The organism is Cupriavidus sp. L7L (assembly GCF_004353535.1).
Classification (GTDB): domain Bacteria; phylum Pseudomonadota; class Gammaproteobacteria; order Burkholderiales; family Burkholderiaceae; genus Cupriavidus; species Cupriavidus oxalaticus_A.
Genome location: NZ_SMNY01000009.1, coordinates 167,576 through 224,252, shown reverse-complemented (window position 1 = coordinate 224,252; position 56,677 = coordinate 167,576). Strand labels below are relative to the sequence as shown.

Annotated in this window: 50 protein-coding genes and 1 other RNA gene (2 of these 51 cut by a window edge); 12 read left to right on the top strand and 39 right to left on the bottom strand. The window is 66.5% G+C overall.

Going from position 1 to position 56,677, the window contains the following annotated elements:
- Window positions 1–230: the 5' portion of a 50S ribosomal protein L13 gene (gene rplM / locus E1J61_RS08960; protein WP_010813907.1), read on the bottom strand. The gene continues 199 nt to the left of window position 1, outside the view; the window shows 230 of its 429 coding nt (coding positions 1–230); its start codon is at window positions 228–230; its stop codon lies off the left edge, out of view.
- Between the two features lie 733 nt (window positions 231–963).
- Between rplM and E1J61_RS08955 the strand changes: the two genes are divergently transcribed.
- The gene (locus E1J61_RS08955; RefSeq protein ID WP_133093723.1) at window positions 964–1,386 is read left to right on the top strand and encodes an OsmC family protein; all 423 of its coding nucleotides are present in this window, start codon (window positions 964–966) and stop codon (window positions 1,384–1,386) included.
- A 54-nt stretch (window positions 1,387–1,440) separates the two neighbouring features.
- Here E1J61_RS08955 and rnpB read toward each other — a convergent pair.
- The 5 genes from rnpB to E1J61_RS08930 form a co-directional block, all read right to left on the bottom strand.
- Window positions 1,441–1,781, bottom strand: an RNA gene (gene rnpB, locus E1J61_RS08950) — RNase P RNA component class A.
- Between the two features lie 23 nt (window positions 1,782–1,804).
- On the bottom strand, window positions 1,805–2,644 hold the full coding sequence (locus E1J61_RS08945; RefSeq protein WP_133093722.1) for a DUF3025 domain-containing protein: 840 nt from the start codon (window positions 2,642–2,644) through the stop codon (window positions 1,805–1,807).
- Window positions 2,645–2,655: 11 nt separating this feature from the next.
- Complete coding sequence (gene pyrC / locus E1J61_RS08940) at window positions 2,656–3,690, bottom strand: dihydroorotase (protein WP_133093721.1); 1,035 nt, start codon at window positions 3,688–3,690, stop codon at window positions 2,656–2,658.
- 49 nt (window positions 3,691–3,739) lie between these two features.
- Window positions 3,740–5,047, bottom strand: a complete 1,308-nt coding sequence (locus E1J61_RS08935; protein WP_133093720.1) for a glycerate kinase — start codon at window positions 5,045–5,047, stop codon at window positions 3,740–3,742.
- A complete protein-coding gene (locus E1J61_RS08930) occupies window positions 5,044–6,117 on the bottom strand; it encodes a tartrate dehydrogenase (protein WP_133093719.1) in 1,074 nt (357 codons plus the stop codon). Before E1J61_RS08930 ends, E1J61_RS08935 begins: the two co-directional genes overlap by 4 nt.
- Window positions 6,118–6,274: 157 nt before the next feature.
- Here E1J61_RS08930 and E1J61_RS08925 point away from each other — a divergent pair, with 157 nt between their 5' ends.
- Window positions 6,275–7,105, top strand: a complete 831-nt coding sequence (locus E1J61_RS08925) for a class II glutamine amidotransferase (RefSeq protein ID WP_029048545.1) — start codon at window positions 6,275–6,277, stop codon at window positions 7,103–7,105.
- An 81-nt stretch (window positions 7,106–7,186) separates the two neighbouring features.
- On the opposite strand, the gene E1J61_RS08920 is transcribed toward E1J61_RS08925, so the two are convergent.
- The 7 genes from E1J61_RS08920 to E1J61_RS08890 all read right to left on the bottom strand — a co-directional run bounded on the left by E1J61_RS08920 (window position 7,187) and on the right by E1J61_RS08890 (window position 14,951).
- Window positions 7,187–7,921: an amino acid ABC transporter ATP-binding protein gene (locus tag E1J61_RS08920; protein WP_029048544.1), complete on the bottom strand. Its 735-nt coding sequence runs from the start codon at window positions 7,919–7,921 to the stop codon at window positions 7,187–7,189.
- A complete protein-coding gene (gene gltK / locus E1J61_RS08915; RefSeq protein ID WP_133093718.1) occupies window positions 7,918–8,601 on the bottom strand; it encodes a glutamate/aspartate ABC transporter permease GltK in 684 nt (227 codons plus the stop codon). Before gltK ends, E1J61_RS08920 begins: the two co-directional genes overlap by 4 nt.
- 9 nt (window positions 8,602–8,610) lie before the next feature.
- A complete protein-coding gene (locus E1J61_RS08910) occupies window positions 8,611–9,339 on the bottom strand; it encodes an amino acid ABC transporter permease (RefSeq protein WP_133093717.1) in 729 nt (242 codons plus the stop codon).
- Between the two features lie 63 nt (window positions 9,340–9,402).
- Window positions 9,403–10,302, bottom strand: a complete 900-nt coding sequence (locus E1J61_RS08905) for a glutamate/aspartate ABC transporter substrate-binding protein (protein ID WP_133093716.1) — start codon at window positions 10,300–10,302, stop codon at window positions 9,403–9,405.
- A gap of 278 nt (window positions 10,303–10,580) precedes the next feature.
- Window positions 10,581–11,888: a Glu/Leu/Phe/Val dehydrogenase gene (locus tag E1J61_RS08900; protein ID WP_133093715.1), complete on the bottom strand. Its 1,308-nt coding sequence runs from the start codon at window positions 11,886–11,888 to the stop codon at window positions 10,581–10,583.
- Window positions 11,889–12,026: 138 nt separating this feature from the next.
- Window positions 12,027–12,974 carry a LysR substrate-binding domain-containing protein gene (locus E1J61_RS08895; RefSeq protein ID WP_133093714.1) on the bottom strand — a complete coding sequence of 316 codons (948 nt, stop codon included), beginning with the start codon at window positions 12,972–12,974 and terminating at the stop codon, window positions 12,027–12,029.
- A gap of 75 nt (window positions 12,975–13,049) precedes the next feature.
- The gene (locus E1J61_RS08890; protein ID WP_133093713.1) at window positions 13,050–14,951 is read right to left on the bottom strand and encodes an ABC transporter ATP-binding protein/permease; all 1,902 of its coding nucleotides are present in this window, start codon (window positions 14,949–14,951) and stop codon (window positions 13,050–13,052) included.
- Window positions 14,952–15,062: 111 nt separating this feature from the next.
- Here E1J61_RS08890 and E1J61_RS08885 point away from each other — a divergent pair, with 111 nt between their 5' ends.
- A complete protein-coding gene (locus E1J61_RS08885) occupies window positions 15,063–15,467 on the top strand; it encodes an acyl-CoA thioesterase (RefSeq protein WP_133093712.1) in 405 nt (134 codons plus the stop codon).
- A gap of 84 nt (window positions 15,468–15,551) precedes the next feature.
- On the opposite strand, the gene E1J61_RS08880 is transcribed toward E1J61_RS08885, so the two are convergent.
- The 6 genes from E1J61_RS08880 to clsB form a co-directional block, all read right to left on the bottom strand.
- The gene (locus tag E1J61_RS08880) at window positions 15,552–16,328 is read right to left on the bottom strand and encodes an enoyl-CoA hydratase (protein WP_133093711.1); all 777 of its coding nucleotides are present in this window, start codon (window positions 16,326–16,328) and stop codon (window positions 15,552–15,554) included.
- 30 nt (window positions 16,329–16,358) lie between these two features.
- Window positions 16,359–17,558 (bottom strand): acetyl-CoA C-acyltransferase, encoded by a 1,200-nt coding sequence (locus E1J61_RS08875; protein ID WP_133093710.1) that lies wholly within the window; start codon window positions 17,556–17,558, stop codon window positions 16,359–16,361.
- Window positions 17,559–17,579: 21 nt separating this feature from the next.
- A complete protein-coding gene (locus tag E1J61_RS08870) occupies window positions 17,580–20,048 on the bottom strand; it encodes a 3-hydroxyacyl-CoA dehydrogenase/enoyl-CoA hydratase family protein (RefSeq protein WP_133093709.1) in 2,469 nt (822 codons plus the stop codon).
- Between the two features lie 130 nt (window positions 20,049–20,178).
- A complete protein-coding gene (locus E1J61_RS08865) occupies window positions 20,179–21,966 on the bottom strand; it encodes an acyl-CoA dehydrogenase C-terminal domain-containing protein (RefSeq protein ID WP_133093708.1) in 1,788 nt (595 codons plus the stop codon).
- Between the two features lie 76 nt (window positions 21,967–22,042).
- Entirely contained in the window at window positions 22,043–22,633 is a 591-nt protein-coding gene (locus E1J61_RS08860; RefSeq protein ID WP_063236773.1) for a TetR/AcrR family transcriptional regulator, read from the bottom strand.
- A 343-nt stretch (window positions 22,634–22,976) separates the two neighbouring features.
- Window positions 22,977–24,272, bottom strand: a complete 1,296-nt coding sequence (clsB, locus tag E1J61_RS08855) for a cardiolipin synthase ClsB (RefSeq protein ID WP_371703340.1) — start codon at window positions 24,270–24,272, stop codon at window positions 22,977–22,979.
- Window positions 24,273–24,379: 107 nt separating this feature from the next.
- Between clsB and mobB the strand changes: the two genes are divergently transcribed.
- A complete protein-coding gene (gene mobB / locus E1J61_RS08850) occupies window positions 24,380–24,889 on the top strand; it encodes a molybdopterin-guanine dinucleotide biosynthesis protein B (protein WP_133093706.1) in 510 nt (169 codons plus the stop codon).
- 30 nt (window positions 24,890–24,919) lie between these two features.
- Here mobB and E1J61_RS08845 read toward each other — a convergent pair whose 3' ends face one another.
- The 17 genes from E1J61_RS08845 to E1J61_RS08765 form a co-directional block, all read right to left on the bottom strand.
- Window positions 24,920–25,705 carry an endonuclease/exonuclease/phosphatase family protein gene (locus tag E1J61_RS08845; RefSeq protein ID WP_133093705.1) on the bottom strand — a complete coding sequence of 262 codons (786 nt, stop codon included), beginning with the start codon at window positions 25,703–25,705 and terminating at the stop codon, window positions 24,920–24,922.
- Complete coding sequence (gene nudB, locus E1J61_RS08840; RefSeq protein ID WP_133093704.1) at window positions 25,702–26,184, bottom strand: dihydroneopterin triphosphate diphosphatase; 483 nt, start codon at window positions 26,182–26,184, stop codon at window positions 25,702–25,704. The genes E1J61_RS08845 and nudB overlap by 4 nt, the downstream gene beginning before the upstream one ends.
- 89 nt (window positions 26,185–26,273) lie before the next feature.
- Window positions 26,274–27,188, bottom strand: a complete 915-nt coding sequence (locus E1J61_RS08835; RefSeq protein WP_133093703.1) for a hypothetical protein — start codon at window positions 27,186–27,188, stop codon at window positions 26,274–26,276.
- Between the two features lie 218 nt (window positions 27,189–27,406).
- Window positions 27,407–29,215: an aspartate--tRNA ligase gene (aspS, locus tag E1J61_RS08830; protein ID WP_133093702.1), complete on the bottom strand. Its 1,809-nt coding sequence runs from the start codon at window positions 29,213–29,215 to the stop codon at window positions 27,407–27,409.
- Window positions 29,216–29,282: 67 nt separating this feature from the next.
- Entirely contained in the window at window positions 29,283–29,990 is a 708-nt protein-coding gene (locus E1J61_RS08825; RefSeq protein WP_133093701.1) for a DUF502 domain-containing protein, read from the bottom strand.
- A gap of 13 nt (window positions 29,991–30,003) precedes the next feature.
- Window positions 30,004–30,342, bottom strand: a complete 339-nt coding sequence (locus E1J61_RS08820) for an FmdB family zinc ribbon protein (RefSeq protein ID WP_063236766.1) — start codon at window positions 30,340–30,342, stop codon at window positions 30,004–30,006.
- Window positions 30,343–30,538: 196 nt separating this feature from the next.
- Window positions 30,539–31,975 (bottom strand): sodium:solute symporter family protein, encoded by a 1,437-nt coding sequence (locus tag E1J61_RS08815; protein WP_133093700.1) that lies wholly within the window; start codon window positions 31,973–31,975, stop codon window positions 30,539–30,541.
- 287 nt (window positions 31,976–32,262) lie between these two features.
- The gene (locus E1J61_RS08810) at window positions 32,263–32,883 is read right to left on the bottom strand and encodes a methyltransferase domain-containing protein (protein ID WP_133093699.1); all 621 of its coding nucleotides are present in this window, start codon (window positions 32,881–32,883) and stop codon (window positions 32,263–32,265) included.
- Window positions 32,884–32,937: 54 nt separating this feature from the next.
- A complete protein-coding gene (gene ubiB / locus E1J61_RS08805) occupies window positions 32,938–34,512 on the bottom strand; it encodes a ubiquinone biosynthesis regulatory protein kinase UbiB (RefSeq protein ID WP_133093698.1) in 1,575 nt (524 codons plus the stop codon).
- 75 nt (window positions 34,513–34,587) lie between these two features.
- Window positions 34,588–35,262, bottom strand: coding sequence for an SCP2 domain-containing protein (locus E1J61_RS08800; RefSeq protein ID WP_133093697.1), 675 nt, complete (start codon window positions 35,260–35,262; stop codon window positions 34,588–34,590).
- A gap of 148 nt (window positions 35,263–35,410) precedes the next feature.
- A complete protein-coding gene (locus E1J61_RS08795) occupies window positions 35,411–36,382 on the bottom strand; it encodes a Tim44 domain-containing protein (RefSeq protein WP_133093696.1) in 972 nt (323 codons plus the stop codon).
- Between the two features lie 61 nt (window positions 36,383–36,443).
- Window positions 36,444–37,175, bottom strand: coding sequence for a bifunctional demethylmenaquinone methyltransferase/2-methoxy-6-polyprenyl-1,4-benzoquinol methylase UbiE (ubiE, locus tag E1J61_RS08790; RefSeq protein ID WP_133093695.1), 732 nt, complete (start codon window positions 37,173–37,175; stop codon window positions 36,444–36,446).
- Between the two features lie 30 nt (window positions 37,176–37,205).
- Window positions 37,206–37,631: a gamma-butyrobetaine hydroxylase-like domain-containing protein gene (locus E1J61_RS08785; protein ID WP_133094203.1), complete on the bottom strand. Its 426-nt coding sequence runs from the start codon at window positions 37,629–37,631 to the stop codon at window positions 37,206–37,208.
- Window positions 37,632–37,725: 94 nt separating this feature from the next.
- Window positions 37,726–39,591 carry an ABC transporter ATP-binding protein/permease gene (locus tag E1J61_RS08780; RefSeq protein WP_133093694.1) on the bottom strand — a complete coding sequence of 622 codons (1,866 nt, stop codon included), beginning with the start codon at window positions 39,589–39,591 and terminating at the stop codon, window positions 37,726–37,728.
- 132 nt (window positions 39,592–39,723) lie between these two features.
- Window positions 39,724–40,161: an HIT family protein gene (locus E1J61_RS08775; RefSeq protein WP_133093693.1), complete on the bottom strand. Its 438-nt coding sequence runs from the start codon at window positions 40,159–40,161 to the stop codon at window positions 39,724–39,726.
- Window positions 40,162–40,254: 93 nt separating this feature from the next.
- Window positions 40,255–44,229 (bottom strand): FAD/FMN-binding oxidoreductase, encoded by a 3,975-nt coding sequence (locus tag E1J61_RS08770; RefSeq protein ID WP_133093692.1) that lies wholly within the window; start codon window positions 44,227–44,229, stop codon window positions 40,255–40,257.
- A 181-nt stretch (window positions 44,230–44,410) separates the two neighbouring features.
- Window positions 44,411–44,989 carry a YqaA family protein gene (locus E1J61_RS08765; RefSeq protein WP_133093691.1) on the bottom strand — a complete coding sequence of 193 codons (579 nt, stop codon included), beginning with the start codon at window positions 44,987–44,989 and terminating at the stop codon, window positions 44,411–44,413.
- A 333-nt stretch (window positions 44,990–45,322) separates the two neighbouring features.
- On the opposite strand from E1J61_RS08765, the gene E1J61_RS08760 reads away from it, so the two are divergent.
- The 8 genes from E1J61_RS08760 (at window position 45,323) to E1J61_RS08725 (ending at window position 53,606) form a co-directional block, all read left to right on the top strand.
- Window positions 45,323–45,847: a (2Fe-2S)-binding protein gene (locus E1J61_RS08760; protein WP_133093690.1), complete on the top strand. Its 525-nt coding sequence runs from the start codon at window positions 45,323–45,325 to the stop codon at window positions 45,845–45,847.
- A gap of 12 nt (window positions 45,848–45,859) precedes the next feature.
- Window positions 45,860–48,241 carry a xanthine dehydrogenase family protein molybdopterin-binding subunit gene (locus E1J61_RS08755; protein ID WP_133093689.1) on the top strand — a complete coding sequence of 794 codons (2,382 nt, stop codon included), beginning with the start codon at window positions 45,860–45,862 and terminating at the stop codon, window positions 48,239–48,241.
- A 27-nt stretch (window positions 48,242–48,268) separates the two neighbouring features.
- Entirely contained in the window at window positions 48,269–49,069 is an 801-nt protein-coding gene (locus E1J61_RS08750; protein ID WP_133093688.1) for a xanthine dehydrogenase family protein subunit M, read from the top strand.
- 190 nt (window positions 49,070–49,259) lie between these two features.
- Window positions 49,260–50,156: a MoxR family ATPase gene (locus tag E1J61_RS08745; protein ID WP_133093687.1), complete on the top strand. Its 897-nt coding sequence runs from the start codon at window positions 49,260–49,262 to the stop codon at window positions 50,154–50,156.
- Window positions 50,157–50,159: 3 nt separating this feature from the next.
- Window positions 50,160–51,416, top strand: coding sequence for a VWA domain-containing protein (locus E1J61_RS08740; protein ID WP_207951190.1), 1,257 nt, complete (start codon window positions 50,160–50,162; stop codon window positions 51,414–51,416).
- Window positions 51,407–51,964 (top strand): CoxG family protein, encoded by a 558-nt coding sequence (locus E1J61_RS08735; RefSeq protein ID WP_133093686.1) that lies wholly within the window; start codon window positions 51,407–51,409, stop codon window positions 51,962–51,964. Before E1J61_RS08740 ends, E1J61_RS08735 begins: the two co-directional genes overlap by 10 nt.
- Window positions 51,937–52,977 (top strand): XdhC family protein, encoded by a 1,041-nt coding sequence (locus E1J61_RS08730; RefSeq protein WP_133093685.1) that lies wholly within the window; start codon window positions 51,937–51,939, stop codon window positions 52,975–52,977. The genes E1J61_RS08735 and E1J61_RS08730 overlap by 28 nt, the downstream gene beginning before the upstream one ends.
- A gap of 23 nt (window positions 52,978–53,000) precedes the next feature.
- Window positions 53,001–53,606 (top strand): NTP transferase domain-containing protein, encoded by a 606-nt coding sequence (locus E1J61_RS08725; RefSeq protein WP_133093684.1) that lies wholly within the window; start codon window positions 53,001–53,003, stop codon window positions 53,604–53,606.
- A 101-nt stretch (window positions 53,607–53,707) separates the two neighbouring features.
- Here E1J61_RS08725 and E1J61_RS08720 read toward each other — a convergent pair whose 3' ends face one another.
- The 3 genes from E1J61_RS08720 to E1J61_RS08710 form a co-directional block, all read right to left on the bottom strand.
- Window positions 53,708–54,043 carry a 4a-hydroxytetrahydrobiopterin dehydratase gene (locus tag E1J61_RS08720; protein WP_084254411.1) on the bottom strand — a complete coding sequence of 112 codons (336 nt, stop codon included), beginning with the start codon at window positions 54,041–54,043 and terminating at the stop codon, window positions 53,708–53,710.
- A gap of 33 nt (window positions 54,044–54,076) precedes the next feature.
- A complete protein-coding gene (otsA, locus tag E1J61_RS08715; RefSeq protein WP_133093683.1) occupies window positions 54,077–55,468 on the bottom strand; it encodes an alpha,alpha-trehalose-phosphate synthase (UDP-forming) in 1,392 nt (463 codons plus the stop codon).
- A 61-nt stretch (window positions 55,469–55,529) separates the two neighbouring features.
- Window positions 55,530–56,677, bottom strand: the 3' portion of a protein-coding gene (locus E1J61_RS08710) for a glycoside hydrolase family 15 protein (RefSeq protein WP_133093682.1). It continues 718 nt past the right edge of the window; only the last 1,148 of its 1,866 coding nucleotides appear in the window; its start codon lies off the right edge, out of view; the stop codon is at window positions 55,530–55,532.

Below are 56,677 nucleotides of genomic sequence, written 5' to 3'. Positions count from 1 at the left end.
TGGCGATAGTACTTCTTGTCCGTTTCCTTGGTACCCGTGACACGCAGCTTGGCTGCATTGACGATGATGATGTAATCACCCGTGTCGACGTGCGGAGTGAATTCCGGCTTGTGCTTGCCGCGCAGACGGCGTGCCACTTCGCTGGCGACACGGCCGAGGACTTTGTCCGTCGCGTCAATCACGTACCAGTCGCGCTTTACCTCATGAGGCTTGGCGGAAAAGGTCTTCATGATTTTTCCTGACTATTAGTTCGTGCCCGAAATCCGACTCGCGAAGGCTTGTGCTCGCCCCTGCAAGTCTTGTGGCCTGTCCTGGGACTGGCCGGATGCTGCTTCTCTTTCCCGCGGGCATGACGGAAAAGCCCACGATTATAATGGCGGCTCTTGGGCTGGCACAAGCAAAGACTGAGGTTTTCGTCAAGATCGTCGCCACAAATTGCCTGCCTGGGCAGCATGCGCCACTCTGCCAAGCCGGCCGTGGGGACGGCTTCCGTGCAGGGGCGAAAAAAAACCCAAGCTGGTTTAGCTTGGGTTTGAATCCACCAAAGGAGGAGGGTGGAGGAGACACTTGGAGATCGACGGTGGGACCTGCGGGCGGTGCGGAGGGCTTGGCCGGGAGGCTTCGCTTTCGCACTCTGGCGCGCTGTCAGCGCCGTCGTTCAATGATTGAAATTATACATGGGGTTTTCCCGGATGCAAGGGAAATTTGTAGTGCGAAATGCGATTTCGTATTGTGGAAAAAAAGAGCCTCGCCGCACACCCATAAAATCTTCTTAATATTCAAACACTTAAACTAAAAGTGACAGTGTCGCCGAGTTGTCACATTAGAGGAAACCCTCAGATTTCCTAAGGATATCGGCAGCCGGCGGCCGAACTTGACGATGCCATATACTCAGAAATGCAAGATTCGGGGTCACGCGCTTGTGATCGCAATACCACAACAGAAACGACAGGAACGAACAAAATGGAATGCAAAGTAACTTGGATGGGCGTGGACGGCATGAGCTTCGTCGCCCAGACCGGCAGCGGCCATATCGTCGCGATGGACGGCGCTCCCGAGGGCGGTGGCCATAACCTTGCGCCGCGGCCGATGGAAATGGTGCTGGTCGGCACCGGCGGCTGCACGGCCTATGACGTGGTGCTGATCCTCAAGCGCGGCCGCCAGGAGGTAACCGGCTGCAGCGTGCAGCTTCAGGCCGACCGTGCCAGCGAGGACCCCAAGGTCTTCACCCGCATCAACTTCCATTTTGTGGTGACCGGCAAGAATCTCAACCCCGCCACGGTCGAGCGCGCCATCAAGCTGTCGCACGAGAAGTACTGCTCGGCGTCGATCATGCTGGCCAAGACGGCCGAGATCACGCACACGATGGAAATCGTCGAAGGCTGATGGAAGTTGGCCGGCCCGGTGTGCCGCGAAGGCGCCGGGTCATGCCGAAGACTGAAGCAAAGCAGGCCGATAAGCCGGATTCTGTGCGCACCGCCCGCCTTGCGGCCAGCGGCGCGTGACAACCATTCCTCTAGGCCGGCTGTTACCAGCCGGCTCCAGCTCCCTACCCGCAGACTCAGCGGGCCGCTTCATCGCCTGCCTATTTGGGATTGCTCCAGGTGGAGGTTACCGCGTTTCACCCTTGCCGCCGGGCGAACCCGGCGGCAAGACTCGTCTCTGTGGCCCTATTCCGCACGTTGCCGTGGATGGCTGTTAGCCAACACCCTGCCCTGTGGAGTCCGGACTTTCCTCCCCCTGCACCTTGCGGTACAGGCAGCGGTTGCCTAGCCTGCTTTGCGGGCCGCAGTCTAACACCGATTCAATCGGGTTGCCGGCGTAAATCCCGCATGCGCCCGGGCCGGAACACCGTGGTGTCGGCATAGAAATCAGGTGAGGCGTTGTCGTCACACCATCCCGGGATCCCCATGACAGGCAACGGAGCGAAGCAGCGGCCGCCGCGCAGTGTGCCGGCTGCGGCAGCGTCTTGCAGCGACAACGCCACCGCCTTGTCCAGCGCGCCATCCACCACCAGCGGCAGCGTCCAGGCATGCGCGGTCACGGCTTTGTACGGCCGCACCAGCTTTTCCAGCAGTGCATGGCCGAACGGCACGACCCTGCAGGCGGCGGCCCACGCGTGCCGTTGGTCGACAAAGAGCTGCTGCCAGGCAAACCCTCGCAGCGCTTCGGCATGTTCGTCGTCTTCGCTCAGGAACAGCACCGCGTTCTCGTCGAACAGCGTGGCCGCGTCGCGTACGCCGCCGCGCGCGGTTCGTACACCTTCGCGCGCGATCACCGTGGCCTGGATCTGATTGAGCACGCGCTTGGCCCGGGGGAAATACAGCCAGACCAGGGCATTGAAGAAATCGTGGAGATTGTCGCGCGTCGGGACCTCGCCGGTGGCGTCGATATGCGCTTCGTAGGCGCTGCCCTCGGGCAAGGCCAGTTGCGGGACAAAGCGCAGCGGCAGGCCGCGCGCGTTCTGCAGGCCCATTGCGCCAGACTCTGCATCGAGCAGTGCCCGCAGGTCGGCCCCGCCCTGCACTGCCGCGGCCAGCGCCGCGCCGCGCGGGGCAAAGGGTTGGAACCATGGCCGGGACCAGTCGATCCCGGCCAGCGCGGCGGCGAAGGATTCGCCCGCCGCAGTTGCTCCGGCTGGCAATGCCGCAGCGGTCAGCGCGCCTTCCAGCGCAGCGTTTCGCCACCGCGCAGCGGCACCAGCGTGGTGTCGCCGTACGGCAGTTCGGCCGGCAACTGCCAGTCTTCGCGCTCCAGCGTCAGCGTGCCGGTGTTGCGCGGCAGGCCGTAGAAGGCCGGGCCGTTGAAGCTGGCGAAGGCTTCCAGCTTGTCCAGCGCGCCGGCGGCGTCGAAGGCCTCGGCATACAGCTCCATCGCATGCAGCGCGGTGTAGCAGCCGGCGCAGCCGCAGGCGTGCTCCTTCAGGCCGCGCGCGTGCGGCGCGCTGTCGGTGCCGAGGAAGAAGCGCGGGTTGCCGGAGGTGGCGGCCGCGACCAGCGCCTCGCGATGGGTTTCGCGCTTGAGCACCGGCAGGCAGTAATAGTGCGGGCGGATGCCGCCGGTGAAGATCGCGTTGCGGTTGTACAGCAGGTGGTGGGCAGTAATGGTGGCGCCGACCGGGCCGCTGGCTTCCAGCACGTACTGGGCGGCGTCCTTGGTGGTGATGTGCTCGAACACTACTTTCAGTTCGGGCATGTCGCGGCGCAGCGGCGCCATCACCTGGTCGATGAACACGGCCTCGCGGTCGAAGATATCGATGGCCGGGTCGGTGACTTCGCCGTGCACCAGCAGCGGCAGGCCTTCGCGCTGCATCGCTTCCAGCGCGGCGTAGCAGCGGCGGATGTCGGTCACGCCGGCGTCGCTGTTGGTGGTGGCGCCCGCCGGGTACAGCTTGACGCCGTGCACGAAGCCGCTGGCCTTGGCCGCGACGATTTCCTCGGGGCTGGTGTTGTCGGTCAGGTACAGCGTCATCAGCGGCTCGAACTGCATGCCGGCCGGCAGCGCCGCCAGGATGCGGGCGCGGTAGGCCTGCGCCTGTTCCACCGTGGTCACGGGGGGCTTCAGGTTCGGCATGATGATCGCGCGCGCGAACTGGCGGGCGGTGTCGGGCAGTACGGCGGCGAGCGCCGCGCCATCGCGCAGGTGCAGGTGCCAGTCGTCCGGGCGGGTGATGGTGAGCTTCTGGGTCATGGCTTGCGTGGGCTCGCCGCGGGGGACGGCGGCGGGCACTTTTTCAGGATCAGAGAATCAGGATGGCGCGGTAATCGTTCACGTTGGTGCGCGTGGGTCCGGTGACAACCAGGTCGCCGATGGCATCGAACAGGCCCCAGGCGTCGTGCAGGTCGAGCTGGCGCTGGCCCGGCAGGCCGGCGGCTTCGGCACGAGCCAGCGTGGTCGGGTCGGCCAGCGCGCCGGCGTTGTCTTCCGAGCCATCGATGCCGTCGGTGTCGGCCGCGATCGCGTGCACGCCGGGCATGCCTGCCAGTTCGACCGCCAGCGACAGCAGAAACTCCGAGCAGCGCCCGCCGCGCGCCTTGCCCGCGCCGCCGCCGGCCGGCAAAGTGACCGTGCACTCACCTCCGGAAATCAGCGCCACGGGCGTGGCGAACGGCGCATTGTACGCGCGAATCTCGCGCACCAGCGCGGCATAGACCCGCGCCACTTCGCTCGCCTCACCCGTCACCGTGTCGCCCAGTACTACCGGGGTGATGCCCCGTTGGCGGAACAGCGCGGCAGCGGCTTCGAGGCTGCCGTGGGCGGTGGCGATCATGGCGTTGTCGACACGATCGAACAAGGGATCGCCGGGCTTGGGCGTCTCCGGCACCTCGCCCCGCGCGCCCCGTTCCAGGTGCGACTGCACGCTGGCCGGCACCCGCGCGCCGTAGCGGCGCAGGATCTCCAGCGCGTCGTTGAAGGTGCTGGGATCGGCCACGGTCGGGCCCGAGGCGATCGCACTGGGATCGTCGCCCGCCACGTCCGAGACGATCAGCGTGGTCACCGGCGCCTGGCTGGCCTGCGCCAGCCGACCGCCCTGGATGCGCGAGATGTGCTTGCGCACGATGTTCATGTCGGTGATCGGCGCGCCACAGCGCAGCAATTCCCTGGTGGTCGCCTTCAAGTCGGCCATCGGGATACCCTCGGCCGGCAGCGACAGCAGGCTCGAGCCGCCGCCCGAGACCAGCACCAGCAGCCGGTCTTGCGGCGTCAGCGACTGCACCGCGGCCAGGATCTCCGCCGCGGCCTGCTCGCCCGACTCGTCCGGCACCGGGTGGCCGGCCTCGATCACGCGGATATGGCCGGTCGGCATGCCGTGCGCGTAGCGCGTGACCACCAGCCCTTCCAGCGTGGCCTTGCCGGCATAGGCGCGCTCGACCGCCGCGGCCATCGACGCCGCAGCCTTGCCCGCGCCCACCACCAGCGTGCGGCCACCGGCGTGCGGCGGTGGCAGGTGCTGCGCGACGATCTGCAGCGGATCGGCCGCCGCCACGGCGGCGTGGAAGGTCTCGAGCAGCAGTGCGCGGGCGTCCCCCGCGCACGCGGCGCTCACAGCGCCTCCGCGATGGCGCGGCCCAGGTCGGCAGTACCGGCCTTGCCGCCGATATCGCGCGTCAGCGGCGCGTGCTCCGGCCCGGCGGCCAGCACCTTCTCGATCGCGCCCAGCACGGCGGCGCCGGCCTCGTCATGGCCGAGGTGTTCCAGCATCATGGCGCCGCACCAGATCTGGCCGATCGGGTTGGCCACGCCGCGCCCGGCGATGTCCGGGGCCGAGCCGTGCACCGGCTCGAACAGGCTGGGGAAGGTCCGGTCGGGGTTGATATTGCCCGACGGCGCGATGCCGATGGTGCCGGTGCAGGCCGGTCCCAGGTCGGACAGGATGTCGCCGAACAGGTTGCTGGCGACCACCACGTCGAACCAGTCCGGATGCTGGACGAAATGGGCGGTCAGGATGTCGATGTGGTACTTGTCGACCTTCAGGCCGGGGTAGTTCGCAGCCATTGCCTCGACTCGCTCATCCCAGTACGGCATCGTGATTGAGATGCCGTTGGACTTGGTCGCCGATGTCAGGTGCTTTTTAGGCCGCTTCTGGGCCAGCTCGAAGGCAAACTTCAGGATACGGTCGACGCCGGTGCGGCTCATCACCGTTTCCTGCACCACGATCTCGCGCTCGGTGCCGGGGAACATGCGGCCACCGATGCTGGAGTACTCGCCCTCGGTATTCTCGCGCACCACATAGAAATCGATGTCGCCAGGATTGCGGCCCGCCAGCGGGCTCCTGATGCCGGGCATCAGCCGCACCGGGCGCAGGTTGACGTACTGGTCGAAAGAGCGGCGGAACTGCAGCAGCGAACCCCACAGCGAGACGTGGTCGGGCACCGCATCGGGCCAGCCGACCGCGCCGAAATAGATGGCGTCGTACTTGACCAGCGTGTCGAACCAGTCGTCGGGCAGCATCTTGCCGTGGCGGGCGTAGTAGTCGCAGCTGGAAAAGTCAAAGTGATCCCACTGGAAGTCGATGCCGAAGCGGCGCGCCGCGGCGTCCATCACGCGTATGCCCTCGGGCATGACTTCCGTGCCGATTCCGTCTCCGGGAATCACGGCGATCTTGTATTGGCTCATCGTTCTCGGGATTGCTGGCAGGTATGGTGGCGCCATGGCTGGCGTCATTGGCACCGTACTGGAGCGCCCGCGGGTTGCTTGGCAGCGGCCCGGGCGCGCGGGATAATGTCTGCATTCTATTGCAAAGCGGCAGCCCGCTGCCGACCGGTGCCCCGATATGTGCCAGTTGCTAGGCATGAACTGCGCCACGCCGACCGACGTGACGTTCTCCTTCACCGGCTTCGCCGCCCGCGGCGGCGTGACCGACCACCACGCCGACGGCTTCGGTGTTGCCTTCTTTGAAGACAAGGCCTGCCGCCTGTTTATCGACAACCAGTCCGCCGGCACCTCGCCGGTGGCCGACCTGATCAAGCGCTACCCGATCAAGTCCAAGAACGTCATCTCGCATATCCGCAAGGCGACGCAGGGCACGGTGCTGCTGGAGAACTGCCACCCGTTCATGCGCGAGCTATGGGGCCGGCACTGGATCTTTGCCCACAACGGCGACCTGCTGAACTTTTCCCCGTTCCTGTCGGGCGTGTACCAGCCGGTGGGCGATACCGACAGCGAACTGGCCTTCTGCACGCTGATGCAGGGCCTGCGCAAGCGCTTCCCGGGCTCGCAACCGCCGCTGAATGAACTGGGCCATGCGCTGGCCGACATCACACGCGATATCACGCTGCATGGCGTGTTCAATTTCCTGCTGAGCAACGGCCAGGCCCTGTTTGCCCACTGCTCTACCCGCCTGTACTACATTGTGCGGGAGTGGCCGTTCTCGACCGCGCACCTGATCGATGCGGACCTGTCGATCGATTTTGCCCAGGTAACCACGCCGGACGACCGTGTTGCCGTGATCGCCACCGCCCCGCTGACCGACAACGAGACCTGGACCCAGTTCGCCCCGGGCGAGCTGATCATGTTCGAGCACGGGCGTCCGGTGATGACGCTGACCGTGCCGATCCCGCCCGAAGTCCAGGCCAAGAACGCCGCCAATACAGCCTGTACCTGAGCGGCCTGCACCTGAGCCATCCGGCACACAAATGAAAAAGGGACGCCGAGGCGTCCCTTTTTCACATGGCTGGCGGTCCGCTCAATGATGCAGGATCTTCGACAGGAACTGCCGCGCACGCTCCGAACGGGCTTCGATATTGCCGAAGAACTCCTCCTTGTCGGCGTCTTCGACGATCTTGCCCTGGTCCATGAAGATCACGCGGTTGGCCACCTTGCGCGCGAAACCCATTTCGTGGGTCACGCACATCATGGTCATGCCTTCCTGCGCCAGCTGCACCATCACGTCCAGCACTTCGTTGACCATCTCGGGGTCCAGCGCCGAGGTAGGTTCGTCGAACAGCATGCAGATCGGATCCATCGACAGCGCGCGCGCGATCGCCACGCGCTGCTGCTGGCCGCCCGACAGCTGGCCGGGGTACTTCTCAGCCTGGCTCTTCAGGCCCACGCGCTCGAGGTACTTCAGGCCCTTGGCCATCGCCTCGTCCTTCGAACGGCCAAGCACCTTCATCTGCGCGATGGTCAGGTTCTCGGTGATCGACAGGTGCGGAAACAGCTCGAAGTTCTGGAACACCATGCCCACGCGCGAACGCAGCTTGGGCAGGTTGGTCTTGGGATTGCCCACCGAGGTACCGTCGACCAGGATGTCGCCCTTCTGGAATGGCTCCAGCGCGTTGACGGTCTTGATCAGCGTGGACTTGCCCGAGCCCGACGGGCCGCACACCACCACCACTTCACCCTTGGCAACCTTGGTGGTGCAGTCGGTCAGCACCTGGAAGGAGCCGTACCACTTGGAAACATTGTTGATTTCGATCATACAGCCACCTTTTTCTGGTAACGCTTGACCAGCAGCGAAGCGGAGAAACAAATGATGAAGTACACCAGGCCGGCAAACAGCAGCAGCTCGACGATACGCCCGTCGCGCTCGCCGATGCCGTAGGCCTGGCCGAAGAAGTCAGCCAGCGCGCTCACGTACACCAGCGACGTATCCTGGAACAGGATGATGCCCTGGGTCAGCAGCAGCGGCACCATGTTGCGGAACGCCTGCGGCAGGATCACAAGCCGCATCGACTGCCCGTAGGTCATGCCCAGCGCCTGCGCCGCGAACATCTGCCCGCGCGACACGCTCTGGATCCCCGCGCGGATGATCTCTGAGTAGTACGCCGCCTCGAACAGCGCGAACGCCACCAGCGCCGAGGTCATGCGCAGGTCGGTCGCTGGCGACAGGTTGAAGATGCCCTGCAGCACCTGCGGGATGATCAGGAAGAACCACAACAGCACCATCACCAGCGGGATGGAGCGGAAGATGGTCACATACCCCTGTGCGAACCAGTTCAGCAGCCGGAATGACGACAGCCGCATCATCGCCAGGATGGTGCCCCAGATGATGCCCACTACCACCGCGGTGACGGTGATCTTGAGCGAGACCATCATGCCCTCGCCCAGCACGTGCAGCGTGCTCGGGTTGATCGAGGTGAAATCGAAGGAATAAGCCATGGCGCCCCCTTACTTGCCGCCGATGAAGCCGGGCACGCGCGTGCGGGCCTCGACCCAGCGCATCAGCAGCATCACCGTGACGTTGATCAGCGCGTACATCAGCGTGACCGCGATGAACGATTCATATGGGCGCGCGGTGTAGTCCACCAGCTGGCGCCCCTGCGCGGCCAGTTCCAGCAGGCCGATGGTCGATGCCACCGCCGAGTTCTTGAAGATATTCAGGAATTCGGAGGTCAGCGGCGGCACGATCACGCGGAATGCCATCGGCAGCAGCACATGGCGGTACGTCTGCGGCAGCGTGAAGCCCATCGCCAGGCCCGCGTTCTTTTGCCCGCGCGCCAGCGAGTTGATGCCCGAGCGCACCTGTTCGCACACCCGCGCGGCGGTGAAGGTGCCCAGGCACAGCATCGCGGCCAGGAACTGCTGCGCGAAGGGGTTCATCTGCTTGATCGCCTCGCCGCCGGGCAGCAGCTCGGGCATGACGAAATACCAGATGAACAGCTGCACCAGCAGCGGGATGTTGCGGAAGATCTCGACGTAGGTGGCGGCAAAACCCGACAGCCACTTGTTGGGCGCGGTGCGCAGCACGCCAAGCACCGAGCCGATGGCCAGGGCAATGACCCAGGACGAAAGCCCCAGCGCGAGCGTGACCTTGAGACCCGAGATCATCCAGTCCAGGTAGGTCTCGTTCTGGGCGGCCTGTTCGAGGAAAACTCCCCAATGCCAGTTGTAGTTCATGTTGCGTCCTCAAAAAGAAACGGAAGGACATGCCTTCCGTTTCGCACTGCTGTCCCGATCAGATCAGTCCAGCGCCTTGTCGTTCGGCGCCTTGATCAGGGCCTTCATGTCGTCGGACAGCGGGAAGTCCAGGTTCAGGCCCTTGGGCGGAACCGGTTGCATGAACCACTTGGTGTACAGCGTGTTGACCGAACCGTCCTTCATCATGCCGGAGATCACGGTGTCGGACAGCTTCTTGAACTGCGGGTCGTCCTTGCGGATCATGCAGCCATACGACTCGCGCGACTGCGCCTTGCCCACCACGATCCAGTCGGCCGGGTTCTTGGCCTTGGCGCGCTCGCCATACAGCAGCGCGTCGTCCATCATGAATGCCACCGCGCGGCCCGATTCCAGCGTCAGGAACGACTGGCCGTGGTCCTTGGTGCTGATGATGTTCAGGCCCAGCTTCTGGTCGTCGTTCATCTTGCGCAGCAGGCGCTCCGACGTGGTGCCGGCGGTGGTGACGACGTTCTTGCCCTTCAGGTCGGCCCAGTCCTTGATGCCGGCATCCTTCTTCACCATGATGCGCGTGCCGATGATGAAGATGGAGTTGGTGAAGGCGACCTGCTTCTGGCGTTCCAGGTTATTGGTGGTCGAACCGCACTCCATGTCGATGGTGCCGTTCTGCAGCAGCGGGATGCGGTTCTGCGAGGTGATCGGGATTTCCTTGACCTGCAGGTTCGGCAGCTTCAGCTGGTCCTTGATGGCTTCCACGATCTTCATGTTGATATCGTAGGAATAGCCGACCTGGCGCACGCCGCCCAGGTTGTAATTAAACGGAATCGACGACTCGCGCACGCCAAGCGTAATCACGCCGGTATCTTTGATCTTCTTCAGCGTGCCCGTCAGTTGTTCGGCTGCCTGGGCCGTTCCGCACATCACGCCGGCGGCAATCATCAGGGAAGCCAACTTGGCAAAATTCATAACATCTCCTTGACCATAGAAGAGAAAGCGGGATTCTAGAGACAAAACCCCCTCTGGTGAAACAGTATTGCGCAGCATCCGCCGCAATACAACTGGGTTTTCTCCTAGAACCCTTATTCAGGGCAATCGGTGCGCACGTCGTCCGGATACGACAACGCGGTCTCCGGCGCTTGCCGGAGACCGCGTCTGGCGGTCATGAACCTTGGGAACCGGATCGGTTGCTGCATCGCACCATGCCAGTGCCACGCGCCTCGTTCCGGTTCACCGGTGCCCTGCGATCAGGGATACAGGCCGCGCATTTCGCGCGCCTGCAGGATCCGCGAGCAGGCCACGATAAACGCCGCCGTGCGCAACGTTACCTTGTTGTCCTGCGCCACCTGCCAGATTGCGCGGAACGCCTCTTGCATGATTCGTACCAGGCGCTGGTTGATTTCCTCTTCGGTCCAGAAGAACGAGGAGAAATCCTGCACCCATTCGAAGTAGGAAACGGTCACCCCGCCGGCGTTGGCGATCACGTCCGGCGCCACCAGGATATTGCGCTCGCGCAGGATATCGTCGGCTTCCGGGGTGGTCGGGCCGTTGGCGCCCTCGATCACCAGGCGCGCCTTGATCAGCGGCGCGTTCCTGGCGGTGATCTGGCCTTCCAGCGCGGCCGGGATCAGGATGTCGCAGTCGACTTCCCAGAACTGCTCGGTACGCAGGACTTCGCCGCGGAAGCCCTCGATGGTGCCGCTGTGCGCCGCGTACTCCATCATCGCCGGCACGTCCAGGCCGGCCGGGTCGAACAGCGTGGTGCGGTGGTCCTGCACCGCCACCACCTTGGCGCCGGCCTCATGGAACAGCTTGGCGGCCACGGCGCCCACGTTGCCGAAGCCCTGCACGGCGACGCTCGCGCCCTTGATTTCCAGGCCGATATTACGCGCGGCCTCCGAGCCCACCACGAACACACCGCGGCCGGTCGCCTCGTGGCGGCCCAGCGAGCCGCCCAGCGAGATCGGCTTGCCGGTCACCACGCCGGTGGAGGTGCTGCCCGAGTTCATCGAGTAGGTGTCCATCATCCATGCCATCACCTGGGCGTTGGTGTTGACGTCCGGCGCCGGGATGTCCTTGCTCGGCCCGATGATGATATTGATTTCGCTGGTGTAGCGGCGCGTCAGGCGCTCCAGCTCGGCGTGCGACAGCGTGCGCGGGTCGACGCGGATGCCGCCCTTGGCACCGCCGTAGGGCACGTTCACCGCGGCGTTCTTCACCGACATCCATGCCGACAGCGCCATCACTTCCGACAGCGTCACGTCCTGGTGGAAACGCACGCCGCCCTTGCCCGGGCCGCGCGACAGGTTGTGCTGTACGCGATAGCCCTCGAAGTGGGCGATGGTGCCATTGTCCAGCTCGATGGGAACGTCAACGACCAGCGCGCGCTTGGGGCGCTTCAGGGTTTCGACCCAGCGTGCCAGCGAGCCCAGGTAGGGCGTGACACGGTCGACTTGCTGCAGGTAGATGCCCCAGGGGCCGAGGTTGTCGGCGTTGAGGTAGGACGGGAGTGCGTGCTTTTGGCCAGCAATGTTGGTCGGTGCTGCGGAGGACATCGGATGGTTCCGGGGTGGAGGATGGCCGCAAGCTTAGGCTTGGCGGCCCGCCGGAATCCAATGCCGTTTGCTCATCCGGTTATGCAAGACTCGCATAACCCTTGAGGATGACTTGTCAACGTTGTGTTCCGGTGCGTGTCAGCCTTCCGACAAGGTCGACCACACCTGGTCCACCAGCTGCCGCTTGCGCCGTGCCCCCGCACCGCGCCGCTCGCCGCCGTTCTCCCCGGGTTTCTCGCGATACAAGCGTATCTCCATGTCGATCGACAACGGCAAGCCGCGCGCCGACTCCGCCCGCACCAGCTTGCCCTGCGCCACCTCCTCGCGCACCGCGCTCTCCGGCAGGAACGCCATGCCGTGGCCGGACAGCGCCATGACCTTGAGCGCCTCGGCCATGTCGGTCTCGTAGCATTTGTCGAGCTTGAGCGCTTCGGCGGTATCCGACAGCAGCAGGTCGACCATGCGCCCGAGGAAGGCATTGGGGGTGTAGCTCAGGAACGGCACCGGTTTCTTGTCGGTCCCGGGCAGCCGGAACTGCGGCTTGCCGGCGGCATCCGGCACGCTGTACGGCGACAGCCGCTCGGTACCGAGCACCAGCATGTCGTACCGCGCCGGATCGAGCTGGATGGCCTGGCGCGCATGGTGGTAGACCATCACCAGGTCGCAGCCGCCCTCGACCAGCATCAGCACCGCATCATGGACGTTGAGCGCGCGCAGCCGGCACGGCAGCGTGCCGATCTTGCGTTCCAGCGCCTTGAGCCATTCCGGAAAGAACGTAAGCGACAGCGTATGCGGCACCGCGAACTCCAGCACCTGCGCGTTGGCCGAGCGCTGCCCGCGCATCAGCGCACGGGTTTCGCTGACCTGCGCCAGCATGGCCAGCGCCTGCTCGTAGAACACCTTGCCGGCAGACGTCAGGCTGGTGGGGTAGCTGGAGCGGTCGATCAGTTCGGTCCCGACCCATGCCTCCAGCGACTGGATGCGCCGGGAGAAAGCGGGCTGCGTCACGTGGCGCAGCTCGGCCGAGCGCGAGAAGCTGTGCGTCTCGGCCAGGCTGACGAAGTCTTCAAGCCATTTGATTTCCATGACGCAGGATTATCCACCAGCGGCACGGGCGCCGTCACGTGGCTTCGCCGGCCTGCCGGCGCTACGCTTGCGTCGTTACGCGTCCTGCGTGGCGTCGCCCACGTCCACCGCAAGGGCATCCGCGCTGCGCTCCGCCTCGCCACCCTTTGCCGCCGCGCGGGCCTGGATGTCCCACATCTCCGCATAGCGGCCGCGCGCGCGCATCAGTTCGGCATGCGTGCCGCGCTCGACCACGCGGCCGTGGTCCATCACCAGGATCTGGTCGGCATGCACCACGGTGGAAAGGCGGTGCGCGATCAGCAGCGTGGTGCGGTTCTGCGCCAGCCGCATCAGCTCGGCCTGGATCGCCTGCTCGGTGCGTGAATCGAGCGCGGAGGTGGCTTCATCGAAGACCAGTACCGGCGGATTCTTCAGCAGCGTGCGCGCGATCGCCACGCGCTGCTTCTCGCCGCCGGACAGCTTCAGGCCGCGCTCGCCCACCGGCGTGTCGTAGCCCTGCGGCAGCTCGCGGATAAAGGTGTCGATCTGCGCCGCCTGCGCCGCGGCGATGACTTCCTCGCGCGTCGCGTCCGGGCGCCCGTAGGCGATGTTGTAATAGATGCTGTCGTTGAACAGCACCGTGTCCTGCGGCACGATGCCGATGGCGCGGCGCAGGCTGTCCTGCGTGATCGCGCGGATGTCCTGGCCGTCAATCTCGATCGCGCCGCTGTTGGCGTCATAGAAGCGGAACAGCAGCCGCGCCAGCGTCGACTTGCCCGAGCCGCTGTGGCCGACCACCGCGGTGGTGGTGCCTGCCGCGATATTGAAATCGACGCCGTCCAGGATCGTGCGGTCCGGCTCGTAGCCGAAGCGCACGTCGCGGAACCGCACCTGCGCGCCGTTGACCTTGAGCGGTTGCGCGCCGGGCGAATCCGCCACTTCCTGGTGCGTGCCCAGCAGCACGAACATCCGGTCCATGTCGGTGGTGGCCTGCTTGATCTCGCGGTAGATCACGCCGAGGAAGTTCAGCGGGATATAAAGCTGGATCATCAGCGTGTTGACCAGCACCAGGTCGCCCAGCGTCAGCTTGCCGTCGACAACGCCCACGGTGGCGCGCCACAGGATCAGGATCAGCCCAGCGGCGATGATGACCTGCTGGCCGAAGTTCAGGAACGACAGCGAATTCTGCGAGCGGATCGCCGCGGCGCGGTAATTGAGCAGGTTCTCGTCGTAGCGCCGGGCTTCGTATTCCTCATTGCCGAAGTACTTGACGGTCTCGAAGTTCAGCAGCGAATCGATCGCCTTCTGGTTGGCGCGTGAATCCAGCTCGTTCATCTTGCGGCGGAAGTGCGTGCGCCATTCCGTCACGACGATGGTGAAGACGATATAGCTGACCAGCGCGCAGCCGGTGATCGCCGCAAACCAGATGTCGTAGTGCAGGATGAAGAAGCCGATCACCAGCCCCATCTCCACCAGCGTGGGCAGGATGCTATACAGCGAGTACGAGATCAGCGACTGGATGCCGCGCGTGCCGCGCTCGATGTCGCGGCTCATGCCGCCGGTCTGCCGGTCCAGGTGGAAGCGCAGCGACAGCGCATGCAGGTGGCGGAACACCTGCAGCGCGATCTCGCGCACGGCGCTCTGCGTGACCTTGGAAAAGAGGATCTCCCGCAACTCGGTGAACAGCGTCGCCGACAGCCGCAACATGCCGTAGGCGACGATCAGCCCGACCGGCACCACCAGCAGCGCGCGCGGGTCGCCCGCGGTGATATTCATGCTGTCGATCAGGCGCTTCATTAGCACCGGCACGCCCAGGTTGGCCACCTTGGCCGCCACCAGGCACGCGAGCGCCAGCATCACGCGCCACTTGTAGTGCCAGACATAGGGCAGCAGGTTGCGGACAGTCTGCCAGTCGCTGCGGGGGGCGCGCTGGCCGGGAAAGAGCTTGACCGAGGCTGGGTCGGGGGCCTGCTCGGCGGTCGTGGAATAGCGGCGCATACGTTAGAATCCGGGCCAATGCGCGATTGTCGCAGGAATCGCATCGCGCGGCAGGCGAAGGGTTTTTCGCCGCGGCCCGCGCCCCCTTCGGAAGTCCACCCGCATACCGTCATGAACACTCCCCATACCGTCCCCGCCCTGCCCGCCGGCAAGAACCCCGCGCTGCGCGTGGTGCCGATGCCTGCCGACGCCAACGTGCACGGCGACGTATTCGGCGGCTGGATCATGGCGCAGGTGGATATTGCGGGGTCGATCCCGGCGGTCGAACGCGCGCAAGGCCGTGTCGCGACCGTGGCGGTCAATTCCTTCCTGTTCAAGCACCCGGTGTTCGTCGGCGACCTGGTGAGCTTCTACGCCGATATCGTCAAGACGGGCCGCACCTCGATCACGGTCGAGGTGGAGGTCTATGCGCAGCGGATGCGGCATAGCAATGAGATCGTCAAGGTGACGGAGGCGACGTTGACGTATGTGGCGACGGATGAGTCGCGGCAGCCGCGGGTGTTGCCGACGGCTTGAAGGCAACGACCGTCGCGGGTTTTCTCCCCTCTCCCGCAAGCGGGAGGGGAGAAAGAATGGGGTAGAGGAAAGTCCCTCGGCCCCTCACTCGAACTTCGTAAAATCCGGTTTCCGCTTCTCAAAGAACGCGCTGAACGCCTCCTTCGCCTCCGGCGCCACCAGCATGCGCCGGAACACCTCGCCCTCGTCGGCCATCTGTTTTTCCACTTCGGCCATCGCGCCCGATTTCATCAGGCGCTTGCTCTCGCGCAGCGACGAAGCCGGCAGCGCCGCCAGCTTGCGCGCCTGCTGCAGCGCGAAGTCGTGCAGTTCCGCCACCGGCAGCACGCGCGTCACCAGGCCGATCTCCAGCGCTTCCTGCGCACTGAAGGCCTCGCCCAGCATCAGCTTCTCGGCGGCGCGCTGGTAGCCGACCAGGCGCGGCAGCAGCAGGCTCGAGGCCGCCTCGGGGCACAGTCCCAGCTGCACGAACGGCAGCGACAGCCTGGCTGTGTCCGACGCATAGACGAAGTCGCAATGCAGCAGCATGGTGGTGCCCACGCCGACCGCCGCGCCGCTGACCGCCGCAACGACAGGCTTGCTGGCATGGCTGATCTGGTACAGGAACTGGAACACCGGCGCCTGTTCCGCGCCCTCGCCTGCAGTCGGCGGGCGTTGCATGAAATCTTCCAGGTCATTGCCGGCGGTAAAGATCTCGGGCTTGCCGCGCAGCAGGATCACGCGCACATTGCGATCGGTCTCGGCCGCACGCAGTGCGTCGGCCAGCGCCTGGTACATCGCCGCGGTGATGGCGTTTTTCTTGTCGATGCGGTCGAACTCGAGCGTCAGGATGCCCTGCTCGATGCGGGTAAGGATGCTCATGATCTCCTCGTTCTTTGGTGGCTGTGGCAATCAGACGCGCTCGAAGATCCCTGCGGCGCCCATGCCCGTGCCGACGCACATGGTTACCATGCCGTACTTCAGGTTGTGGCGGCGCAGCGCGTGCACCACTGTGGCCGAGCGGATCGCACCGGTGGCACCCAGCGGGTGGCCCAGCGCGATCGCGCCGCCCATGCGGTTGACCCTGGCGGGATCGAGATCCAGGTCGCGCATCACGGCCAGCGATTGCGCGGCGAACGCTTCGTTCAGCTCGATCCAGTCGATCTGGTCCTGCGTCAGGCCCGCCGCCTTCAGCGCGGCCGGGATCGCTTCCTTCGGGCCGATGCCCATGATCTCTGGCGGCACGCCGCGCACCGCGAACGAGACGAAGCGCGCCAGCGGCACCAGGTTGAACTGCTTGAGGATCTTCTCCGAAACCAGGATCAGCGCGCCGGCGCCGTCCGAGGTCTGCGAGCTGTTGCCGGCGGTGACGCTGCCCTTGTTGGCAAACACGGGGCGCAGCTTGCCGAGGCCTTCCAGCGTGGTGTCGGGACGTGGGCCTTCGTCCAGCGAGATGGTGCGGGTCTTCACGCTGACCTGGCCGCTGGCGAGGTCGGGGAAGCGCTCGACGATCTCGATCGGCGTGATCTCGTCCTTGAACTCGCCGGCCTGCTGCGCCGCGATGGCCTTCTGGTGCGAAGCCAGCGAGAACGCATCCTGGTCCTCGCGGCTGACCTTCCACTGCTGCGCCACCTTCTCGGCGGTCAGGCCCATGCCATAGGCAATGCCCACGTTCTCGTCGCGCGTAAAGATGTCCGGCGACATCGACGGCGAGTTGCCCATCATCGGCACCATGCTCATCGACTCGATGCCGGCGGCGATCATCACGTCCGACTCGCCCACGCGGATGCGGTCGGCCGCCATCGCCACGGCGCTCACGCCCGAGGCGCAGAAGCGGTTGACGGTGATGCCGCCCACGGTATTGGGCAGGCCCGACAGCAGCGCGCCGATACGCGCCACGTTCAGGCCCTGCTGCGCTTCAGGAATGGCGCAGCCGACAATGGCGTCCTCGATCAGCTTCGGGTCCAGATCCGGCACCTGGGCCACGGCGGCCTTCAGGATGGTGGCCAGCAGGTCGTCCGGGCGCGTGTTCTTGAACGCGCCCTTGGGGGCCTTGCCGATCGGCGAGCGGGTGGCCGCAACGATGTATGCGTCTTGCAGTTGTTTCATGATGTCGGTTCCTCGCTTGCCTGATTAGTTACGCACCGGCTTGCCGGTCTGCAGCATGCCCATGATGCGCTCCTGCGTCTTGCCCGTGCCCAGCAGGTCGACGAAGGCCTTGCGCTCCAGCGCCAGCAGCCAGTCTTCGCTGACCAGCGAGCCGGCCTCGACGTCGCCGCCGCATACCACTTCGGCGATGCGGGAGGCGATCAGGAAGTCATGCGCGGAGATAAAGCCGCCGTCGCGCATATTGACCAGCGACGCCTTGATGGTGGCGATGCCCGAGCGGCCAGCCACCGGGATCAGCGCCGGCAGCGGCGCACGGTAGCCGGCATCGGCCAGTGCGCGCACTTCGTTCTGCGCCACGTGCAGCAGCTCGTGCACGTTGAAGACGATCCTGTCGGACGGCTGCAGGTAGCCCATCTGGCGCGCTTCCAGCGCCGATGCGGAGACCTTGGCCATTGCCGCGCTCTGGAAGCGGCTGGTCAGGAATTGCAGGTAGTTGGTGCTGCCTGCCGCCTGGGCGGCGCGTGCCGCGGCCAGCGCGGCTTCCTTCAGGCCGCCTCCGGCCGGAACCAGGCCCACGCCCACTTCGACCAAACCGACATACGTCTCCAGCGCGGCCACGCGTGCAGCGGAATGCAGCATCAGCTCGCAACCGCCGCCCAGCGCGATGCCGGACGCCGCCGACACCACCGGCACCGACGCGTACTTCACGCGCATCATGCCGTCCTGGAACTTCTTCACGAACGGCTCGATGCCCTTGGCGCCGCCCATCATGAAGGCCGGCATCGCCGCCTCCAGGTTGGCGCCCGCCGAGAACGGGCCGCCCGGCGCGCCGAGTTGCAGCGAAGTCGGCTGCCACACCACCAGGCCCTTGTACTGCGCTTCGGCGAGGTCGATGGCGCGGGTCAGGCCGTCGATCACGTCCGGGCCGATGGTGTTCATCTTGCTCTTGAACGAGACCACCAGCACGTCGTCCTGGCCTTCGCTGACCCAGATGCGCACGGCGTCGTTCTCCTCGACGGTGCGGCCCGCCTTGCGCGGATCGGCGGCGGCATCGCCCTTCAGCGCGGCACGGAACGCCTGGCGCTGGTACACCGGCAGCGTGCTGCGCGCGACGAACGACTGCGTCGCCGGCGACCACGAACCTTCGGCGGCATGCACGCCCTGGCGCTCGGCGACAGGGCCTTCAAAGACCCATGCCGGCAGCGGCGCGGCCGACAGCGCCTTGCCGCTTTCCACGTCTTCCTTCACCCACTCGGCCACCTGCTTCCAGCCGGCCGACTGCCAGTCCTCGAACGGTCCGGAGTTCCAGCCGAAGCCCCAGCGGATCGCCAGGTCGATATCGGCGGCCGAGCCGGCGATCTGCTCCAGGTACACGGCGATGTAGTGGAACACGTCGCGGAACACCGCCCACAGGAACTGCGCCTGCGGGTTGGTCGACTCGCGCAGCAGCCTGATGCGCTCGGCCGGCTCCTTCTTCAGCATGCGCACCACGATCTCGTCGGCCTTCTTGCCCGACTCGACATACTGGCCGGTCTTGGCGTCCAGCACCTTGATGGCCTTGCCTTCCTTCTTGTAGAAGCCGGCGCCGGTCTTCTGGCCCAGCGCGCCAGCATCGACCAGGCCTTTGAGCACGGCCGGCGTCTTGTACACCGGCGCGAACGGGTCGTCGTGCAAATTGTCCTGCATGGTCTTGATCACGTGCGCCATGGTGTCCAGGCCGACCACGTCCGCGGTGCGGAAGGTGGCGGACTTGGCGCGGCCCAGCTTGGAGCCGGTCAGGTCGTCGACCACGTCGAACGGAATGCCGAATTTCTCGGCCTCGGCGAACACCGCCAGGATCGAAAAGATGCCGACGCGGTTGGCGATGAAGTTGGGCGTGTCCTTGGCGCGCACCACGCCCTTGCCGAGCGTGGTGGTCAGGAAGGCTTCCAGCTTGTCGAGGATCTCCGGCTGCGTGGTCGCGGTCGGGATCAGCTCGACCAGGTGCATGTAGCGCGGCGGGTTGAAGAAGTGGACGCCGCAGAAGCGCGACTTCAGGTTGTCCGCATTTTCCCCGCCTAACCCATCGGACAGCGCGGTGATCGACAGGCCCGAGGTGTTGGTGGCGAAGATCGCGTGCGAAGCCAGGTGCGGCGCGACCTTCTTGTACAGGTCGTGCTTCCAGTCCATGCGCTCGGCGATCGCCTCGATCACCAGGTCGCACTCCTTGAGCAGCGCGATGTCGTCTTCGTAGTTGGCCGCCTGGATCAGGCCGGCTTCGTCCTTGATGCCCAGCGGCGCGGGCGACAGCTTCTTCAGGTTCTCGATGGCACGCAGGGCGATGCCGTTCTTCGCGACCGGGGAAGCGGACGGGGCCCCTCCCCCGTCCTTGTCGTTCGCGGGAAGGTCGAACAGCACCACGGGCACGCGCGCGTTGATCAGGTGGGCGGCGATCTGCGCCCCCATGACGCCGGCACCCAGCACGGCGACTTTCTTGACGATGAAATTGGACATGCTCGCTCCTGGATTAGTGAGCGTTGAGGTGAGAGTTTTTGCGGGCTCTTGCGTTGGCGGTCGGCGTTCTCTCCTCTCCCGCGAGCGGGAGAGGGAGCAGACCGGCGGCATGGAAAGCCGCCTCAACGAATCAGAACAAATCCGCGTCCAGCGCCATCAGCGAAGCCGAACCCGCGCGCGCCTTGCGGATCTCGCCGGCCGTTTCCGGCAGCAGCTTGGCAAAGTAGAAGCGCGCCGTAGCCAGCTTGGCGGTGTAGAATTTGTCGCCGCTGGCTTCCTTCTCCAGCGCGATCTTGGCCATCCGCGCCCAGAAGTACGAGAACACCAGGTGGCCCACCACGCGCAGGTATGGCACCGCGGCAGCGCCTACCTCGTCGGCGTTGCCCATCGCCTTCATGCCGATTTCCATGGTCAGCTTCTGCACCTTGTCGCCCAGGTCGGCCAGCGGGTTGACGAACTCCTGCATGGCTTCGTTGGTGCCCTCTGCTTCCACGAACTCTTGCACGATCTTGCCGAAGGCCTTCATCTTGGCGCCCATGTCGCCCAGGATCTTGCGGCCCAGCAGGTCCAGCGACTGGATCGTGTTGGTGCCTTCGTAGATCATGTTGATGCGGGCGTCGCGCACGTATTGCTCCATGCCCCATTCGGAGATGTAGCCGTGGCCGCCGAACACCTGCATGCCTTCGTTGGTCGAGGTGAAGGCGTTGTCGGTCAGGAAGGCCTTGATCACCGGCGTCAGCAGCGCGACCAGGTCGCCGGCCTGCTTGCGCACGGCTTCGTCCGGGTGCGACAGTTCGCGGTCGATCTGCAGCGCGGTCCAGTAGCTGAAGGCGCGGCCGCCTTCGGCGTAGGCGCGCTGGGTCAGCAGCATGCGGCGCACGTCGGGGTGCACGATGATCGGGTCGGCGGCCTTTTCCGGCGCCTTCGGGCCGGTCAGCGCGCGCATCTGCAGGCGGTCCTTGGCGTAGGCGACCGAGTTCTGGTACGCCACCTCGGTCAGGCCCAGGCCCTGCGCGCCCACGCCCAGGCGCGCGGCGTTCATCATCACGAACATGGCGTTCAGGCCCTTGTTGGCCTCGCCCACCAGCCAGCCGCGCGCGCCGTCCAGGTTCATCACGCAGGTGGCGTTGCCGTGGATGCCCATCTTGTGCTCGATCGAGCCGCACTGGATGCCGTTGCGCTCGCCCGGGTTGCCGCTGGCATCGGGGATGAACTTGGGCACCACGAACAGCGAGATGCCCTTGGTGCCGCCGGGCGCGTCCGGCAGGCGGGCCAGCACCAGGTGGATGATGTTTTCGGCCAGGTCGTGCTCGCCGGCGGAGATGAAGATCTTGGTGCCGGTGATCAGATAGGAGCCGTCGGCCTGCGGCTCGGCCCTGGTGCGCAGGATGCCCAGGTCGGTGCCGCAATGCGGCTCGGTCAGGCACATGGTGCCGGTCCAGACGCCGGACACCAGCTTGGGCAGGTAGGCCTGCTGCAACTCCGGCGTGCCGTGCGCATGCAGCGCCTCATAGGCGCCGTGCGACAGGCCCGGGTACATGGTCCACGCCTGGTTGGCCGAGTTCAGCATCTCGTAGACCACGTTGTTGACCACGATCGGCAGACCCTGGCCACCGAAGGCCGGGTCGCACGCCAGCGCCGGCCAGCCGGCCTCGACGTACTGCTGGTAGGCTTCCTTGAAGCCGGTGGGGGCCTTGACCACGCCGTCGCCGACATAGGTGCAGCCCTCGCGGTCGCCCACCTGGTTGAGCGGGAACACCACGTCCGAGCAGAACTTGCCGGCTTCCTCGATGACCTGGTTGATGGTGTCCGCGTCGATGTCCGCGTGCGGCGGCATCGCCTTGAGTTCGGCTTCGGCGCCGAGCAGTTCATGGAGCACGAACTGCATGTCGCGCAACGGTGCGGTGTACTGGCCCATCAGAGACTCCTTGGAGTTATACGATGCCGCCACGCCGCCCGCCTCGCTTGTCGCGATCCGGTCCGACCCGACGGCCTCAGGTACGGTAAGACTGAATCAGTTTGTTGAGCGCGACCATGGCAAGCTCGGCACTGTCAGGCAGGCGCAGGAAACGGGCGTCATGATGCAAGCCTAGTTCAAGGCTATACATCTCGAACAGCATCAGGCGCGGATCGCAATCCGCACGCAAATGCCCCTCTTCCTTGGCCTGGTCGATGGCGCGATTCAGCGCTGCCCGCCAGATGGTGACGCTCTTGACCAGCTCGTCACGCACCAGGCTGCCGGTACGGTCGTCGTACTCCACGGCGCCGCTGATGTAGATACATCCAGTCGTCACTTCCTGGATGCGCTTCTCCATCCAGCGCCGCACCATCGACCACAGCCGGGGCAGTCCGCGCGGCTCCTGCAGCGAGGGGTAGAACACCTCCTGCTCGAACCTGCGGTGATACTCCCGCACCACCTCCACCTGCAGGTCTTCGCGCGAACCGAAGTGCGCGAAGACGCCGCTCTTGCTCATCTGCATCCGTTCCGCGAGCAGGCCGATGGTCAGACCCTCAAGCCCGTCGCGGGACGACAGTTCCAGTGCGGCATCCAGAATTGCCACGCGCGTCATTTCACCCTTGCGCATGGGCGCGGGGGAGGCGGCGGCGGATTCGAGACGGGCTGACTGGTGTCGCATGTTATTTCTCCGTTCTGCAAAGGCCCTGCTGCGGCCTGTGCGTATGACCCTGACGTTGCATTTTGTTTGCGGACGCTGGCGAATTTGCCGCTGCATACCGCGAATGCACGCAGTCTAAGCCAAAAAAGAACGGTCGTTCAGATTATTCTGGCGCAGCAGTCGACCTTCAAGCTTTTAATTAGACCCGTGTTTCTAAATGGGCCGCAATGCAGCATGCCCGTCACGCAAGGCGACGCAACGGCTCGCAAGCCGTGCGTTGCCGCATGGCAGCAAACGCACAGTGGCAATCGTTTCAGTAGCGCCCCGTGACGCCGGCGATGATCACGCCGAGCCGCAGCAGCATGTACGCGGTCCAGTTCGCCAGCCGGTGCAGCGGCGAGCGCCGTGCATGGGCTTCCGGCATGACGCGCACGCTGCGGTGCGCAATGGCGCTTTCCAGCGCCGTGCGCAGTTCCGCGGCAAAGGCAGCATCATAAACGGCCACGTTGGCTTCGCGCGCCAGCAGCAGGCTGAACGGGTCCATATTGCTCGAACCCACGGTGGCCCACGCTTCGTCGACCACGCCGACCTTGGCGTGCAGGAAGCTCTCTGCGTACTCGTAGATCTCCACGCCGGCTTCCAGCAGGGAGGCATAGAGCGCGTGCGTAGCGTAGTGCTGCAGCCGGTATTCGACCATGCCCTGCAGCAGCAGCCGCACGCGCACGCCGCGCGCGCGGCAGGCCAGCAGCGCGCGGCGCATCTTGTGGCCGGGCAGGAAGTAGGCGTTGGCCAGGATCACATCATGGCGCGCGGCGCCGAGCGCGCGCAGGTATTCGCGTTCGATGGTGCGGCGGTTGCGCAGGTTGTCGCGCAGCAGCAGCGCGGCGCGCACGCCGCCGCTGGGCTCGGCACGGGGTGGCAGGTCGGTCAGCAGCGGGTAGTCGGCCACCGCTGCGGCGCGGCCGCTGCCGTACGTGTCGCGCAGCGCCAGGCGCCACCAGAGCCGTTCGGCGGTCAGAGCGATGCGGTCCACCAGCGGGCCGCTGACCTGCACCGCGAAGTCGTAGCGCGGTCCCAGGTTGGTGCCTTCGAACGGGCCGTGGTTGAGGTCGTCGATGATGTTGATGCCTCCGACGAAGGCCACCTGCCCGTCGATCACCGCCAGCTTGCGGTGCAGCCGGCGCAGGTGGCGCCGGGCCAGCCGGAAGCCGTGCAGCTTGCGGTAGACGCGCAGCTGTACGCCGCCCGCGCTCAGGCGCTCGGCCATGGCGGCGGGCATGTCGCCGGCGCCGAAGCCGTCGACGGTGACGCGAACCGAGACGCCGCGCGCGGCGGCACGTACCAGCGCTTCGCTGACGGCGCGGCCAATGTCGTCGTCGGCATAGATGTAGGTTTCCAGCACTACCTGGAAAGCGGCCTGGTCGATCGCTTCGATCAGCGCGGGAAAGAAGTCCTGGCCGCCGTGCAGCAGGCGCACGGTGTTGCCGCTGGTCGGCTTGCCGCGGCGCCATGTCCAGCGCAGCATGCGATGGCGTTGCCCGTCGGCAGTGTTTTCGGCAGTGCCAGCGGCGGTCACATGCGGCCGCTCGGAGTGGGATATCCGTGACATGCCGAGATTATCGGACAGAATGCTGTCCGGAAGGCGCCCCGTGCACATGTGGGCGGATCTCTGCTATCGTCGTTGCCATCATCGACGCGCCCCCCACGGATCCGATCGTGAAGGTATTCGGCATCACCGGCTCGTCCGGCAGCGGCAAAACCACGCTGCTCGACCAGCTGATCCCCCGCTTTGTCGCCGCCGGCGTGCGCGTGGCCGGCGTCAAGCACACCCACCACGGCTTCGATCCCGACACGCCAGGCAAGGACTCCTGGCGCATGCGCGAGGCCGGCTGCGCCAACGTGGTGCTGGTCGGCGCGCGCCACCTGACGTTGATGCGACACTATCCCGAGGCAGTGCCTTCGCCCGAGCTGGACGACGCGCTGGCGGTGCTGCCGGCCGACACCGACCTGGTGCTGGTGGAGGGCTACAAGCGCAGCGATTTTCCAAAGCTGGAGGTGTTCCGGCCCGGGCTGGGGCGTGCGCCGCTGTGGGACGAAGTACCGGGGGTGGTGGCGGTGGCTAGCGAAGATGTCGCGGGCACCGCGGCGATGACGTCGTTGCCGGTGCTGGATTTGAACGATCCGGATGCGGTGTTCGCCTTTATCCGCGACTATTCGAGCCGCTAGCTGTTCCCCGACGCGGCCTGCGCGACTGCCTCAGGCAGCCTTGTCCCGCTGCTCGGCCGCCGCTTCCACAGCCTCCTTGTGCGCACGACCCAGTTCCGCCACCAGCGGCACATGGTCCGACCGCTGCGCCCAGTCCCGCCCGGTCAGCGCGTGCGCGCGCTCGATCTCGAAGCCGCGCACGTAGATCCGGTCCAGCTGCCACCACGGCATATGGCTCGGGAACGTATGCAGCCGCGCGCCGCGCGCGTGCGACGCCTCCACCGCATGCAGCGTATTGCAGATCTGCGCATCGAGCCGGTGGTTCCAGTCGTTGAAGTCGCCGGCGATCACCAGCGGCACCCCCTCGGGCACCACGTTGCGCACGCGCTCGACCAGCGCCTCGGCCTGGCGGGCGCGGCTGCGGGCGAACAGGCCGAAATGCACGCAGATCAGGTGGGTCTCGATGCCGTTGATGTCCGCCACCGCATGCAGCAGTCCGCGCTGTTCGAAGCGGTGGTCGGAAATGTCGAGGTTTTCGGACATCAGGATCGGATGGCGCGACAGGATCGCGTTGCCGTGATGGCCGTAGTCATAGACCGCGTTGCGCCCGTAGACCGAATGCGGATACGCATCGGTCGCCAGGTAGTTGAGCTGGGTATGGTCGGGATCGAACAGCGCCGCCGCCACCAGGCGGTCGTTGCGGTCCTGCACTTCCTGCAGGAAGACGATGTCCGCATCCATCGCATGCAGGCCGGCCCGCACGTTCTGGATGCGCGGGCGCCGCGACAGGCCGGTCACCCCCTTGTGGATGTTGTAGGTGACCACGCGCAGTTTCATGGCTGCGCTCCGCATAGCGCCTGCTGCCCGGCGGCACCGGCCGCGCGCCAGGCCAGCTGGCGGATGGCTTCGGCATTGCTGCTGGAGAAGCATTGGGCGGCGGCCTGCTCCCACGGCAGCCACTTGTATTGCAGGTGCTCGCGTGGCGCCAGCGTCACCGGCAACGCTTCATGCACACGCAGGCCGAACCAGTGCTCGGTATTGCGCGTGACGCCTTCGGCGTAGCGGTGCCGCCACTGCGGGTAGATCTCGTACTGGATCGAATGGCCCCAGTCGGCCAGCAGGTGCTCGCCGGTAATGATGCCGGTTTCCTCCGCCACCTCGCGTGCGGCGGTCAATGCCAGGGGTTCGTCCAGGGTATCGAGGCTGCCGGTCACGGACTGCCAGAACCCCGGGCGATCGGCGCGTTCCAGCAGCAAGACTTGAAGATCTGGCGTGTAGATCACGACCAGCACGGATTCCGGAATCTTGTAGGGCATGGGACTGGGCGAAAGGACAAACCCAAGGATAGCGCAGCCGCGCGCGCTTGCCACGCGAAAGCGCGGTCCCCGGGACCGATGGCCCTGTCTCAGGCAGCGTTGCGCGCGGAGGCGTGGGGCGCCAGGTACGGCTCGGTGCCCTGCCCGGTGCCTTGATGCTGCCAGGTATCGAACACCTGCGGCGAGTCGCCATGGCCCCAGGCGGCACGCAGCTGGTCCATCAGCGGCGCCAGCGACTCGCGGTAGCGCCGCGAGGCAGAGCGGGCGCGCTCGGCCAGCACGTCGGCGCTCAGCCGCGCCTGGGCCTGCAGGTGTACGCGCTCCTGTGCGATGTCCTTCTCACGCTGGCCAAGGGCGTTGTACTTCTGGATCAGGAAGCGCTGGTAGTCGCCGCCATCGACGCCCTGGGCAGCCTGCGCATTGACCTGCTCGAAGCGCAGCACGATGCTGCCGGTTTCCTGCTCGATATGGGCGGCCTCGGCGTCAAGCGCCTGCAGCGCTTCCTGGTGGCGCTGGGCATCGCGGCGCAGCGCCTGCACCTGCGCGGCCTCGTCCTCGAACACGCGCTGGGCCGCCAGGTAGGCCTGCACCGACGGCTGCGGCGCCACCACCAGCAGCGGGTCAGCGCCGCCGGCACGCTGGCCGTCGAGCAGCGCGTCGTCCGCCAGGCGCAGGTTGCCCAGCTCATCGAGCCAGCGCCCGCGCGTCATGACCGCGCCGACGGTGTCCAGCGCCAGCCGGCGCAGCGCTTCGGCACGCTGCATCTCGACCGGTTCGGCCAGCGGCTGCGGCGACGCCGCCTGCACGGCATGAGCGATATCCGGCACGCAGGCGGCCACCGTGGTAGCCACCGATTCGGACATGGCCACCGCCGCGCGGCGCTGGGCGCGGCGCAGCTCGAAGCGGGCCAGCAGCATCATTACCAGCCCGGCCACCAGCCAGGTCACGATGGTTTCCTGGTGAGCCAGCAGGAACTGGCGGATCAGTTCGGTATCCAGGTTCATGTTCACGAATTTCCTCCCGAGCGCCGGGAACCTTCATCGCGGAGGCCCCTCGGCAAATTACGTGTCAAAGAAAGGAGACACGGCCGTCGCGGGCTTCGTTCCTAGCGGTAACAAATCGAAACCAAAGCGCTGCAGGCGGCACCGCGGGCGCGGTATTGCGCAGAACGCAAAAAAGCCGCGCATCGGCGCGGCTTTCTTTACCCGGGAGGCACAGCAACTCAGGCGTTCGGCTTCGGTTCCGCAGCGCGCAGGCGGATGTGCAGCTCGCGCAGCTGCTTCTCGTCGACCGAGCTCGGGGCCTGGGTCAGCAGGTCCTGGGCGCGCTGGGTCTTGGGGAAGGCGATCACGTCGCGGATCGAGTCGGCGCCGGCCATCATGGTCACGATACGGTCCAGGCCGAAGGCCAGGCCGCCGTGCGGGGGCGCGCCGTACTGCAGCGCGTCCAGCAGGTAGCCGAACTTGGCGCGGGCTTCCTCGTCGTTGATGTTGAGCGCGCGGAACACCTTGCTCTGGATGTCCGAGCGGAAGATACGGACCGAGCCGCCGCCCATTTCCCAGCCGTTCAGCACCATGTCGTAGGCCTTGGCCAGGCACTTGCCCGGGTCGGTCTCCAGGTATTCCAGGTGCTCGTCCTTGGGGCTGGTGAACGGGTGGTGCATGGCGACCCAGCGGGCGTCTTCCTCGTCGTACTCGAACATCGGGAAGTCCACCACCCACAGCGGCTTCCAGGCGTCCTCGAACAGGCCATTGGCCTTGCCGAAGTCGGAGTGGCCGATCTTCAGGCGCAGCGCGCCGATCGAGTCGTTGACCACCTTGGCCTTGTCGGCGCCGAAGAAGATGATGTCGCCGTCCTGGGCGCCGGTGCGCTTCAGGATCTCGGCAATGGCAGCGTCGTGCAGGTTCTTGACGATCGGCGACTGCAGGCCGTCGCGGCCCTTGGCCACTTCGTTGACCTTGATCCAGGCCAGGCCCTTGGCGCCGTAGATGCCGACAAACTGGGTGTAGGCGTCGATCTCGCCACGCGAGATGGCGCCGCCGCCCGGCACGCGCAGGCCGACCACGCGGCCGTTGTCGCTGTTGGCCGGGCCCGAGAACACCTTGAAATCGACGTCCTTCATCACTTCCGTCAGCTCGGTGAATTCCAGCTTGACGCGCAGGTCAGGCTTGTCCGAGCCGAAGCGGGCCATGGCTTCGCGGAACTCCATCACCGGGAACTTGGCGTCCAGGTCGACATCGATGGCGTTCTTGAACACCGTGCGCATCATGTCCTCGAACAGGTCGCGGATCTCCTGCTCGGTCAGGAACGAGGTCTCGCAGTCGATCTGCGTAAATTCAGGCTGGCGATCCGCGCGCAGGTCTTCGTCGCGGAAGCACTTGGTGATCTGGTAGTAGCGGTCGAAGCCCGAGACCATCAGCATCTGCTTGAAGATCTGCGGCGACTGCGGCAGCGCGAAGAAGTGGCCCGGGTTCACGCGCGACGGCACCAGGTAGTCGCGCGCGCCTTCGGGCGTGCTCTTGCCCAGCATCGGGGTCTCGATGTCGATGAAGCCCTGGGCGTCCAGGAACTTGCGCACTTCCATCGCCACCTTGTAGCGCAGGCGCAGGTTGTACTGCATCTGCGGGCGGCGCAGGTCCAGCACGCGGTGCGTCAGGCGGGTGGTTTCCGACAGATTGTCGTCGTCGAGCTGGAACGGGGGCGTGACCGACGGGTTCAGCACGGTCAGCTCGTGGCACAGCACTTCGATCTTGCCCGAGGTCAGGTTGGCGTTCTCGGTGCCGGCCGGGCGCGGACGCACCTTGCCGGTGACGCGAATGCAGAACTCGTTGCGGATCTCTTCCGCGGCCTTGAACATCTCGGGGCGGTCCGGGTCGCACACCACCTGCACCAGGCCTTCGCGGTCGCGCAGGTCGATGAAGATCACGCCGCCATGGTCGCGGCGGCGCTGGACCCAGCCGGTCAGGGCCACTTCCTGGCCCGAGAATTGTTCGGTCACCAGACCGCAGTAGTGAGTACGCATGGAGGACATAAGGAGAGATTCCCGGTAAAACGCTGCCGCCCGAAGCAGATCGGGCGGCTCGTATCTGTTTGAATGCTTAAGGATCGGTCGTCTCGACCGCTTCCCCGCTGCTGGCGCGGCTGGCCGGCGGCCGCTGCGGCGGCGGCGCGCTATCGCTCTTGCGGGGCAGCTCGGCCGGCGCCACCACGCCCATCGAGACGATGTACTTGAGCGCGGCGTCGACGGTCATGTCGAGTTCGATGGTGTCGGCCTTGGGCATCATCAGGAAGAAGCCCGAAGTCGGATTCGGCGTGGTCGGCACGTAGACGCTGACGTACTCGCCCTGCAGGTGGTTCTGCACGTCGCCGCCGGGGCGGCCGGTCAGGAAGGCGATGGTCCACGAGCCCTCGCGCGGATACTGCACCAGCAGCGCCTTGCGGAAAGCATTGCCCGACGACGACAGCAGCGTGTCCGACACCTGCTTGACGCTGGTGTAGATCGGGCCGACCACGGGGATATGGCCCAGCAGCGCTTCCCACCAGCGCACCAGGCGCTGACCGATGAAGTTATGCGCCAGCAGGCCGACCAGCAGGATGAACAGCAGCGTCAGGATGGCGCCGAGGCCGGTGACGCGCTTGCCGAACATGAGCCGGTCCGGGCGCCAGGCCTCGGGCAGCAGTGCCAGGCTCTGGTCCATCGTGCCGATGATCAGGCTGAGCACCCACAGCGTGATGCCCAGCGGCACCAGCACCAGCAGACCGGTCAGGAACCAGGTCTTGAGGGCGGAAGTCTTCTTGGCGACCACTTGGCGATCCGGATCAGTGGCAGGCGCAGGCGCTGCCGCAACCGCCGGCGGCAGGCGCGGCGGCGGTGGTGGTGCTGGCCGAAGACGATTCGGCGGCGGCCGGGGCGCTGGCCGCTGCCGCGCCGGCAGCCGCACCGCCCGCGGCCGGCGCGCTGGTGCCGCCGCTGCCGCCGCGGAAGTCGGTCACGTACCAGCCCGAGCCCTTGAGCTGGAAGCCGGCCGCGGTCAGCTGCTTCTTGAACGAACCGGCGGCGCCGCACGACGGGCAGTCCGTCAGCGGGGCGTCGCTCATTTTTTGCAGCACATCGCGCCCGTGGCCGCAGGCGTCGCAACGGTAGGCATAGATCGGCATGGTGTCTTTTGGCGAGAAAACTACGGAAATCGGTACAAAGGCGGGCATCGCCGCCGGTGCCGGAGAGCGCGGAAACCCGCGCGCGCCGCCCCGCATGGCGATGCAAAGCCTTGAATTATAAACCGTTCTGTGGCTGGCTGATGACCGGAAATGGAGGGCTATCGGGGCCCTGCCTTGGGAGTGGCGAGGCGCCGGGTCAGGCGATATGCACTTCCTTGACCGGCGCGTGATCCGCGATCCACTGCGGCAGCAGCGAGCCGACCACCATGCCGCTGATCGAGAACATCAGGCCTACCATTTGCGGCGGGACCACCGCATCGGCGAAGGCGACCTCGCAGGTGAGCCACGAGGTCAGGCCCAGCAGGATCGCGGCCAGGCCGCCCTGGCGGGTGGCGTGCTTCCAGAACATGCCGAAGGCCAGCGGCACGAAGGACGACACCAGCGTGACCTTGTAGGCATTTTCGACCATATGGAAGATCGACAGGTGCGAGTTCAGCGCGAACAGCGTCACCAGCGTGGTGAACACCAGCACCACGCTCTGCATCACGCGCAGGAACTGCTTGTCGTCGAGATGGCGGAAATACGGGCGCAGGATGTTCTCGGCAAAGGTCACCGACGGCGCCAGCAGCGTCGCCGAGGCGCAGCTCTTGATCGCCGACAGCAGCGCGCCGAAGAACATCACCTGGGCGAACATCGGGGCATGCTGCAGGATCAGCTGCGGCAGGATCAGCTGCGAATCGGTGTCGATGTACTTGGCCACCATGCCCGGATCGATCAGCGTGGCCGAATACGCCAGGAACATCGGGATAAAGGCGAAGCAGAAATACAGCACGCCGCCCAGCACCGAGGCGCGCCCGGCGATCTGCTCGGTGCGCGACGAAGTCACCCGCTGGAACACGTCCTGCTGCGGGATCGAGCCCAGCATCATGGTGAACAGCGCCGCGGCAAAGCCGATGATCTGCACGAAATCCAGCGCCGGCAGGAACTCGAACTTGCCCGCCGCGGCCGCGTGCGACACCACCGCCGTGACGCCGCCAGCCTGTCCGCTGACCTCGTAGCCGATATACATCATGCCGATCACGATGATGATCATCTGGATGAAGTCGGTGATCGCCACCGACCACATGCCGCCGAACAGCGTATAGACCAGCACGCTGGCAGCGCCGATCATCATGCCGGCCTCCTGCGACAGCGCGCCGTCCGAGACCGTATAGAACACCAGCCCCAGCGCCTTGATCTGCGCCGCGACCCAGCCCAGGTACGAGACCACGATGCACAGCGTGGTCAGCACCTCGGCCAGCCTGCCGTAGCGGTTGTGGTAGTAGTCGCCGATGGTCAGCAGGTTCATCCGGTACAGCGGCCGGGCGAAGAACAGGCCCACCAGGATCAGGCACAGCGACGAGCCGAACGGGTCAGACACCACCCCCGACAGCCCCTCCTTGAGGAACACGGCCGGGATGCCCAGCACGGTCTCGGAGCCGAACCAGGTGGCAAAGACGGTGGCGGTGACGATATGGAACGGCAGGCTGCGCCCGGCGACGGCGAAATCGGTGGTGTTGCGTACGCGCAGCGCCGCCCACAGGCCGATGCCGACCGAGATTACCCAGTAGATGATGACGAACCAGATCAGCATGCCGCTGCCTATGCAGAAAGTGCCCTTGTGGCGAAAAACCGAATGCCGGGGCGGCTTGCGTGACACGTCAATTGCGCCTGCCCGGAGTCCAATTCATCGGTCGGGGCCGCGTGAGGAGCTTCTTGGCGAGTTCCCGGAGCGGGAGCGCGCGGCAGGGCCTGCGGTCGTAGCCGAATCAAAACGCGGATTATAGCGACGCAGACCGGCGCGGGACAAAAAAATTCCCGGGTGGGGCAAATGCGCCACGCGGGTGCATCCGGAGCGCCACAACGGCTGGGAGCGAACGCTCAGCCGCCCAGCCGCCGCCACACCTGCCAGCGCTCCTGCCCCTGGAACACGGGCAGCGGCGCGGCCGAGGGCCGGTCTTCCAGGCGCTCGAAAGCGGTTCCCAGCAGAGCCGCCAGCTCGGCCTCGGGCATCGCGAAGGGCGGTCCGCCGCGGTGCTCCCCCACGTAGAAGTAGCCAGCCAGCAAGCCGCCCGGCGGCAGCAACTCGGCCACGCGGACGGCATAGGCGCCCCGCATCGCCGGCGGCAGCGCGCACAGGAAGGCACGCTCGTAGACCAGCTGGCATGGCGGCTGGGGCGTGAAGGCGAAGAAATCGGCCTGCTGCACCACCGCCCCGGCCGGACCCAGCGCGCGTTTGGCCGAGACCACCGCCTGCGCCGAAAAATCGATTGCCGTCACCGGCCAGCCCTGCTCGAACAGCCACGCTGCCTCCCAGCCGTTGCCGCAGCCCGGCACCAGCGTCGGGCACGGCGCGCGGCCGGCGATGAACTGGCGGAACTCCTCCGGCACGCCGCCTGCGTCCCAGGGCGTGAAGTGCTGCGCGAAGCGCTCGTCCCAGAATGACGGGTCGGCGGCGTTGCGCGTGCTGAACGCCGGGGCGGGCTTGGGCACGTCGGCCATGGGGACTGTCTCCTCGTTTGCCTGCTTACTCTTACTTATATAGCGGGTCGCTTGTCAGTAGCCGCCCCACGCCAGCACGTGCGTCAGCACGATGCCGGCGACAAAGCCGCCGACCAGCAGCAGCGCCGTGCCCAGCAGCCGGTTGGTGCGGCGCTGCTCGGCCACCAGCTGCGCCAGCAGCTTGTCCTGCTCGCCGTTGCCGGCCAGCGCGCGCCGCTCCAGGAACTGGTGCGCCAGCCGCGGGAAGTCCGGCAGCATCTTGGCCCACTGCGGGGCTTCCACCTTGACCCGCTCCCAGGCGCCCTTCCAGCCTACCTGCTCGTACATCCAGCGCTCCAGGAACGGCTTGGCGGTCTTCCACAGGTCCAGGTCCGGATCGAGCTGGCGGCCCAGTCCTTCGATATTGAGCAGCGTCTTCTGCAGCAGCACCAGCTGCGGCTGGATCTCGACATTGAAGCGGCGCGAGGTCTGGAACAGGCGCATCAGCACCATGCCCAGCGAGATTTCCTTCAGCGGCTTGTCGAAGTACGGCTCGCAGCAGGCGCGCACCGCGCTTTCCAGCTCTTCCACGCGGGTCTCGGGCGGGACCCAGCCGGATTCCACGTGCAGCAGCGCCACGCGATGGTAGTCGCGGCGGAAAAAGGCGATGAAGTTCTGCGCCAGGTAGTTCTTGTCGAACTCAGACAGCGCGCCGACGATGCCGAAGTCCAGCGCGATGTAGCGGCCGAAGGACTCCGGCTGCACCGACACCAGGATGTTGCCCGGGTGCATGTCGGCATGGAAGAAGCCGTCGCGGAACACCTGGGTGAAGAAGATCTCGACGCCCTCCTCGGCCAGCTGGTGCATGTCGACGCCGGCCGCCTTGAGCGATTCGGTGCGCGAGATCGGGATGCCATGCATGCGCTCCATCACGAACACCGAGCTGCTGCACCAGTCCCAGAACACCTCGGGCACCAGCAGCAGGTTGGTGTCGGCAAAGTTGCGGCGCAGCTGGCTGGCGTTGGCCGCCTCGATCATCAGGTCGAGTTCGTCGTGCAGGTATTTGTCGAACTCGGCCACCACCTCGCGCGGCTTCAGGCGCTTGCCGTCGGCCCAGAAGCGCTCCAGCCAGGTGGCCATGTCGCGCATCAGCGCCAGGTCGCTGTCGATCACCGGCAGCATGCCCGGGCGCAGCACCTTCACCGCGACCTCGCGGCCGTGGTTGGGGCCGCCCTTGAGCGTGGCGAAGTGGACTTGCGCGATCGACGCGCTGGCCACCGGCTGGTGCTCGAAGGTGTCGAACAGCTGGGCGATCGGCCGACCCAGCGAGCGCTCGATGATCCTGACCGCCACGGCCGAGTCGAACGGCGGCACCTGGTCCTGCAGCTTGGCCAGCTCGTCGGCGATATCGGGCGGCATCAGGTCGCGGCGCGTCGACAGGACCTGGCCGAATTTGACGAAGATCGGTCCCAGCGCCGTCAGCGCGCGCCGCAGGCGCTCGCCACGCGGCATGTCGAGCTTGCGGCCGATGGTGATGACGCGCACCAGGAAACGGATCTTGCGGTTGCTGAAGCCGGACAGCACCAGCTCGTCCAGGCCGTAGTAAAGGATGACGAAGAGGATCTTGCCAAGGCGCAGGAGGCGGGTCATTCGGGAGTCTTCTCGGGGCCGGGGCGGGCAGTCAGGTTAGCGGTTGGCATGGGGTGGATGCGGCCGGGGCCGGACTCAGCGGTGCGGCGACGGCAGCTGGCCGGGTGCGGCGGGAGTGGCGGAGGCGCGCTCCAGTTTTTCCAGCCGCTTTTCCAGCCGGGCCAGGCTGTCGCGCAGCTGGCCCACGTCGGCGCCGAAGGCATCCAGCGCGGCGTGGCGCACCAGCGTCGGCTGCTCGTCCAGCAGGTAATCGGTGACGTTGTCGACCAGTGCACGGCCGATGCGCGTAGCCTGTTCGTGGACCTGGCGCGCGCCGCCGACCACGCGCTGCGCCACGCTGTCGCTGAGCGGCCCGCCCAGGATGCCGCGCAGCGCGAGGGACAGGTCTTCCTCGGCATCCCAGCGCAGGTTGCGCGCCAGCGCCGACACGGTATTGGCCAGTTCGGCATCGCCTTCGATGCGCACATGGCGCATGGCCGCGGCCTGGCCGCCCTCGGCGACATCGGCGGCAACCAGCGGCCACTGCTGCACCGGCACGCGCAGCGTCACCGCGGGGGCCTCGGCTTCCGGCGCCAGCTCGGTGCCGCCGTGCTCGGTCACCTTCAGCGACAGCACGAAGGCGGCTGCATCGAAGCGGATCACGCGCCCGGCAAACGGCGCGAGCTGGTTGCGGGCCCACGGCTCCTGCTCGAGCAGGTGGTTCAGTGCCGAGACTGCTGGAGTGGCCAGGGCGGAAGGCAGAGTGTTCATGGCAGCGCGGGTTGGCTGGCTGGAAGACATGCGGGCATCCGGCGAGGTTGCACGCCAGGCGCCCAAATACAAAAAGGCCCACGCTTTCACGTGGGCCTCCATTCTAAGCTACTCCCCCGGGCGCATCACTCGCCACGGAGGCGCGGCATCACGACTCCTGCTGGATGCCGGCCAGCAGCCAGCCGCCGGTGCCGGTCGCCGGCTTGGCCAGGTTCCAGACCTCGGCGAACGGCTGCGCCGCCTCGCCCGCCTTCTCGCGGATCATGCCGGAGAAGCGCACGCTGGCGATATGCTGCGACGGCGTCGACTCGATGCCGAGCAGCTGGCCTTCCAGCGTGACCACGTCGGTCTTGTTGACCTCGGCGCCGCGCTCGGACAGGTCCATCTTGATCTCGGCGAACATTTCCGGCGTGGTGAATTCGCGGATGTCGTCGAGATTGCCGGCGTCCCAGGCCGCCTGCAGGCGCACGAAGTGGACCTTGGCGTTGCGCAGGAAGTTGTCGGTATCGAAGTCGGCCGGCACGCCCCACGGCTGCGGGGCCACGGCATCAGCTGCCACCGGCGCGGCCGCCGCGCCCGGCATCACCGGGTTGCTGGCCGGCGTGTTCAGCGGCTGGCGCAGCATCGGCTCGGCGCTGCGGCCCAAACCGCCGGCATTGCCGGCACCCGCCGCACCTGCATAAGCCGGCTGCTGGCTGCGCTGGCTGCCACCGCGGAACTTGCGGATCAGCCAGATCACCGCGAAGGCGACGATCGCGATCAGGATCAGGTTGGACAGGAAGCTCAGTGCCGCGCCGCCCAGGCCGAAGTGCGACAGCAGCCAGCCGATACCCAGGCCGGCGGCGATGCCGCCGAGGATGCCGCCCCAGTTACGCTTGGGCGCCGCGGCCGCTGCCGCGCCGGCCGCCCCGGCCGTGGCCGGTGCTGCCTGCTGTGCAGGTTGCTGCGCTTGCTGCGTGGGCGAGGTGGGTTGCGTCTGCTGACGTTGCGTCACCGATTCAGACTGCTTGCCAATGCTGCGCGAGCCGCCCATGCGCTTGGCCTCGGCGTCGAACGCCATCCCGACGGCTAGCGCCGTGACCAGCGACCCCACCAGGAATTTTCCACGAATTGACGACATATGCTGTTATCCCCTGTCAGATTCACCCATTTTAGGGCGAGCATGGCGATTTCAAGTGTTCTTAATACTTCCGCCCGACGTGGAGCGCCACCACTCCGGCCGTCAGATTGAAGTATTCGACATTCTCCAGGCCCGCATGTTCCATTAAGCGTACAAGTGAAACCTGGTCTGGATGCATTCTGATCGATTCCGCGAGATAGCGATAGCTGGGAGCATCCCCTGCCACGCGCTCGCCCAGCCAGGGCAGTACCTTGAAAGAATAGACGTCGTACGCCTTTTCCAGGGGTTTCCACACCTTGGAGAACTCCAGCACCATGACCTTGCCGCCGGGCTTGACCACGCGGCGCATCTCGGCCAGCGCGGCCTCCTTGTGCGTCATGTTGCGCAGGCCGAAGGCCACCGTGACGAGGTCGAAGTAGTTGTCGGGGAACGGGATCTTCTCGGCGTCGCACAGCGCCACCGGCGTGACGATGCCCTTGTTCAGCAGCCGGTCGCGGCCGACGCGCAGCATCGACTCGTTGATGTCGGTCAGCCAGACCTGGCCGGTCGGGCCGGCCTGCCTGGCGAACGCCTTGGCCAGGTCGCCGGTGCCGCCGGCGATGTCCAGGACCTTGTGGCCGGGGCGCACATTGGCCTGGGCGATGGTGAACATCTTCCAAAGCCGGTGCATGCCGCCCGACATCAGGTCGTTCATCACGTCATACTTGCTCGCCACCGAATGGAACACGCCGGCGACCTTGCCGGCCTTTTCCGTTTCGTCGACTTTCTCAAACCCGAAGTGGGTTTCACTCATTTCTCAGACTCCAGGGTGGTCGGGGGCGGCTCAATGGTGGTGGCCGCAACCGTGGCCGCCGGCAGCGCCGGCACCAGGCATGGGGGTATCGCGATCGACGCCGGCGGTTTCCAGGCGCTTCAGGTAGTCCTGCCACAGCGCGTCCTGCTGGTCGCCCAGCCGGTACAGCAGTTCCCACGAATAGATGCCGGTGTCGTGGCCGTCGGTGAAGCGGATCAGGATGGCGTAGTTGCCCACCGGCTCGACGGCATTGACGCCGACGTCGCGCTTGCCGGTCTGCAGGATTTCCTGCCCGGGACCATGGCCCTGCACTTCGGCCGATGGCGAATACACGCGCAGCAGTTCGAACGGCAGCCGGAAGCTGCGGCCGTTGTCGAAGCCGACTTCCAGCACGCGCGATTGCGTGTGGACGGTCAGTGCGGTGGGATGGGGGGTGTCTTTGTCCAGGCCAGCCATGATGATCGCGGCCCGGTTCACGGGCGCTCTGTAGGGGGGGAATCCGGCGCGGCGGCATGAGCGAGCGGCGCCCCAGGCGCCGCCTCGCGCCGCATCACGCTTCGCTTACAACCCGATAGCTTACCCCAGGCTCGCCGGCTTGCGCAGCCCGCGCCGCCTCCTCGTCCTGCGGCACATAGCGCAGGCGCCGGCCATGGAAGGCCGCGACCGTGCTGCGGTGCGCAATGCTGACGATGGCGGCATCCGGCAACGACTCCACCATCAGCCGGTACATCACGCCTTCGGTATCTTCATCGAGCGCGCTGGTGGCTTCGTCCAGGAACAGGTAGTCGGGCTTCTGCAGCAGCGCCCGCGCGAACGCCAGCCGCTGCTGCTCGCCCGGCGACAGCCGCAGCGACCAGTTGTCGAACACGTCGAGCTGGTCGGCCAGCGCCGCCAGCCGCGCCTGGCGCAGCGCCGCCTGCAGGGCTTCCGAGCTGTGCTCGGTACCGGCATCCGGGTAGGCCAGCGCATCGGCAAGGGTGCCGATCGGCAGGTAGCTGCGCTGCGGCAGGAACAGCATGCGCTTGCCCTCGGGCATGGTCACGGTGCCGCTGCCATAGGGCCAGATGCCGGCGAGCGCGCGGAACAGCACGCTCTTGCCGCAGCCGGACGGGCCGCTGACCAGCCAGCGCTCGCCCGGCGCGACCGACAGCGAGAACGGCGCCACCAGCGGACGCTGGCCGACGGCGCTGCCGCGCGCGGCGCGCACCGGCAGCGCCAGCGCGAGGCCGTCGATCACGATGCCCTCCTGCGGCTTGCCGGCATGCTCGACCTCGATGTCACGCGTGCCGCCGGGGGCCATGTCCTGGCGCTCGGCCACGCGGATCGCTTCCTGGAAATCGATCAGGCGGTTGGCTGCGGCCTTCCAGCCCACCAGCGTGGCATAGCTGTCGACGAACCACGACAGCGCCCCCTGCACCTGCCCGAACGCGGAACTGGTCTGCATCAGTCCGCCCAGCGTCATCTTGCCGGCGAAGTAGCGCGGCGCCGCCACCAGGATCGGGAAGATGATGGCGAACTGCGCATAGCCGGAACTGACAAAGGTCAGCCGCCGCGTATAGCGCATCAGCTGGTTCCAGTTGGCGCGGATGCGGTCGAAGCGCGCACGCAGGCCGGCCTGCTCGGTCGGCTCGCCGCGGTACAGCGCCACCGGCTCGCTGTTCTCGCGCAGGCGCACCAGCGTGAAACGGAAATCCGCTTCGTACTGTTCCTGCTGGAAGTTCAGCCCGATCAGCGGGCGCCCTACCAGATGCGCCACCAGCGAGCCGATCACCGCATAGCCGGCCGCGAACCACACCATGTAGCCGGGGATGGTCCATTCCCTGCCGCCCAGCGCAAAGCTGATCGGCCCCGACACCGCCCACAGGATGCCGACGAAGGACAGCAGCGTCACCACCGAGTTGAGCAGCCCCAGCGACAGCGACAGCGCGCCGTCGGTGAACAGGCGCAGGTCGTCGGCAATCCGCTGGTCGGGGTTGTCGGTGGCGCGGGTCTGTTCGATGCGGTAGTAGGCCTGGTGCCCGAGCCAGTGGCCCATGAAGCGGCCGGTCATCCAGGTACGCCAGCGCATCTGCAGCATCATGGTGTAGTACTGGCGCGAGATCGCCGCCACGATGAAGAACGCCGCGATCCACGAGAAGCGCAGCAGCAGCACCTTGAACGAGGCGTAGTCGCGCTGCTCCAGCGCGTTGTAGAACACGCGGTTCCATTCGTTGAGCAGCACGTTGATATAGACGATGCCCAGGTTGAGCACGACCACCAGCGCGAGCAGGCCGAGGCCGGCGACGCGGTCGTCGGATTTCCAGTAGGGCTTGATCAGCGCCCAGGTCGCGGCCATGCGCAGCCGGCTCTGGATCTTGAGGGCCTTGGCCGGGACGGCCGGGCCCGGTACGGTGACGGAAGTGGGGGTCGAGGACATAGCGGCAGCTTTCTGGCCCGCCAGCGGGTTGCATGGCCGGGCATGTTGTTCTCGTGCCGCGGCGCGCGGGCGCGACCGCGGCGGCAACAGCATTCAGACGGTTGCTGGCCGGCGCGGGTTCCGCGCCCGCCTTCAGGCGTCGCCGGCTTCGATCAGCGAAAGTGCCGTACGCAGCGCCGGCAGCCGGCTGGCCAGCTCCTGCACGCGCACGCTGTCCGCCGCGCGCTGCGGCGCCGCCCAGATCGCCTCGGGGAAATGCGTGTCCCAGCGGTAGCGCGGGACGATGTGCCAGTGCAGGTGCGGCACCATATTGCCGAACGCCGCCAGGTTGACCTTGTCGGGCGCCATCACCTCGCGCACCAACCGCTCCACGCGCGCCACCAGCCGCATCAGCCAGGCCTGGTCGGCCTCGTCCAGGTCGGTCAGCTCGGCCACGTGGTCGTTCCAGACGATGCGGCAGAATCCGGGAAAGCGGTCATGCTCGACCAGGATCAGGCGGGCGCGGTCGCCCATCCAGACCAGTTCGCCGCCGTCGGTTTCGCAGAGGGGGCAGTTGGGGCTCTTGATCATGCGGCGCATTACCTTTCGTGCTGCGTGTTTTCTCCCCTCTCCCGCTCGCGGGAGAGGGGAGAAAACCGGTGGCAAAGTCAACGTCGTCAGGCCTTACACCAGCACCCGCTCAATCCCACCCGCATTGGCCTTGGCCACGTACTCAGGCATCCAGTTCTCGCCCAGCAGGTGCTTGGCCATCTCGATCACGATGTAATCCGCCTGCACCGACGCATCTTCCTTGTAGCGCGACAGGCCCTGCAGGCACGACGGGCAGCTGGTCAGGATCTTGACGTCGCCGGTAAAGCCGTCGGCACGCAGCTTGTCGGCGCCCTTGGTCATTTCCTCTTCCTTGCGGAAGCGGACCTGCGTCGAAATGTCAGGACGCGTCACCGCCAGCGTGCCCGACTCGCCGCAGCAGCGCTCGTTCTTCTCGATCTTGCCCAGCCCCGCGTTGCCGCCCATCAGGTCGTTGACCAGCTTGGTCGGGTCCATGGTCTTGATCGGGGTGTGGCAGGGATCGTGGTACATGTAGCGCGTACCGGTCACGCCCTCCAGCTTGACGCCCTTCTCCAGCAGGTACTCGTGGATGTCGATGATGCGGCAGCCGGGGAAGATCTTCTCGAATTCATACCCGGCGAGCTGGTCGTAGCAGGTGCCGCAGCTGACCACCACGGTCTTGATGTCGAGGTAGTTCAGCGTGTTGGCCACGCGGTGGAACAGCACGCGGTTGTCGGTGACGATCTTCTCGGCCTTGTCGTACTGGCCGGTGCCGCGCTGCGGATAGCCGCAGCACAGGTAGCCCGGCGGCAGCACGGTCTGCACGCCGACGTGCCACAGCATCGCCTGCGTCGCCAGGCCGACCTGCGAGAACAGCCGCTCCGAGCCGCAGCCCGGGAAGTAGAACACCGCTTCCGATTCCGGCGTGGTCGCCTTCGGGTCGCGGATGATCGGCACGATCTCGTTGTCTTCGATGTCGAGCAGCGCGCGCGCGGTCTTCTTGGGCAGGTTGCCCGGCATCTTCTTGTTGATGAAGTGGATCACCTGCTCGCGCACCGGCGGCTTGCCCACGGTGGCGGGCGGATGCGCGGTCTGCTTCTTCGCCAGCTTCTTCAGCACCTCGTTGCCCAGGCGCTGCGCCTTGTAGCCCCAGTCGATCATGACCTTGCGGGTCAGGTTGATGGTCTCGGGGTTGGTGGCGTTGAGGAAGAACATGGACGCCGCGGTGCCGGGGTTGAACTTCTTCTGCCCCATCTTGCGCAGCAGGTTGCGCATGTTCATCGAGACGTCGCCGAAGTCGATCTTGACCGGGCACGGCGTCACGCACTTGTGGCACACCGTGCAGTGGTCGGCCACGTCGGAGAACTCGTCCCAGTGCTTGACCGAGATGCCGCGGCGGGTCTGCTCTTCATACAGGAAGGCCTCGACCAGCAGCGAGGTCGCCAGGATCTTGTTGCGCGGGCTGTACAGCAGGTTGGCGCGCGGCACATGCGTGGCGCACACCGGCTTGCACTTGCCGCAGCGCAGGCAGTCCTTGACGCTTTCGGCAATGGCGCCGATGTCGCTCTGCTGCATGATCAGCGACTCATGCCCCATCAGGCCGAACGACGGCGTATAGGCATTGCGCAGGTCGGCGCCCGGCAGCAGCTTGCCCTTGTTGAAGCGGCCCTGCGGGTCGACCTTCTGCTTGTAGGCGCGGAAGTCGCCGATCTCTTCCTCGGTCAGGAACTCCAGCTTGGTGATGCCGATGCCGTGCTCGCCCGAGATCACGCCGTCCAGCGAACGCGCCAGGTCCATGATGCGGGCCACCGCGCGGTGCGCGTCCTGCAGCATGTCGTAGTCGTCGGAGTTGACCGGGATGTTGGTGTGCACGTTGCCGTCGCCGGCATGCATGTGCAGCGCCACGAAGACGCGGCCGCGCAGCACCTGCTTGTGGATCTTCTGGGCTTCGTCCAGGATCGGCTTGAATTCGCCGCCGTTGAAGATCTTGCGCAGCTCGGCGCGGATCTCGTTTTTCCACGACACGCGGATGGTGCGGTCCTGCAGCAGGTGGAACACGCTGGCGTCCGGCTGCTGGTGCAGCCGTGCCTCGAATTCCTGCCCCAGCAGGCCCAGCCCGTGCCCGATCAGCGAGGCCCTGGCCTGCGCCAGCGGCGTGTCGAGGTGATCTTGCAGATAGCGCCAGCGCGCGCGGATCTCGCGCAGCAGCGTCAGCGCGTGCTGCACGCGGTCTTCCAGCAGCTCGGCGCTGGGGATCTCGTTGGCGTCGTCGCTGCGGCCCAGCGGCAGGTTGCCACGCGCGAAGAACGCTTCCAGCGCGTCGACCAGCTGCAGCTTGCTCTTGATCGACAGCTCGATATTGATGCGCTCGATGCCGTCGGTGTACTCGCCCATGCGGTTGAGGGGGATCACCACGTCTTCGTTGATCTTGAAGGCGTTGGTGTGCCTGGCGATCGCGGCGGTGCGCGAGCGGTCGAGCCAGAACTTCTTGCGCGCCTCGGGGCTGACGGCGATAAAGCCTTCGCCGCTCTTGCCGTTGGCCATGCGGATCACTTCCGAGGTGGCGCGCGCCACGGCGTCTTCATCGTCGCCGACGATGTCGCCGATCAGCACCATCTTCGGGAAGGCGTTGCGCTTGCTCTTGGTGGCGTAGCCCACCGCGCGCAGGTAGCGCTCGTCCAGGTGCTCCAGGCCGGCCAGGATGGCGCCGCCGGGCTTGCGCGTCTCGGCATCGAGGAAGTCCTTGATCTCGACGATGCTGGGGATGGCGTCGCGCGCCTGGCCGAAGAACTCCAGGCACACGGTGCGGATGAACTTCGGCATGCGATGCAAAATCCAGCGCGCGCTGGTGATGATGCCGTCGCAGCCTTCCTTCTGCACGCCGGGCAGGCCGGCCAGGAACTTGTCGGTGACGTCCTTGCCCAGGCCTTCCTTGCGGAACTTGCGGCCTTCGATGGCGAGCGTCTCGGTGCGCAGCACCTTCTCGCCCGGGGCGCGATTGCCGTCCGACCACTTCAGCTCGAAGGTGGCCACCGGCACGTCGTGGATCTTGCCCAGGTTGTGGTCGAGCCGGGCGATTTCCAGCCAGTTGCCTTCCGGGTCCACCATGCGCCACCAGGCCAGGTTGTCGAGCGCGGTGCCCCACAGCACGGCCTTCTTGCCGCCGGCGTTCATGGCGACATTGCCGCCGATGCAAGACGCGTCGATCGAGGTCGGGTCGACCGCGAACACCAGGCCCGCCTTGTCTGCGGCATCGGCCACGCGGCGCGTCACCACGCCGGCGCCGGAGAAGATGGTCGCCACCTTGTGCGACACCCCCGGCAGGTCGGTCTGCTCGACCGGCCCCAGCTGCTCCAGCTTCTCGGTATTGATCACCGCGCTCATCGGCGTCAGCGGCACGGCGCCGCCGGTATAGCCGGTGCCGCCCCCGCGCGGGATGATGGTCAGGCCGAGCTCGAAGCAGCCCTTGACCAGGCCGGCGATCTCTTCCTCGGTATCCGGCGTCAGCACCACGAAGGGATATTCCACACGCCAGTCGGTGGCGTCGGTCACGTGCGAGACGCGCGACAGCCCATCGAACTTGATGTTGTCCTTCTGCGTGACGCGGCCCAGCACGCGCTGCGCGCGCTTGCGCAGGTCGTAGGCGGCGGCGAACTCGTTCTTGAAGTCCTCGATCGCCTGCTTGGCGAAGGCGACCAGTTGCTCCACGCGGTGCGAACGGTCTTCGGCGGCGGGCTCGGCGTGCTCGGCACGGTCGGCGGCGCGGCGCTTCTCGATCTCGTTCAGGCGGTGGTGCAGCGCGCTGACCAGCATCTGGCGGCGCTTTGGATTTTCCAGCAGGTCGTCCTGCAGGTAGGGATTGCGGCGAACCACCCAGATATCGCCCAGCACCTCGTACAGCATGCGGGCCGAGCGGCCGGTGCGGCGCTCGCTGCGCAGCTCGTCCAGGATGCGCCAGGCCTCTTCGCCCAGCAGGCGGATGACAATCTCGCGGTCCGAGAAGGACGTGTAGTTATAAGGAATTTCACGCAGGCGCGGCGGGGCGTCCTGCGCGGCGAGCTTGGCGTCGAGCACGAGTGGGGCGTTCATGGAGGGGACCGCTTCCTGCTGCGCACGGGGACAGTGCGCGAATCGTTCATTAAAGGGCGATTGTACTGCAAGGCCCGGTTTCGCCGCACCGCAACAAAGCGGAATCCTTGTGGGAACAAGGGATTAGACGCGACCCGGCGCCGAGAACATCACGCAAAATAAGACTTATAAGGCACTTTTATCAGAAGAATGACTTGAAAGTTTGCGCAATGTTCTGCCAAAAACTGTCTGGAATCCATAGCAGGCTGGCAGTCATGAACAGGTAGCGCAGGAACTTGCCGACCGCCATCCAGGCCAGGCTGGGCCAGAACGACAGTCGCAGCCACCCGGCCAATGTGCACAATGGATCACCAATGCCCGGCAGCCAGGAAAACAGCAGCGTCGGCGGCCCCAGCCTGCGCATCCAGCGAAAGTACTTGGCATCGAGCTTCGGCTTGGGCGGCTTGCGCGCATGCTCCCGGTGCTCCTCGTGTTCCAGCTCGTGCTCGCGGGCGCGCCGCCGCTTGTGATAGCGCACCAGCGCCAGCTTGGCGTAGTAACCCAGCCACCAGTCGATCGCGCCGCCCACGGTATTGCCGGCGGTGGCGACAATGACCGCCGGCCAGAACATCTCGGGATTGAGCTTGACGTAGCCGAACACGGCCGGCTCCGAGCCCAGCGGCAGCAGCGTGGCCGACACCAGGCTGACCACAAAGATCGCGGGCAGGCCTACCTTGGGCAAGGCGACGGTTTGAAACAGCCAGTCGAAGAAGGCTTCCATGTCGGGGCAGGCGGGGGGGCCGGGCCATTCTAGCAGCGGCCCGGTGGGGCGCCCCCTCCCCCGGATGGGGCGCGGGCAAACCTCATGGCACCTGCCAGGGATTTGTGTTTAACTGTTAGAGCCTGTCGCGGCCAAACGTTCGCCGGCCGTGCCAATACGCCGGCCGCAGCGTTCGCTGGCGCACCTGGAGCAGTTGCAGCGGCAGCACCAATATCACGAATTAGCCGTCCTATAGCCGTCTTAAGCGGCAGTACCGCGTCGTGGCCAGTCCCGCGCAGTTGCTTTCGGGATCTGGGAATTGGTCATGCGCGTCCACCCCACATGGAGACAAGCATGGCGATTCCGATCCGCCTGACGGTCAACGGCAAGCCCGTTGACGCGCAGGTAGAACCCAATACCCTTCTGGTCCAGTTCCTGCGCGAACAGCTGCGCCTGACCGGCACCCACGTCGGCTGCGACACCGCGCAGTGCGGCGCCTGCACGGTCCACCTGGACGGCCGGGCGGTCAAGTCGTGCAACATCCTGGCGCTGCAGGCGGACGGCGCCACCGTGACCACCATCGAAGGGCTGGCTGGCGACAGTGCCGGCAACGGCCTGCATCCGATGCAGGAAGCGTTCCGCGAATGCCACGGATTGCAATGCGGCTTCTGCACGCCGGGCATGGTGATGAGCGCGACCGCGCTGGTCCAGCAGCATCCCGACGCCGACGCCGCCACCATCCGCGCCCAACTCGAGGGCAACCTGTGCCGCTGCACGGGCTACCACAACATCGTGCGTGCGGTGCAGCAGGGCCAGGCGGCCATGCAGGGCACGGCGGCCAGCGCCGCCAGCGCCGCCAGCGCCGCCAGCGCCGAATAAGGGGGACCCGCCATGAACGCACCCGATAACCAGCGCCTGGTGGGCGCTTCCGTCAAGCGCAAGGAAGATTACCGCTACCTGACCGGCAACGGCCAGTACACCGACGACATCGTGCTGCCGCAGCAGAGCTACGCGTATTTCCTTCGCTCGCCGTATGCGCACGCGCGCATACGTTCGATCGACAAGACCGGGGCGCTGGCCGCGCCCGGCGTGATCGCCGTGCTGACCGGCGACGACCTCGCCGCCGACAAGGTGGGCGGCCTGCCCTGCGGCTGGCTGATCCACAGCATCGACGGCACGCCGATGAAAGAGCCGCCGCACCCGGTGATCGCACAGGGCAAGGTGCGCCACGTGGGCGACCAGGTGGCGCTCGTGATCGCCGAGACGCTGCAGCAGGCGCGCGACGCCGCCGAGAAGGTCGACGTCGACTACGAAGAACTGCCCGCAGTGGTCCGCGCCGCCGATGCCGCGTCGGCGTCGACGCTGGTGCACGACGACGTGCCGGCCAACACCTGCTACACGTGGGGCCACGGCGACAAGGCCGCCACCGACGCCGCCTTCGCCAAAGCCGCGCACGTGACCACGCTGGAGATCGTCAACAACCGGCTGATCCCCAACGCGATCGAGCCGCGCGCGGTCAACGCCAGCTATACGCGCCAGGACGCCAGCTACACCGTCTACGTCGCCAACCAGAACCCGCACGTCGAACGCCTGCTGATGGGCGCGTTCGTGCTGGGATTGCCGGAATCGCGGCTGCGCATCATCGCGCCCGACGTGGGCGGCGGCTTCGGCTCCAAGATCTTCCTGTATCCGGAAGACGTGGCGCTGACGTGGGCCTCGAAGAAGGTCGGCCGCCCCGTCAAGTGGACCGCGGACCGTTCCGAGTCCTTCCTGACCGACGCGCACGGCCGCGACCACGTGACCAAGGCCGAGCTGGCGCTCGATGCCGACGGCAAGTTCCTGGCGATGCGCGTGCATACGGTCGCCAACATGGGCGCGTACCTGTCGACCTTTGCCAGCAGCGTGCCGACCATCCTGTATGCGACGCTGCTGGCCGGCCAGTACTCCACGCCGGCGATCTATGCGGAGGTCAAGGCGGTGTTCACCAACACCGCGCCAGTCGATGCCTACCGCGGCGCCGGGCGGCCCGAAGCGACCTTCGTGGTCGAGAGGCTGGTCGAGACCGCCGCGCACGAGCTGAAGACCGATCCGGCCGAGCTGCGCCGCAAGAACTTCATCCGGCAGTTTCCGTATGCCACCCCGGTGGGGCTGACCTACGACACCGGCGACTACGAGCCCTGCCTGGCGCGTGCGCAGGAACTGGCCGACGTCAAGGGCTTCCCGGCTCGGCGCGATGAAGCGAAGCAGCGCGGCAAGCTGCGTGGCCTGGGCTATTCCTGCTACATCGAAGCGTGCGGCCTCGCACCTTCCAACATCGCCGGCGCGCTTGGCGCGCGCGCGGGCCTGTTCGAAGTCGGCGAGATCCGCGTGCACCCGACCGGCACGGTGACGGTCTTCACCGGCTCGCACAGCCACGGCCAGGGGCACGAGACCACCTTCGCGCAAGTGGTGGCCGACCGCCTCGGGCTGCAGCTCGACCAGGTCGAGATCGTGCACGGCGATACCGGGCGCGTGCCGTTCGGCATGGGCACCTACGGCTCGCGCTCGCTGGCGGTGGGCGGCTCGGCCATCGTCAAGGCGCTCGACAAGATCGAGGCCAAGGCCAAGAAGATCGCCGCGCACCTGCTGGAGGCGTCGGACAACGACATCGAGTTCAGCAATGGCGTGTTCCGCGTGGCGGGTACAGACCGGACCAAGACCTTCGGCGAGGTCGCGCTGAGCGCCTACGTGCCGCACAACTACCCGCTCGACAAGCTGGAGCCGGGCCTGAACGAAAACGCGTTCTACGACCCGACCAACTTCACCTACCCGTCTGGCGCCTATGTGTGCGAGGTCGAAGTCGATCCCGACACGGGCGAGTCGCAGGTGGTCAAGTTCACCGCGGTGGACGACTTCGGCAACATCATTAACCCGATGATCGTCGAAGGCCAGGTGCATGGCGGCATCGGCCAGGGGCTAGGCCAGGCCATGCTGGAGCAGTGCGTCTACGACGAAGACAGCGGCCAGCTGCTGACCGGCTCGTACATGGACTACGCCATGCCGCGCGCCGGCGACCTGCCCGATTTCACCGTCGAGACCGCCAGCGGCACGCCCTGCACGCACAACCCGCTGGGCGTGAAGGGCTGCGGCGAGGCCGGCGCGATCGGCTCGCCGCCGGCGTTTATCAACGCGCTGGTCGATGCGCTGTCGCCGCTGGGCGTGAAGGATGTGCAGATGCCCGCCACGCCGCATCGCGTATGGCAGGCGATCCAGGCCGCGCGGCCTCAGCCCTGATCCATCCACACCGCAAAGGAAACCGACATGTACGCATTCAACTTTGAACGCGCCGCGGATGCCAAGGCGGCGGTGGCCAAGGTCAAGGCCGATTCCGACGCCAAGTTCCTCGGCGGCGGCCAGAGCCTGCTGGCGGCGATGAAGCTGCGGCTGGCATCGCCTTCCACGCTGGTCGACGTAACGCGCATTCCCGGCATGGCCGGGATCCGCGTCGACGGCAACGAGGTCGTCATCGGCGCCGCTGCGCGCCATGCCGACGTGGCCGAGAACGCCAAGGTGCGCGAGCGCATCCCGGCGCTGGCGGCGCTGGCCGGCGGCATCGGTGACCGGCAGGTGCGCGCGATGGGAACCATCGGCGGCGCGCTGGCGAACGATGATCCGGCTGCGTGCTATCCCGCGGCAGTGCTGGGGCTGGGCGCCACCGTGGTCACCGACCGGCGCAGCATCGCGGCGGATGACTTTTTCAAGGGGCTGTATGAGACCGCGCTGGAGCCGGACGAACTGATCACCGCGGTGCGCTTCCCGATTCCGGATCAGGCGGCATATGTAAAGTTCCGCAATCCGGCATCGCGCTTTGCGCTGGTGGGGGTGATGGTGGCGCGCTCCGGGAATACGGTGCGCGTGGCGGTCACCGGAGCTGCCGACAGCGTGTTCCGGTGCCAGCCGCTGGAACAGGCATTGTCGGCCGGCTTCACCGCGCAGGCGGCGCGTGGGGTGAAGGTCGATGCGGGGACGCTGAATACTGACCTGCATGCGTCGGCGGAGTACCGGGCGCATCTGATTCCGGTGCTGGCGGCAAGGGCGGTGGAGGCGGCGGTGAAGGCGTAGAGTTTCTCCATTGACCGCATGTTGTCTCCCCTCTCCCGCGCGCGGGAGAGGGGTCGGGGGAGAGAGCCGGCGCTTGAATCAGGCGTTGTCGCGGGCGAACCTCCCGCCCTCACCCCCGCCTCTCTCCCACAAGTGGGAGAGAGGAGCAAACCGCCGGCGTGCGAGGCACGTCGGCAATATAGATCGCCCCATGCTCCCCACCTCCATCGACGACACCCTCGCCAGACTCGAACACCAGCAATATTTCGCCGACCGCGAAACCGCCACGGTGCTTTACCTCGCCCTGCGCATGCAGCGCCCGCTGTTCCTCGAAGGCGAGCCCGGCGTCGGCAAGACCGCACTGGCGCAAGCCATGGCGGGCGTCCTCGGCACCCGTCTGCTGCGTCTGCAGTGCTATGAGGGACTCGACGCCGCCAGCGCGCTGTACGAATGGGACTACCCGCGCCAGATCATGGCGCTGCGCCTGGCCGAAGCCCGCGGCGAGCGGCCCGAGGCGCAATCGCTGTACCACGACGACTACCTGCTCAAGCGCCCGCTGCTGGAGTCTCTGCTGCCCGATCCCGCCGCACCGGGCTTGCCGCGCGTGCTGCTGATCGACGAGATCGACCGCGCCGATGAACCGTTCGAGGCCTTCCTGCTCGAGGTGCTGTCCGAATTCCAGGTTTCGATCCCCGAGATCGGCGTGATCCGCGCCGAGCGCCCGCCGCTGATCGTGATCACCTCCAACCGCACGCGCGAGGTCCACGACGCGCTCAAGCGCCGCTGCCTGTACCAATGGGTTGGCTATCCGGACCGCGACCGTGAATTGCAGATCGTCGCCGCGCGCGCGCCCGAGGCCGCCGCCGCGCTGCAGGCGCAGGCGATCGACTTCGTGCACCGGCTGCGCGGCATCGACCTGTTCAAGGCGCCTGGCATCGCCGAGGCCATCGACTGGTGCCGCGCGCTGGCGGCGCTGGGCGTGACCGAGCTCGACCCGCAGTCGGTGCGCGACACGCTGGGCGTGCTGCTCAAGTACCAGGACGACCTGGCGCGCGTCGACGGCCCCACCGTGGCGGAACTGCTGGCGGGCGCCGCGCCCGGAGGCTAAGCCGTGCCCACGCTGCACGCCGCGGCGCGCAGCGGCGGTCCGCTTGCAGGACTGCCGGTGCTGGCGCGCAACGTCACCCACTTCATGCGCCTGCTGCGCGACGGCGGCTTTGCCCTGTCGCCGGCGCACGCGGTCGATGCACTGGCCGCGCTGCGCCTGCTCGACATCGGCCGGCGCGACGACGTGCGCGCCGCGCTCGCGGCACTGGTGCTATCCGGCCCCGACCAGCGGCCACTTTTTGACGCCGCCTTCGACCTGTTCTGGCGCGACCCCGACTGGGAAGGCAAGCTGCGCGCGCTGCTGCTGCCGCGTGTCGACGCGGGCGCGCCGCCGCCCAGGCGCAGCAACCGCCTTGCCGATGCGCTGGCCGCGCGCCAGCCGGAAATGCCGTCGCGCCCGGCGCAGACCGAGGCGGAACGCATCCACGTGCCGCTGACCTTCTCCGACCAGGAACGCCTGGCGCAGCGCGACTTCGAAACCCTGACCGCGCAGGAATGGCGTGCCCTGCAGCATCTGGTGCGCACCCGCCGCACCCACCTTGCGCTGCAGCGCACGCGCCGGCTGCGCGCCGCCACCTGCGGCACCCACGCCGACCTGCGCGCCAGCGCGCGCCTGGCGGTGCGCCAGCACGGCGAATGGCTGCGCTGGAAATTCCGCAAGCACGCCGAGCGCAAGCCACCGTTGGTGCTGCTGCTAGATATCTCGGGCTCGATGAGCCAGTACTCGCGCGCGGTGCTGTACTTCTGCCATGCGCTGATTCAGTCACGCGAGCGGCTGTCGGTGTTCCTGTTTGGCACGCGGCTGACCAACATCACCCGCTCACTGCGCGAACGCGACCCAGACGAAGCCGTCGCCATGATCACAGGCCAGGTGCGCGACTGGGCCGGCGGCACCCGCATCGGTGCCGCGCTGGCGAGCTTCAACCGCCACTGGGCGCGCCGCACGCTGTCCGGCCGCGCCACGGTGCTGCTGGTCACCGACGGGCTCGACCACGAGCATATCGACCTGCTCGGCGACGAAATGGCTCGCTTGCGCCGCTTTGCGCACCGCATCGTCTGGCTCAACCCGCTGCTGCGCTACCCTGGATTCACGCCGCAGGCGCGCGGCGTGCAGGCGATCCTGCCGCATGTCGACGCGCTGCGCCCCGCGCACAACCTGGATAGCTTGCTGGCGCTCGAATCCCTGCTGTCCGACCAGGGCGGCCCCCCGCGGGCCAGCGCCCCCAACCCACCAAGAAAGGAAGCCCCGCCATGGAAATGAACCAGAGCCAGCGCCTGCCGATTCCCCAGCAGGTGGCATGGGAAGCGCTCAACGACACGGAGCTGCTCAAGCAATGCATCCCGGGATGTGAGAGTATCGAGCCCGACGGCGACAATGCCTACCTGGTGGCCATGACGGCCGCGGTGGGCCCGGTCAAGGCGCGCTTCAAGGGCCGCATGGCGCTGGAGGAAATCCAGGCTCCGGACAGCTACACCATCCGCTTCGACGGCCAGGGTGGCGCGGCCGGCTTCGGCAAGGGGACCGCCCGGGTGAAGCTGGAACCTGATGGCGACGAGACCGTGCTGACATACGCCGTCGACGCCCATGTGGGGGGCAAGATCGCACAGATCGGCTCGCGGCTGGTGGACGCCGCGGCACGCAAGCTGGCGGATACCTTCTTTGCGCGCTTCACCGAGGCGGTTACACCGGACACCACACAGGAAACGCCAGCGGCCGAGGGCGCCCCCGCCGCAGCCGCGGGCGAAAATGGACAGACAGAGGAACCGAAGCGGAAACGATCATGGACAGCGTGGATCTCGAAGTCCTGAAGAACAGCGTGCACTGGCAGCAACAGGGCCATCGCGTGCTGCTGGTCACGGTAGTGCGCACCTGGGGCTCGTCGCCCCGCCCCGAGGGCGCGATGCTGGCGGTGCGTGATGATGGCCTGGTGGTCGGCTCGGTCTCGGGCGGCTGCATCGAAGACGACATCATCGACCGCGTGCGCCGGCAAGGCATTACGTCAGACCACCCGGAAGCCATCAAGTACGGCATCAGCGCCGAGGAAGCCCACCGCTTCGGGCTGCCGTGCGGCGGCACCATCGAACTGGTCACCGAGCCGCTCAAGCCGGCCAGCGGCATTGCCGAATTGCTCGACGCCGTGGAAAACGGCCGGCTGGTCGCGCGCACGCTCGACATGGCTACGGGCGCGGCCACGCTGGGACCGGCCAGTGCCACCGACGGGCTGGTCTTCGACGGCAGGACGCTGCTGACCATCCACGGCCCGCGCTACCGCATGCTGGTAATCGGCGCGGGGCAGCTGTCGAAATACTTGTCCCAGATCGCCGTGGGGCTGGGCTTCCAGGTCACCGTGTGCGATCCGCGCGAGGAATACACGGAGACCTGGGATATCCCCGGCGTGACCATGGTCCGCACCATGCCGGACGACACGGTGATGGACATGAAACTGGACGAGCGCTGCGCAGTGATTGCGCTGACGCACGATCCCAAGCTGGATGACCTGGCGCTGATGGAAGCGCTGCGCACCAGGGCCTTCTATGTGGGAGCCCTGGGTTCGCGCCGCAACAACCAGGCGCGGCGCGAGCGGCTCAAGGAATTCGATCTGACCGAATTGCAGCTGGCGCGGCTGCATGGGCCGGTTGGCATCTACATTGGCAGCCGTACGCCGCCGGAAATCGCTATCTCGATCCTGGCGGAAGTGGTTGCAGCCAAGAACCATGTGTCGCTGCCGGACATCCTGCAGGTGGAAGGCGCCAAGGCCGCGCGCGAGATGGCTGCCGGCACCGGCAGCAGCTGCGATGTTTCTCCTGGTCCGTCGACCTGACGCGTGATAACGGAGCGCCCGCCATGACTGCCGCCCCCAATGCTCCCTTGCTTCGCACCGACCTGCCTACCGGGATTTTGCTGGCCGCGGGTTTTGGCCGGCGCTTCGATGCTGCCGGCAAACGGAACAAGTTGCTGGAAGTATTGCCTGGTGGACGCACTGTCGCCTGGCGCAGTGCGCGTACGCTGGCCGCGGCGTTGCCGGATTCGATTGCGGTGATCCGGCCGGGTAATCCGGCGCTGGCGGAAGAGCTGAGGCGCGGCGGTTGCCGTGTGCTCGAATCGGCCGAGGCCGAGCAAGGCATGGGCGCAGCGCTGCGCGCGGCGGTGGCGGCTACGCCTGAGGCGCGGGGATGGGTGGTTGCGCTTGCCGATATGCCGTGGCTACCGATGGAACTGGTGCGGGCGGTGGCGTTGACGATTACCGCGCCGGAAATCATTGCTGCGCCGTGGCGGGATGGGAAGCGCGGGCATCCTGTCGGCTTTGGGGCTGCCTGGCGCGATGACTTGCTGAGGCTCGATGGGGATGAAGGGGCGCGGGCCTTTCTCAAGGATAAGCCGGTGACGAGGATATTGACGGAGGATGAGGGGGCGTTTCGGGATATTGATACGCCTGGGGATATGGAATGAGTTTACCCCCTGTTCCGCCCTAAAAGGGCGGAACAGGGCACATCAAATATCCACCAGATCCAGGCCGCAGCGGGCAACGTCAGGGGCTGTCAGCAAGAACCCTATCCCACCAACTCCCCACTCCTCACCGCCATAATAAAATCATTCCGATGCAACCCCTTGATCTTCTTGGTCCGCCAGGAAACCGTAGCATGCCCCCATCCAAAACTGATCTCCGGATGATGCCCCTGCTCTTCCGCCAGCTGCCCGACGCGATCAACAAACGCCAATGCCTCGGCAAAGTTGGCAAATGAAAATCGCCTCTCCAACCGAGTAGCCCCATCCACCAGATCCCATCCAGGCGCCTGCGGCAATAACGCCTCAGCCTCATCAGGCGTCAGCGGCGGGACGCCGCCACGACATGGCGTGCATGTTTGCGATGCCAGATCCTCACTCATAGCCCACTCCTAAACAGGCAGGCAGCTAAAACCTCAACCGCCCTCGGTCTCAGCCAGCGCGCGCAAGAATTCACTACTCCACCAGTGCACATCTTGCGCCCGAATCCGCTCCAGCAGCTTCTGGTGCCGCGACTGGCGCTCGGCCAGCGGCATGTGCAATGCCTGCTGGATCGCCTGCGCAGTCGCGCGGGTATCGTAGGGATTCACCAGCAGCGCCTCCTTCAATTGCTCCGCCGCGCCGGCAAATCGCGACAACACCAGCACCCCCGGATCCTCCGGATCCTGCGCGGCAATGAATTCCTTGGCCACCAGGTTCATCCCGTCACGCAGCGGCGTCACCAACGCCACGCGACTCGCGCGGCACAGCCCAGGCAGCCGCTTGCGCGCGGTAGTGCGATGGATATACCGCACCGGCATCCAGTCCAGTTCGCCGAACTCGCCATTGATCGCGCCAGTCAACTGCTCCATCGCGCTGCGCAGGTCCACATAGGCATCGACCGACTCGCGCGACGGCGCGGCGATCTGCACCAGTGTGGCGCTCATGCGGTTTTCGGGATATTCCGCCAGCAGCCGGTAGAACGCTTTCAGCCGCTGCGGCAGTCCCTTTGAGTAATCGAGCCGGTCGATGCCGAGCAGCAGCCGCCGGCGCGCGTACTGGGCGCACATCATCTCGTAGGTTTCCTGCGCTTCCTCGCCGCGGCCGAGTGAGATGAACTCATCCACGTCGATCCCGATCGGGAACGCCTGCGCCCGCACCGTGCGATGGAAGGCCCGGTAGCGGTGCTCGCCCATCGGCTCGGCCTGCGCCTCGGCCTGCACGTAGCGCGAGAAGTGCTCCACGTCGGCGTGGCTCTGGAAGCCGAGCAGGTCGTACGCGAACAGCGCGCGCATCAGCCACTCATGCTGCGGGATGGCCGCCAGGATCAGCGGCGGCGGCAGCGGCACGTGCAGGAAGAAGCCGATCTTCTGGCCGCAACCGATCGCGCGCAACTCGGACGCCAGCGGGATCAGGTGGTAGTCGTGGATCCAGATGACGTCGTCGGGCTTGAGCAGCGGCGCCAGCTTGCGCGCGAACAGCTGGTTCACCCGGCGGTAGCCGTTGAGGAAGTTGGAATCGAAGTCGGCGAGGTCGAGCCGGTAGTGGAACACCGGCCACAGCACGCCATTGCTGTAGCCCAGGTAATACGCGTCGTGGTCTTCGCGGCTCAGGTCCACCGTGGCCAGCGTCACGTTGCCGGCCTGCTGCAGGTGCAGTTCGCCTTCACCGGGGGTGCCGCCCTGCGCTGCTTCCAGCGCCTTGCCGCTCCAGCCAAACCACATCCCGCCAGTCTGGCGCAAGGCTTCGGAAAGCGCCACGGCAAGGCCGCCGGCGGCCACGTTGCGCGGATCTGCGACACGGTTGGATACCGCTACAAGTCTTGGCATATGTTGTTTTCTGGATTCCTTTGTTCTTGCCGTGCGAGATGCCGGGAGCGCGGGTGCGAGGTCAGATCACCGTGTCCCACGGCGCCGACAGCCGCATCGCGCCATTGATCAGCCCGACCATCGAGTAGGTCTGCGGGAAATTGCCCCACATCTCGCCGGTCACGGGATGGGTGTCCTCGGAGAGCAGGCCGAGCGGGTTGCGCGCGGCGAGCATCGCCTCGAAGATCTCGCGCGCCTCGTCGCGCCGGCCGATGCGCGCCAGCGCGTCGATGCGCCAGAAGGTGCAGATATTGAACGCGGTCTCGGGCTTGCCGAAATCGTCGGGGGCCTCGTAGCGGCGCATATACGGCCCGTCGCACAGCGAAGTCTCCAGCGCCTTCACCGTGGCGATAAAGCGCGGGTCGCGCGGATCGATGAAGTTGACCTCGGCCATCAGCAGCACGCTGGCGTCGAGCTCGCGCCCGCCGAAGCTTTCGGCAAAGGCCTGGCGCGATTCGCTCCACGCCTCGGCCAGGATCTGTTCCTTCATGCGGTTGGCATGGTCGTGCCAGTACGCCGCGCGTGTCGTGATCTGCAGCTTTTCCGCGACCTTGGCCAGCCGGTCGCATGCAGCCCAGCTCATCAGCGCCGACGAGGTATGCACGCGGGCACGCGTGCGCAGTTCCCACATGCCGGCGTCGGGGGTGCCAAAGACTTTCACCGCCTGCTCGCCCACCTCTTCCAGCCGGCGGAACTCGGCCGGGCCGCCGCGGTGCAGCAGCCGGTGGTCATGGAAGGCCTGCGCCGCGCCCAGCACCACGTTGCCGTAGACGTCATGCTGGAAGTGTTCCTGCGCCTGGTTGCCCACGCGCACCGGCCCCATGCCGCGGTAGCCGGGCAGGTGGTCGAGCATGCTTTCGGGCAGCTCGCGTTCCAGGCCGATGCCGTACAGCGGCTGGATATGCCCGTCCTGCGACTGCATCACCACGTTGGAGAGCCAGCGCAGGTAGTCCTCCATGGTGCCGACCTCGGACAGGCTGTTGAGCGCGCGCACCACGAAAAACGCGTCGCGCAGCCAGCAGAAGCGGTAGTCCCAGTTGCGGCCGCTGCCCGGCGCCTCGGGGATGCTGGTGGTCATTGCCGCGACAATGGCGCCGGTCTCTTCGTACAGCGACATCTTCAGCGTGATGGCGGCACGGATCACCGCGTCCTGCCATTCGCGCGGCACCG

Coding starts and splice junctions, on each gene's coding strand:
- E1J61_RS08955 (WP_133093723.1), top strand. CDS start 964: ATGGAATGCAAAGTAACTTGGATGGGCGTGGACGGCATGAGCTTCGTC.
- pyrC (WP_133093721.1), bottom strand. CDS start 3,690: ATGACCCAGAAGCTCACCATCACCCGCCCGGACGACTGGCACCTGCAC.
- E1J61_RS08930 (WP_133093719.1), bottom strand. CDS start 6,117: ATGAGCCAATACAAGATCGCCGTGATTCCCGGAGACGGAATCGGCACG.
- E1J61_RS08925 (WP_029048545.1), top strand. CDS start 6,275: ATGTGCCAGTTGCTAGGCATGAACTGCGCCACGCCGACCGACGTGACG.
- E1J61_RS08920 (WP_029048544.1), bottom strand. CDS start 7,921: ATGATCGAAATCAACAATGTTTCCAAGTGGTACGGCTCCTTCCAGGTG.
- gltK (WP_133093718.1), bottom strand. CDS start 8,601: ATGGCTTATTCCTTCGATTTCACCTCGATCAACCCGAGCACGCTGCAC.
- E1J61_RS08910 (WP_133093717.1), bottom strand. CDS start 9,339: ATGAACTACAACTGGCATTGGGGAGTTTTCCTCGAACAGGCCGCCCAG.
- E1J61_RS08905 (WP_133093716.1), bottom strand. CDS start 10,302: ATGAATTTTGCCAAGTTGGCTTCCCTGATGATTGCCGCCGGCGTGATG.
- E1J61_RS08900 (WP_133093715.1), bottom strand. CDS start 11,888: ATGTCCTCCGCAGCACCGACCAACATTGCTGGCCAAAAGCACGCACTC.
- E1J61_RS08895 (WP_133093714.1), bottom strand. CDS start 12,974: ATGGAAATCAAATGGCTTGAAGACTTCGTCAGCCTGGCCGAGACGCAC.
- E1J61_RS08890 (WP_133093713.1), bottom strand. CDS start 14,951: ATGCGCCGCTATTCCACGACCGCCGAGCAGGCCCCCGACCCAGCCTCG.
- E1J61_RS08885 (WP_133093712.1), top strand. CDS start 15,063: ATGAACACTCCCCATACCGTCCCCGCCCTGCCCGCCGGCAAGAACCCC.
- E1J61_RS08880 (WP_133093711.1), bottom strand. CDS start 16,328: ATGAGCATCCTTACCCGCATCGAGCAGGGCATCCTGACGCTCGAGTTC.
- E1J61_RS08870 (WP_133093709.1), bottom strand. CDS start 20,048: ATGTCCAATTTCATCGTCAAGAAAGTCGCCGTGCTGGGTGCCGGCGTC.
- E1J61_RS08865 (WP_133093708.1), bottom strand. CDS start 21,966: ATGGGCCAGTACACCGCACCGTTGCGCGACATGCAGTTCGTGCTCCAT.
- E1J61_RS08860 (WP_063236773.1), bottom strand. CDS start 22,633: ATGCGCAAGGGTGAAATGACGCGCGTGGCAATTCTGGATGCCGCACTG.
- clsB (WP_371703340.1), bottom strand. CDS start 24,272: ATGTCACGGATATCCCACTCCGAGCGGCCGCATGTGACCGCCGCTGGC.
- E1J61_RS08845 (WP_133093705.1), bottom strand. CDS start 25,705: ATGAAACTGCGCGTGGTCACCTACAACATCCACAAGGGGGTGACCGGC.
- nudB (WP_133093704.1), bottom strand. CDS start 26,184: ATGCCCTACAAGATTCCGGAATCCGTGCTGGTCGTGATCTACACGCCA.
- E1J61_RS08835 (WP_133093703.1), bottom strand. CDS start 27,188: ATGAACCTGGATACCGAACTGATCCGCCAGTTCCTGCTGGCTCACCAG.
- aspS (WP_133093702.1), bottom strand. CDS start 29,215: ATGTCCTCCATGCGTACTCACTACTGCGGTCTGGTGACCGAACAATTC.
- E1J61_RS08820 (WP_063236766.1), bottom strand. CDS start 30,342: ATGCCGATCTATGCCTACCGTTGCGACGCCTGCGGCCACGGGCGCGAT.
- E1J61_RS08815 (WP_133093700.1), bottom strand. CDS start 31,975: ATGCTGATCTGGTTCGTCATCATCTACTGGGTAATCTCGGTCGGCATC.
- E1J61_RS08810 (WP_133093699.1), bottom strand. CDS start 32,883: ATGGCCGACGTGCCCAAGCCCGCCCCGGCGTTCAGCACGCGCAACGCC.
- ubiB (WP_133093698.1), bottom strand. CDS start 34,512: ATGACCCGCCTCCTGCGCCTTGGCAAGATCCTCTTCGTCATCCTTTAC.
- E1J61_RS08800 (WP_133093697.1), bottom strand. CDS start 35,262: ATGAACACTCTGCCTTCCGCCCTGGCCACTCCAGCAGTCTCGGCACTG.
- E1J61_RS08795 (WP_133093696.1), bottom strand. CDS start 36,382: ATGTCGTCAATTCGTGGAAAATTCCTGGTGGGGTCGCTGGTCACGGCG.
- ubiE (WP_133093695.1), bottom strand. CDS start 37,175: ATGAGTGAAACCCACTTCGGGTTTGAGAAAGTCGACGAAACGGAAAAG.
- E1J61_RS08785 (WP_133094203.1), bottom strand. CDS start 37,631: ATGGCTGGCCTGGACAAAGACACCCCCCATCCCACCGCACTGACCGTC.
- E1J61_RS08780 (WP_133093694.1), bottom strand. CDS start 39,591: ATGTCCTCGACCCCCACTTCCGTCACCGTACCGGGCCCGGCCGTCCCG.
- E1J61_RS08775 (WP_133093693.1), bottom strand. CDS start 40,161: ATGATCAAGAGCCCCAACTGCCCCCTCTGCGAAACCGACGGCGGCGAA.
- E1J61_RS08770 (WP_133093692.1), bottom strand. CDS start 44,229: ATGAACGCCCCACTCGTGCTCGACGCCAAGCTCGCCGCGCAGGACGCC.
- E1J61_RS08765 (WP_133093691.1), bottom strand. CDS start 44,989: ATGGAAGCCTTCTTCGACTGGCTGTTTCAAACCGTCGCCTTGCCCAAG.
- E1J61_RS08760 (WP_133093690.1), top strand. CDS start 45,323: ATGGCGATTCCGATCCGCCTGACGGTCAACGGCAAGCCCGTTGACGCG.
- E1J61_RS08755 (WP_133093689.1), top strand. CDS start 45,860: ATGAACGCACCCGATAACCAGCGCCTGGTGGGCGCTTCCGTCAAGCGC.
- E1J61_RS08750 (WP_133093688.1), top strand. CDS start 48,269: ATGTACGCATTCAACTTTGAACGCGCCGCGGATGCCAAGGCGGCGGTG.
- E1J61_RS08745 (WP_133093687.1), top strand. CDS start 49,260: ATGCTCCCCACCTCCATCGACGACACCCTCGCCAGACTCGAACACCAG.
- E1J61_RS08735 (WP_133093686.1), top strand. CDS start 51,407: ATGGAAATGAACCAGAGCCAGCGCCTGCCGATTCCCCAGCAGGTGGCA.
- E1J61_RS08730 (WP_133093685.1), top strand. CDS start 51,937: ATGGACAGCGTGGATCTCGAAGTCCTGAAGAACAGCGTGCACTGGCAG.
- E1J61_RS08725 (WP_133093684.1), top strand. CDS start 53,001: ATGACTGCCGCCCCCAATGCTCCCTTGCTTCGCACCGACCTGCCTACC.
- E1J61_RS08720 (WP_084254411.1), bottom strand. CDS start 54,043: ATGAGTGAGGATCTGGCATCGCAAACATGCACGCCATGTCGTGGCGGC.
- otsA (WP_133093683.1), bottom strand. CDS start 55,468: ATGCCAAGACTTGTAGCGGTATCCAACCGTGTCGCAGATCCGCGCAAC.